Consider the following 56,643-nt stretch of genomic DNA (forward strand, 5'->3'; position numbering starts at 1 on the left):
CCTGCGGCAACGCCCGCCACTGGCAGCCGGTCGAAACGATATAGAGGATCGCTTCGATCACACGACGCAGCTCCGTCTTACGCGGCCGGCCGCGCCGGTTCGCTCGCGGCAACAGGCGTCTGATCAGCGCCCACTCCGCATCGGTCATATCGCTTGCATAACGCAGATCGTCCCGCCGATATTGCTCCCGAGTGATCTTGGTCCAGGGCATCGTGCTCTCCCTCGAATCTTTGCAAATCCGATGGAATCACACCCCACTGAGATCACTTACCCATTTTTCAGTCAGGCTCTGAGGAGCGCGGAACGCGCGTCTCGAAGGATGAACGGCCCGTCCGTGGCCGATCCATCCTTCGAGGCTCGCTTCGCTCGCACCTCAGGATGACGGGTCAAGGATTGACGCACTTCGAGAAAGCAGAGGCGTGAGAGCGCTGCCTCACCGATGCCAGTTGCAGATGCCGCCGGTGCGGCACGGCCAGGTCTGAATCCGTGTGTCGCGGGCCTCCGCATCGAGCGGGTTCGAGTGGCGGCGCGCGAGCTTGGCACGGGCGGGCACGCGCGCTTCCGCGCGCTTCTTCTCGTGCGGTGCGGTTACCCTGGTGGTCCGCACGGCTTTCTTCGGCGCGACTTTCGGCTCCTCGACCTGCGGCTCGACATTCGCATGCTGATCGGGGCCATGGTCGGTCTTCGCCTCGACCGGAACGGGCTCGAACTGCGCCGGCGGGCCAAGCGGCTTCGGCGACAACACTGCGCGTGGAAGATCGAGGCTGAAGAACTCGCTGGGGCGATACTCGTCAGCCAACGCCACGCCGCCCCAAGCCAGGCACGCGGTACAAACGGTTGCAACAAAAGCGTTTTTCAGGACCATCAAACGGCCTCCTGAAATCACTCGAACAGACAGCCATCATGTAGGGGCTCGGCCGTGCGAATCCAGCCACCGCTTGCAGGCAGGGTCACCGGTCAAACAGGGCGGCCGTGGAAAGTTCCCCGGCCCCTACTCCGCCGCCTGCGCCAGCGGCTGGCTGATCGCGCGCTCCAGCCGCGCGCATTCGGTGCGGTAGCGGGCGACGTTGCCCTCCTTGATGTGGCCATAACCACGCACGAGCTCCGCAGCCTTCGCCAGCGCCACGAGGCGCGGCAAGTCGAGCGGCTTCTTGCCGTCGAGGTGACGCAGGATCATCGCCGAATACTCGACCGGCAATGCGCGCTCCATCTTGCGCTCGGCGGTATAGCCGAAGATGTCGAAGGCGGTGCCGCGCAGGCCCTTCAGCTTTGCGAGCATGCCGAACGCCGTGAAGATCCACGGACCAAATTCACGCTTCTGCAGCCGCCCGGTGACGGGATCGCGCTGGGCCAGCAGCGGCGGCGCCAGCAAGACCTTCAAGCCGGAATTGCTTTGGAACTGCTCCCTCAAGGCCTTGCTGAATTCGCCGTCGGAATAGAGCCGCGCGACCTCGTATTCGTCCTTGTAGGCCATCAGCTTGAACAGGCCCTTTGCGAAGGCTTCGGTCAGGTCCTGCGAGCCAGGCGCGGCGGCCGCCTCGGCGGTGCGGACGCGCGCGACGTCGTCGAGATAGCGCTTGGCGTAGGCCGCATCCTGATAGTCGGTGAGGAATTTGGCGCGGAACGCGATCGCCTCGTCCAGCGTCTTCTTTGCCGGCGCGGCGCCGGCGCTCTTGAAGCGTGCGGCGCTGACCACGCGTTGCAGATCATGCGCGGCGAGCCGGCCCCATGAGAACGCGGTCTTGTTCATCTCGATCGCAGCGCCGTTGAGCTCGATCGCCTTCAGGATCGCTTCCAGCGACAGCGGGATCGCGCCGCGCTGGAAGGCAAAGCCGAGCATGAAGGCGTTGGTGGCGATGCTGTCGCCCATCAGCGCCGTGGCAAGCCCGGTGGCATCGAGGATGTCGAGATCGCCAGGCGTCACCGCGCCGTTCAACGCATCGCGCATTGAGCTGGCTTCAAAGTCGATATCGGGATCGATCACGAAGCTCGCGGTCGGCAGGAGATCGGCGTTGACGACGGCGCGCGTGACGCCGCGCTCGGCGCGGCTCAGGGCCGGCACGCTGGTGGCGACGACGAGGTCGCAGCCAAGGATCAGGTTGGCGTTGCCCGGCGCGATGCGCACCGTGGTCAGCATGTCGGAGGCGGGTGCGAGCCGGACGTGGCTCATGACCGCGCCGTTCTTCTGCGACAGGCCGGTGAAGTCGAGCGTCGAACAGGCGAGCCCCTCGACATGCGCTGCCATGCCGAGCAGCGCGCCGATGGTGATCACACCGGTACCGCCGATGCCGGTGATCAGGATGTTGTAGGGATTGCTCAACGCGGCCACAGGCGGCGTCGGCAGATCGGCGAACAACGCCTTGGGATCGGCGGCGGTTCGGTCCGCCTTGCGCAGCTTGGGATCCTGCACCATCACGAAGCTCGGGCAAAAGCCCTCGATGCAGGAGAAATCCTTGTTGCAGTTCGACTGGTCGATGCGGCGCTTGCGGCCGAGCTCGGTCTCCAGCGGCTGCACCGAGACGCAGTTCGACGCCACCGAGCAGTCGCCGCACCCCTCGCAGACGCGCTCGTTGATGAAGACGCGCTTGGCCGGATCGGGGAACAGCCCGCGCTTGCGGCGACGGCGCTTCTCGGCGGCGCAGGTCTGGTCGTAGATCAGGACGGTGAGGCCCTCGATCTCGCGCAGGGTGCGCTGCAAGGCATCGAGCTCGCGGCGATGATGGATGGTAGCGCCGGGCGGGAAATAATTGGCGGGATATTTGTCGGGATCGTCGGAGACGATCGCGAGCCGCTTGGTGCCCTCCGCCCAGACCTGGTGTGCGATCTGCGACACCGTAAAGCCGCCCTCGGCCGGCTGGCCGCCGGTCATCGCAACCGCGTCGTTGTAGAGGATCTTGTAGGTGATGTTGACGCCGGCCGCGGCCGCCGCACGCAGCGCCAGCAAGCCGGAATGGGTGTAGGTGCCGTCGCCGAGATTCTGGAACACGTGCTGTTCGCTGGTGAACGGCGCCTGCCCGATCCAGCTCACGCCCTCCGCGCCCATATGCGAGATGGTCTGGGTGTTGCGGTTCGGCACCGACAGCGCCATGCCGTGACACCCGATGCCGGCCATCGCGCGGCTGCCCTCGGGGATCTTGGTCGACGAGTTGTGTGGGCAGCCCGAGCAGAAATACGGCGTGCGCTGCAGCTTCGCGGTGCCCGTGCCCTCGGCGGGGCGATCGAACGCCTCGAGTTTTGCCAAACGCTGCTCCAGCAGCGGGCTGCGGTGACCGAGCCGGCGCAGCCGCGCCACCACGGCGGCGGCGACCATGGTCGGCGTCAGCTCGCCCTCGCTCGGCAGCAAGGGAGCGCCGCTCTCGTCGCGCTTGCCGACCACCGAGGGACGCTTGGAGGCGTCCATGTTGTAGAGGATGCGGACCAGCTGGTCCTCGATGAAGCCGCGCTTCTCCTCGACGACCAGCACATCCTGCAGGCCCTCGGCGAAGGCGCGCGCGCCGCGCGCTTCGAGCGGCCAGGTCAGCGCCACCTTGTAGATGCGCAGCCCGAGCGCCTGCGCATCGGCATCGGTGATGCCGAGATCGGCGAGCGCCTGGCGCAGATCGAGATAGGCCTTGCCGGTCGCCATGATGCCGAGCCGTGCGGGCTTCGAATCCAGCACGATGCGGTCGAAGCGGTTGACGCGGGCGAAGGCCGCGACCGCCTCCATCTTGGGCCCATGCAGCCTGCGCTCGGCCTCGAGCGGCGGATCCGGCCAGCGGATCGAGAGCCCGCCCAGTGGCATCTCGAAATCGTCGGGCATGATGATCTTGATGCGATCGGGATCGCTGACGATCGAGGCCGAGCTCTCCACGGTCTCGGAGATCGCCTTGAAGCCGACCCAGCAGCCGGAATAGCGCGACAGCGCGAAGCCGAGGATGCCGAGGTCGAGATAGTCCTGCAGCGTCGCCGGATTGACCACCGGCATCAGCGCCGAGGCAAACACCTGCTCGCTCTGATGCGCCAGGGTGGAGGACTGGCAGCCATGGTCGTCGCCGGCCAGCGCGATCACGCCGCCGTTCGGCGAGGTGCCGGCGGAATTGGCGTGCTTGAGCGCGTCGAGCGAACGATCGACGCCGGGGCCCTTGCCGTACCAGATGCCGAACACGCCATCGACCTTGGCGCCGGGGAACATGCCGACCTGCTGGCTGCCCCACACCGCGGTCGCCGCCAGATCCTCGTTGAGGCCGGGGACGAAGGCGATGTCATGTTCCCTGAGGAAGGATTTCGCCCGCCAGAGCGCGTGGTCGTACATGCCGAGCGGCGAGCCGCGGTAACCGGAGATGAAACCGGCGGTGTTCAGCCCGTGCGCGCGGTCGCGTTCGCGCTGCAACATGGGCAATCGGACCAGCGCCTGGGTACCGGAGAGGAAGATTCGTTTCGTATCCAACCGGTACTTGTCGTCCAGTCCAACTTCCATCAACGCCATCAGTTTCCCCGTCAGTCAGCCACGCCGGTCCGAACCGGTCTGATTATCTTCCGAAATGATCATGCATCAGCATGCACTGATTTTGTTATGCATGAACAGCCCCGTTCCATGGCCGCAGCACATATCTCATGTTGCGCATGCGAGGCCTTGTTGCCGCTGCAAGGCTTGCCGAACCCCGGCATCTTTGAAACGGTGGCGCGCAAAGGGAGGCCAAGGATGATTACAGTCGAATCCGCGTTCACGACGGAAATCGTGGAGAACGGCGATCTGCTGGTGGGTCCCTGGCGCAGCCCGAAGCAGATGCTGCAGGCCCAGACCTACGATTCCCACGCCTCGATTCACGACGATGCAACCGCGCAGAAGCTCGGCTTCCGCGGCGGCACGATCGAGGGACCGACCCATTTCAGCCAGTTCGCGCCGCTGTGCGAGCGGATCTGGGGCCGCGCCTGGTTCATCACCGGCTGCCTCTCGGCGCATTACCGCAACCCGGTGTTCGAAGGCGAAGAGGTGCAGGCCCAGATCGAGAAGCCGAAGCCGGGCCAGACCGTTTGCACGATCGGGATGATCAAGCGTGACGGCACCGAGATCCTGCGCGGCACCGCCTCGATCGACGGCGACGGCAACGAGACGGCGCTCAGCCACCGCCTCGGCGAATTGAAGCCGCTGACCGATCCCGTCATCCTTGCCGACATCAAGGTCGGTATGAAGACGCCGCGGCAGGCGATCAAGATGGATTTCGACCAGAACATGGGCGATCTCTATCCGTTTTCGCTGGCCGACAAGCTCAGGGTGATCACCGAGCCCTCGGACTATTATTCGCTGGAGCACAATCCCTGGGGCCGCGCCATCATCCCGATGGAGATGCTGAGCGTGCTGTTCCAGTACCGCGCGCGCGAGGACCGGCTGCCGGTCCGCGGCCCCGCGGTCGGGCTGTTCGCCGACCAGGAGATCCGTCTTTTGCGCGGGCCGCTCTTCCCCGGCGAGACCTATTGGGTCGAGCGCGAGGTCGTGGCGCTTTCCGGCAGCAAGCGCACCGAGAGCATGTGGGTGCGCTCGACCGTGTTCGATACCGACAGCGCCGTGGTCGCAACGATGCTGCTCAACGGCGCCAGCATGAAGGATTCCTACGCCAACTACGACAGCGAGCACAAAGCCCTCTACGGCTGAAACAACAGCCGCCCCTTCCGCAAGCCGCCGAAAAAAGGACAACAACAATGGCCCGCCTGCCCTATCTCGAAGCCGATCAGGTCGCCCCCGAATATCGCGACATGCTCAAGCGCAATACCAATCTGCACAAGCTGCTGGTGAACTCGCCGGACATGGCGCGCGCTTTCAACGGCGTCGGCGGCTATATCCGCTTCAAGAGCAAGCTCGATCCCAGGTTGCGCGAACTCGCGATCCTGCAGGTCGGCTGGCTCGAGCAGTCGGAATACGAATTCACCCATCATGTGAAGATCGGCAAGGAGTTCGGCATCACCGACGAGGATATCCAGAGCCTGATCGCGGAGACCAAAGGCCAGCCGTCGAAGCTCGAGCCGCTGGTAAAGGCGATCCTGAAGGGCGCCCGCGAGATGGTGCGCGAGCTCGCGATGTCGGAGGCAACCTTCGCCGAGATCAAGCAACATCTGTCCGACGAGCACATGACCGACCTCGTGCTGACGATCGCATTCTACTGCGCCGTGGTGCGGGTGCTCGCCACCATGCAGATCGACAACGAACCTTACTACAAGGAGGTACTGCAGCAGTACCCGCTACAGGGAGTGAAGTGAGATGCGCCTGCAAGATCGCGTCGCCATCGTCGTGGGTGCCGGCCAAAGCCCCGGCGAGGGCATCGGCAACGGCCGCGCCACCGCGCTGACCTTCGCGCGCGAAGGCGCCAGGGTGCTGTGCGTCGATCACAATCTGGCATCGGCGCAGGAGACCGTCGACCTGATCGCGGCCAAGGGCGGGACCTCAGTCGCCTTCAAGGCCGACGTCACCAAAAATGCCGACATCAAGGCGATGGTGGCTGACGCATATGGCCGCTGGGGCAGCGTCGATATCCTGCACAACAATGTCGGCGTCAGCCTCTCCGGCGGCGACGCCGAACTGCTGGACATATCAGAGGAGGCGTTCGATCGCTGCGTGGCGATCAATCTGAAGAGCTGCATCCTCGCCGCCAAGCATGTGATCCCGATCATGCGCACGCAGCAGCGCGGCTCGATCATCAACATCTCGTCGATGGCCGCGATCACGACCTATCCTTACGTCGCCTACAAGGCGACCAAGTCGGCGATGATCGCCTTCACCGAGCAGCTCGCCTACCAGAATGCGCAATATGGCATTCGCGCAAACGTGATCCTGCCGGGATTGATGAACACGCCTATGGCAGTGGACACGCGCGCTCGCGAATTCAAGAAGAGCCGCGCCGAGGTCGAGGCCGAGCGTAACAGCAAGGTGCCGCTGCGTCACAAGATGGGCACCGGCTGGGACGTCGCCAATGCCGCGCTGTTTCTCGCCTCCGATGAAGCAAACTTCGTGACCGGCGTCACGTTGCCGGTCGATGGCGGCGCAAGTGTGCGGCGCGGTTAATCGAGACAATTAACCTGTGTGACATTTGGGATTAATCACTGTGACGAAATCACGCGTTGTTGCGCCGCAATGATTCGAAAAAATTGAAGTATTCCAATGACACGGCGATGTGACGACGCGTCCACATAAATCGAAATCCTGACTCGTTGTGGTCGCACGAAATTCATCTGCGCTCTGTATCTCGCACGCCAAGAACTTCTGGAGTGCCTGGACCGATGAGCGAAGAATTCGAACTCAGACCCGATCAGTGGGATGCGCTGAAAGCGTTGCGGGCTCCCACAGCAAACCCTTCACGGCTGAACAGGTTCGCCGTCGAAAGCCTGATCACGCTCGGCTATGTCGCCGTGCGCGGCGATTCGTTTGAACTGACGCCCGCGGGCCGCAAGGTGCTGGTCCGCGGTTCGTCACAATTGCTGCTCGATATCGCAGCCTGATTCCGTTCGAAGCTGACACGAACGAGAGCTTCAGTTTTGATTGAATCAAAGCTGAAGCTCTCGTTTTTTTCTTGCCGCGTTTTCTTCACGCGAACCGGTATCCACTTCGCTCGAAAACGCTCTGCACACGCGGCATCATGCCGCGTGTGCTTTTCCGGGGATGGTCGTCTCGCCGTGCTGCGTCAGCGGCTTCATCCCGGTGAGGCTGCGCAGCAGCACGTAGAACACCGGCGTCAGGAACAGGCCGAACACCGTGACGCCGATCATGCCGGAGAACACCGCGACGCCCATCGCGCGCCGCATCTCCGAGCCCGCGCCGGTCGACAGCACCAGCGGCAGCACGCCCATGATGAACGCCATCGAGGTCATCAGGATCGGCCGCAACCTTAAGCGACTCGCCTCGATCGCGGCACGGATCGGTGACCGCCCGGCGAATTCGAGCTCGCGCGCGAATTCGACGATCAGGATGGCGTTCTTGGCCGACAATCCGACCAGCACGATCAGGCCGATCTGGGTGAAGACGTTGTTGTCGCCCTTCGACAGCCAGACCCCGAACATCGCGGCCAATAGCCCCATCGGCACGATCATGATGATCGAGAGCGGCAGCGCCAGGCTCTCATAGAGCGCGGCCAGCACCAGGAACACCAAGAGGATCGCCAGCGGAAACACCCAGATTCCGGAATTGCCGGCGATGAACTCCTGATAGGTCAGGTCGGTCCATTCGAAAGCGAATCCGGGCGGCAGCGTTTCGGCCGCGATCCGCGTCGCCGCCTCCTGGGCCTGGCCGGAGGAATAGCCCGGCGCGGCAGCCGCGTTGATGTCCGACGACAGGAAGCCGTTGTAGCGGATCGCGCGTTCCGGACCCGCGCTCTGGCGGACCTTCAGCAAGGCCGACAGCGGCACCATATCGCCCGACGACGAGCGCACCTTCAACTGCCTGATGTCGTCGGCACGCGCGCGGAACGGCGCATCGGCCTGCACATAGACCGAATAGGTGCGGCCGAATTTGTTGAAGTCGTTGACGTAGTAGGAGCCGAGATAGATCTGCAGCGTGTTGAAGACTTCCGTCACGGGCACGCCCAGTTGGAGTGCCTTGGTGCGGTCGATATCGGCGAACAGCTGCGGCACGTTGACCTGGAAGCTCGAGAACACGCCGGCGATTTCCGGCGCCTTCTGCATCGCCGCCATGAACGCCTTGGTCGCGTCGTTCAGCGCTTCATAGCCGAGGCCGGCGCGGTCCTCGATCTGCAGCTTGAAGCCGCCGATGGTGCCGAGGCCGTTGACCGGCGGCGGCGGGAACATGGCGATGAAGGCGTCCTGGATGCCGGCATATTTCTTGTTCAGCGCGGCCGCGATCGCCGGACCGCTGAGCGAGGGATCCTTGCGCTCGTCGAACGGCTTCAAGGTCGAGAACACGATGCCGGCGTTGGAGGAGTTGGTGAAGCCGGAGATCGACAGGCCGGGGAACGCCACCGAGCTTTCGACGCCGGGCTGGGTCAGCGCGATGTCGCTCATCTTGCGGATCACTTCCTCGGTGCGGTCGAGCGTCGCGCCATCGGGCAGCCGGGCAAAGCCGACCAGATACTGCTTGTCCTGGCCCGGCACGAAGCCGCTCGGCACCTGCTTGAACAGCACGCCGGTCAGGCCGATCAGCAGCACATAGAGGCCGATCACCACGGCCTTGCCGTAGATCACCTTGGTGACGGTGCGGCCGTAGTTCTCGGAGGACTTTGTGAAGACCTTGTTGAAGCCGCGGAAGAACCAGCCGAGCGACCTTTCCATGATCCGGGTCAGCCAGTCCTTGGGCTCATGATGCCCCTTGAGCAGCAGCGCCGAGAGCGCCGGCGACAACGTCAGCGAATTGATCGCCGAGATTACGGTCGAGATCGCAATCGTCAGCGCGAACTGCTTGTAGAACTGTCCGGTGAGACCGGAGATGAAGGCCAGCGGCACGAACACCGCGATCAGGACCAGCGCAATCGCGATGATCGGGCCGGACACTTCGCGCATCGCCTGGTTGGTGGCGTCGCGTGGCGACAGGCCGGACTCGATGTTGCGCTCGACGTTCTCGACCACGACGATGGCGTCGTCGACCACGATGCCGATCGCGAGCACCAGGCCGAACAGGCTGAGCGCGTTGATCGAGAAGCCGAACACATGCATCACCGCGAAGGTGCCGACGATCGACACCGGGACTGCGATCAACGGGATGATCGAGGCGCGCCAGGTCTGCAGGAACAGGATCACGACCAGCACGACGAGCGCGACCGCCTCGAGCAGCGTGTGGATGACAGCCTCGATCGACGAACGCACGAATTGGGTCGGATCGTAGACGATCTGGTAGGACACGCCTTCCGGCATGTTCTTCTTGATCTCGGCCATCGTGGCGCGGACATGGTCGGAGATCTCCAGCGCGTTCGACCCCGGCGCCTGGAAGATCGGGATCGCGACCGCCTGCTTGTTGTCGAGCAGCGAGCGCAGGCCGTATTCGGAGGCGCCGAGCTCGACCCGCGCGACGTCGCGCAGCCGCACCACCTCGCCGGCCGACCCCGTCTTCACCACGATGTCGCCGAACTGCTCCTCGGTCGACAGCCGTCCCTCGGCGTTGACGGAGAGCTGGAGGTCGATGCCCTTGACGCTGGGCGAGGAGCCGACCACGCCGGCGGCAGCCTCGACGTTCTGGGCCTGGATCGCGCGTACGACGTCGCTCGCGGTCAGCGAATGCTCGGCGGCCTTCTGCGGATCGACCCAGACCCGCATTGAATAGTCGCCGGCGCCATAGAGCTGGACGTCGCCGACGCCGTCGATCCGCGCCAGCCGGTCCTTGACGTTGAGCACCGCGTAGTTGCGCAGATACGTCATGTCATAGCGGTTGTTCGGGGACAGCAGATGCACGACCATGGTGAGGTCGGGCGAGCTCTTTTTGGTGATGATGCCGAGCTGGCGCACCACGGCCGGCAGGCGCGGCTCGGCCTGCTGCACGCGGTTCTGCACCAGTTGGGTCGCCTTGTCGGGGTCGGTGCCGAGCCGGAACGTCACCGTCAGCGTCATCGCGCCGTCGGTGGTCGCCTGGCTCGACATGTAGAGCATGCCTTCGACGCCGTTGATCTGCTCCTCGATCGGGGTCGCGACCGTCTCGGCGATCACCTTCGGATTGGCGCCGGGATAGGTTGCGCGCACCACGACTGAGGGCGGCACCACGTCGGGATATTCCGAGATCGGCATCGCCAGCAGCGAGATCAGGCCGGCCAGGAAGATCAGGATCGAAAGCACACCGGCGAAGATCGGCCGGTCGATAAAGAATTTTGAGAGATTCATGGCTCCGCCCCCGCGCGCAGCGCCTAGCGCTGCACGACGTGCTGGTTGGTTTCAGTGGATGCCTGCTGCATGCCGCGCGCGCCCATCTCGGCGACTTCCATCTTCAGAAGCGCACCCGGACGCACGCGCTGCAGGCCGTTGACGACGATGCGGTCGCCGGATTTCAGGCCGGCGGTGACGATCCGCAGGCCATCGACCGAGCCGCCAAGCGTGATGGAGCGATAGACAGCGCGGCTGTCGTCGCCGACCAGCATGACGAACTTCTTGTCCTGGTCGGTGCCGACGGCGCGCTCGTCGATCAGCACCAGCGTTTGCTGCTTGGGCTGGCCCATGCGCACACGGGCGAATTGCCCCGGGATCAGCCGGCCGTCATCGTTCTTGAACACGGCGCGGACGCGGATGGTGCCGCTCTGCCCGTTGACCTGGTTGTCGATCAGCTGGATGTGCCCCTTGGCGCCGAGGCCGCCCGAGGTCACCATGTCGACCGGGATCTGGTCGAGATCGCCGCGCTTGCCGGAGGCATCCGCGATCGAGTTCAGTGCGCGCAGCACGACTTCCTCGTCGGCATCGAAGCTCGCATAGATCGGATTGACCGAGACCAGCGAGGTCAGGACCGGCGAGGAGGTGCCGGCGGCGACGAGATTGCCGACGGTGACCTCGATCCTGCCGACCCGGCCGTCGACCGGCGCCCGCACCTCGGTGTAGTCGAGATTGAGTTTGGCCGTCTGCAGCGCGGCCTCGGCGGCCTTGACGTTAGCGACTGCCTCGCGGTTGGCGTTGTCGCGCTGGTCGAAATCGCGCTTGGTCACGATGTTGTTGCCAACCAGCTGCGCGCCGCGCTCGACTTCGCTCGTGGTGAACACGACGCGGGCCTTGGCGGCCTCGAGCTGCGCCTGGGCGCGATCGACCTCGGCGGCGTAGGGCGCAGGGTCGATCTTGAACAGGATGTCGCCGGACTTCACCAGCGCGCCCTCGGTGAAGTTGGTCGAAAGGATCGCGCCAGCCACCCGCGGCCGGAGCTGAACCCGGTCGACGGCCTCGAGCCGGCCCGAGAAGTCATCGAACAGCGTGGTCGGCCGCGGCTGGATCACGGCAACGGTGACCGGGACCGCCGGCTCGGGAGCCGCGGCAGTCGCGGTCGCCTGTGCGGCATGAAAATAGTGGCCGGTCGCAATCGAACCGGCCACCGCGAGGGCGCCAAGGATCACGATACCGCCGACGACACGTCGGAAGCGGCCGGAACGGAGATTTTGAATTGACGAGGGCATTCACGCGCTCCAGATATCTGTAGTGTTCGCTACAGATGTGGAGCTGGACGCCGGTTCGCAAGATACTTATGTATCGAGCACTATGAATTTCTTATCTCATTCATGGGGAAATGGGAAGTCGCGGAAAAACATCACGTGCAACAAGAGGATAAGCCCGGGACAATCCGTCATAGAAACGGCACCCGGCTTACGGAGCAACGAAAAATGGGAATGGGACGCCCCCGCGCTTTCGACGCGGACGCCGCTTTGGACCAGGCCATGGACGTGTTCTGGCGCCATGGTTACGAGGGCGCGACGATCGCGCAGCTCACCGAGGCGATGAATATCAATCCGCCCAGCCTCTATGCCGCCTTTGGCAGCAAGGAGGGTCTGCTGAAGGCCGCGCTCGACCGCTACACCGAGAAGCGCGACGCCTGGATGGAAAAGGTTTTGAGCGCGTCCACCGCCCGAGAGGTGGCCGAACGATTTCTGATGGAGCACGCGGACGCCCAGACCGATCCCGCCAACCCGCCCGGCTGCCTGCTGGTGCAGGGCGGCCTTGCCTGCGGCACCGGCTCGGAGAATGTTCCATTTGAACTGGCAGCGCGTCGCACCCGAACCGAGGACCAGTTGCATGAGCGTTTCGTCCGCGCGAAGGCCGAACGCGACCTGGGCGAAAACGCCGATCCCGCCACCCTTGCCCGCTATCTCTCCGCGGTGACATCAGGCATGTGCGTGATGGCTTCCTCGGGCGCCGACCGCAACGCGCTGCGCGAGATTGCAGCGGTGTCGCTGAAGGCGTTTGATGAGCAGGCGAAGGGGTAGAGCGGTTGAAGGGGTAGAGCGGTTCACGTCAAGCGCCTGCGACCCCAACGACGTTGGGAGTGACCGGCGATGAAGCATTGGACCGGCTGGCTGCCAGGTCTCACCACGCTGCGTCGATATCAAGCGGCGTGGCTTCCACACGACATCGTCGCCGGGCTGGTGCTCGCGACCATGCTGGTCCCGGTCGGCATCGCCTATGCGGAAGCGTCCGGCCTGCCCGGCATCTACGGGCTCTATGCGACGATCATCCCGCTGCTCGTCTACGCGCTGTTCGGGCCGAGCCGCATCCTTGTCCTTGGGCCGGACTCGGCGCTTGCGGCCATCATCCTCGGCGTCGTCGTTCCGCTGTCGGCCGGCGATCCGATGCGTGCGGCAACCTTGGCCGCCATGATGGCGGTCGTCTCCGGGACGATATGCATCGTCGCGGGTATCGCGCGGCTGGGATTCCTGACCGAGCTTCTCTCCAAACCGATCCGCTACGGCTACATGAACGGCATTGCCCTGACCGTGCTGATCAGCCAGCTGCCAAAGCTGTTCGGCTTTTCTATTGAAGGCGATGGACCTCTGCGCAGCCTCTGGGCGGTCATCGGAGCAATCGTCGAAGGAAAGACGAATTGGGCTACACTCGGGATCGGCCTTGCGACGCTGGCGGTGATCCTGCTGCTCGCCCGGAACAAGCGGTTGCCCGGCATTCTGATTGCCGTCGTCGCAGCGACGGTCGTCACCGGGGTCCTCGACCTCGGCGCACGCTTCGGCGTGACGGTCCTGGGTTCGCTTCCCCAGGGCCTGCCGGGATTCGCCATTCCCCGGATCGGCTATGGCGACATCGTGCAGGTGCTGATCGGCGGCTGCGCCGTCGCGCTGGTGTCGTTCGCCGATACCAGCGTCCTGTCGCGCGCCTATGCGGGACGATTGGGCGATCGCGTTGATCCCAACCAGGAGATGGTGGGGCTCGGCGCGGCCAATCTGGCGGCCGGCTTCTTTCAGGGTTTTCCGATCAGCAGCAGCGGATCGCGAACGCCCGTTGCGGAAGCTGCCGGGGCGCGCACGCAATTGACCAGCGTCATCGGCGCGCTGGCCATCGCCTTCCTGCTGCTGATAGCGCCCAATTTGCTGCAGCACTTGCCCAACGCAGCATTGGCGGCCGTCGTCATTGCCGCTGCGCTCGGCCTGTTTGAGATCGGCGACCTCAGGCGAATCTACCGCATTCAGCAGTGGGAGTTCTGGCTATCGATGGTCTGCTTCGTCGGCGTGGCCGTGCTGGGGGTGATTCCCGGAATAGGCCTCGCCATCGTGCTCGCCATCGTCGAATTCCTGTGGGACGGCTGGCGGCCGCATTCCGCCGTGCTGGGCCGCGCCTCCGGCGTGAAGGGCTATCACGACATCACGCGATACCCGGATGCGCGCCAGATCCCCGGGCTGGTGCTGTTCCGGTGGGATGCGCCGCTGTTCTTTGCCAATGCCGAGTTCTTCAAGGAACGCGCGCTGGACGCCGTGGCAAAATCCCCGACGGCGGTGCGCTGGCTGGTGGTCACGGCCGAGCCGGTCACCAGCGTGGACGTAACCGCGGGCGATGTTCTCGCCGAGCTCGACGAGGCGTTGCACGCACAGGAGATCGAGCTGTGCTTTGCCGAGCTCAAGGACCCCGTCAAGGACAAGCTGAAGAAATTCGGCCTGCTGGCGCAGCTTGGCGAGGACAATTTCTTCCCGACCATCGGCGTTGCCGTTGCGCGCTACCTCGAGATCAATGCTGACGTGACCTGGGAGGACTGGGAAGACCGGGCTGAAGCCTAAAGCGCGATGGGTTCAATCGTCAGCGCGCCATAGCGCTTCTGTTTGAGCATGATCTCCGCGCAAACGCTTCGCGTTTGTCGCAGGGAAAACCGCTTCGCACTTTTCCGGATCATGCTTGCCAGCCGTCCGGGCGCGTCACCACATCGTCTGTCGCGCGCGCTCCGGCCATTCCCGATCGTATTTTTCGCCGCCGACCGTGTGCTCGCTCATCTCGGCGAGGATCTGGCCCGGCGTCGGCAAAACCTTCGGATCGACCCGCTTGTCCGGATTCCAGAGATCGGAGCGCACGATCGCGCGGGCGCACTGGAAGTAGATTTCATCCACGGTCATCACGATCACCGTGCGCGGCGCCTTGCCTTCCATCATGAAGGAGGCGAGCAGCTCCGGTTCGGCCGTGACATAGGCGCGGCCGTTCACGCGCAGCGTGCTGCCCGAGCCCGGAATCAGGAACAGCAGCCCGACGCGGGGATCGCGGACGATGTTGCGCAGCGAATCGCAGCGATTGTTGCCGCGGCGATCCGGCATCATCAGCGTCTTCGCATCATGGATGCGCACGAAGCCCGGCAGGTCGCCGCGCGGCGAGCAATCGAGCCCTTCGGGGCCTGCGGTCGCAAGCGACACGAACGGCGATTTCTCGATGAGCACACGATAGAGCGGCGTCACGTGATCGGCGACCTTCACGGTCGACGCGTCGTTCGGGAAGCCGTAGATCGCCTCAAGTTGCTCGACCGTTTCGATCACCGACATTCGTGCCGTTCTCCTTTGGTTGCTATTCGTCCCAGCGTTCGCCTTTGATGATGCGGACAAGCTGTCGCGCATGATAGTCGGCGGTGCCGGAATTGACGATGGTGAAATCGGGCGTCGACGTGCTCTCGTCGACGGTGCGGGCCAGCCGCTGCTCGAGAAGACCGTCGCTGCTGCGCGCCCGCATTGCGAGCCGCGCGGCCAGCACATCCGGCGGCGCCGTGACCAGCACCACGACAGCGTTGGCATAGTTGCGGCGCGCCGCCGCGATCACGGTGCGCGAGACGTTCGCGATTACGGTGCGTCCGGCGCCGATATCGTCGTTGATCGACCGCGACAGCGCGTAGCGATGGCCGTGCGCTTCCCAGTGCATGGCGTAGTCGCCGGCGGCTACCGCGCGCTGGAAGCTCTCCGCGCTGACCTCCTCATTGTCCTCCGACGCCGAGGCCTGGCGGGTGATCAGCCGGCGCGGAAACACGACATCGCGATCATCGCCACAGGCCGCTTTGGCGAACCCCAGCAGCGTATCCTTGCCGGCGCCGCTCGGGCCGACCACCAGGATCAGCCGGCCGGGGCCGATTCCGGCGCGCCGGTCGGCGACGACGGATGCAACGGTCATGCGACCCTCCCTCCTTCGCGCCAGACGCTGCGCACGACAGGCAGATCGCGCGCGACATGCACGCGGATCAGGTCAGCGCGCCGGCCGACCGCGATCTCGCCGCGGTCGGTGAGCCCGACCGCTTCGGCCGGCGTCTTGGTCACGGTGCGCACGGCGGAAGCAAGATCGATCGCCGGCACATGCCGCGGCAATTGCAGCGCCGCCATCAGCAGGCTGGACGGGATGTAGTCCGACGACAGGATATCGAGCATGCCCTCATTGGCGAGATCGACGGCCGCAATGTTGCCGGAGTGCGAGCCGCCGCGCACCACGTTCGGCGCGCCCATCAGGATGTCGATGCCGGCGGCGTGCAAGCCGCGCGCAGCTTCCATCGTGGTCGGGAACTCCGCGACCGCGACCTTGTCGCTGACGGCGTCGACCACGTTCTCGTCGGTGGTGTCGTCATGGCTCGCCAGCGGGATCCTGTATTCATGCGCCAGCGCGACGATCGCGCGGGTGTTCGCCACCGCATATTCCTTCTGATAGGCGAAGCGCCGCGCGAACAGCACGTCGAGCTGGGCGTCGGTCATGCCGCCGCCCTTGCCGCGATAGTAATCGCGCAGCTTCACCTCGTCGCGGAACTGGCGCTGGCCCGGCGTGTGGTCCATCAGCGACATCAGCCGCACGTCCGGCCGGTCGATCAGTTCCTTGGCCTCGGCGACCACGTCCGGCATCGGGACCTCGCAGCGCAGATGCAGGAAGTGATCGGCGCGCAGCAGATTCTCCTCGCGCGCCGATGCGATCGCCGCCGCCAACACGCCGGCGCGGCCGTCGACATCCTCGGCGCCGTCCTCGCGCCAGACCCGCAGCGAATCCAGCACCGTGGTGATGCCTGAGGTCGCGAGCTGCCCGTCATAGGAGATCACGGCTGCGACCGGATTCCAGAACACCTTCGGCCGCGGCACATAGTGCATCTCGAGATGGTCGGTGTGCAGCTCGATCAGCCCGGGCATCAGGAGGTCGCCGCCGGCATCCTCGGCGGCCTCGGGCGCCCTGCCCTCGCCGAACTCGGCGATCTTTCCATCAGCAATCGCGACCCAGCCCTGCTCGATCACGCGATCGGCGAGGACCAGCCGGGCGTTGCCGATGATGGTGTCTTGCTTGGCGGTCATTTCAAACGGTCCTTCAGGCAGCAGCGGCGAACGAGGTCACATCGACGATACGGTCGGCGATCAGATGGCGGATTTCGTCGTCATGGACAATGGCGACCATCGCGACGCCCTTGGTTTTCTTCTCCGCGATCAGCTCGACCACCACTGCACGATTCGCCGCATCGAGCGAAGCGGTCGGCTCGTCCAGCAGGAGGATCGGCAGGTCCGAGATGAAGCCGCGCGCGATGTTGACGCGCTGCTGCTCGCCCCCGGAGAAGGTCGAGGGCGGCAAGGTCCACAGTCGCTCCGGAATGTTGAGCCGGCGCAGCAGCTGGCCGGCGCGCGCGCGGGCCTCCTCGCGCGCCACGCCGTTGACGATCAAGGGCTCGGCGACGACGTCGATCGTCGCCACCCGCGGCACGGCGCGCAGGAACTGGCTGACATAGCCGATGGTCGAGCGGCGGATGCTCAGCACCTGGCGCGGCTCGGCGGTGGCGAGGTCGACAACCTTGCCGTGATGGCGGATGCCGATCCGGCCGCTGTCGCAGCGATAGTTGCCGAAGATCATCTTCAGGATGGAGGATTTGCCGGCGCCCGACGGGCCCGACAGCACCACGCACTCACCCGGGTCGGCGTGGAACGAGACGCCGCGCACCACGGGCAGTTCGACGCCGCCCTGCAGATGCATGGTGAAGGTCTTCTCGGCGTTGGCAAGTTCGATCATCGCGGTCATTGGCACGCTCATGGCGGAAGAATCGAGGAAACGAGCAGCTGCGTATAGGGCTCGCGCGGATCGTCGAGCACCTGGTCGGTCAGGCCGGTCTCGATGACGCGCCCGCCCTTCATCACCATCACGCGATGCGAGAGCAACCGCGCCACCGCCAGATCGTGGGTCACGACGATCGCGGCGAGCCCGAGCTCGCTGACGAGGTTGCGCATCAGGTCGAGCAAACGCGCCTGCACCGAGACGTCGAGGCCGCCGGTCGGCTCGTCCATGAACACCAGCCGCGGCTCGGTCACGAGGTTGCGGGCGATCTGCAGCCGCTGCCGCATGCCGCCGGAATAGGTCTTCGGCGCGTCGTCGACGCGGCCGGTATCGATCTCGACCCGCTCCAGCCAGGTCGACGCGGTGTCGCGGATGCGGCCGTAATGATTCCAGCCGACCGCCATCAGCCGCTCGCCGACATTGGCGCCGGCCGAGACGCCCATGCGCAGCCCCTGCGCCGGGTCCTGGTGCACGAAGCCCCAGTCGGTGCGGAACAGGAAGCGCCGCTCGGCCTCGCCGAGTTCAGCGAGATCGCGCAGCACGCCGTCGCGCATCCGGTAGCACACCCGGCCCGCGCTCGGCGCGAGCTGCGCCGAGAGCAGCTGCAGCAGCGTCGACTTGCCCGAGCCGGACTCGCCGACGATCGCCAGCACCTCGCCGGGATAGAGCGCGAACGAGACGTCGCGGCAGGCGGCAAGCCGGCCGTAATTCTTTGCAAGCCCCTCGGCTACCAGCAACGGCTGATCGTTGTCGAGGCTCGAGAGCTCAGACATGCGCCTTCTCCTTGTGCGGCGCCGCGCTCTCGGTGCCGTGATGGCCGGCGGCCTGGCGCTGCTCGCAGAAGTCGGTATCGGAGCAGACGAACATCCGCCCGCCCTTGTCGTCGGTGACGATCTCGTCGAGATAGGAGTTGTCGGCGCCGCACAGCGCGCAGGGCGCGTTGAAGCGGTAGCGCGTGAACGGATGATCCTCGAAATCCAGCGAGACCACCGTGGTGTAGGGCGGGATCGCGTAGATGCGCTTCTCGCGGCCGGCGCCGAACAGCTGCAGCGCCGCGCAATTGTCCATCTTCGGATTGTCGAATTTCGGTGTCGGCGACGGGTCCATCACGTAGCGCGCGTTGACCTTCACCGGATAGGCGTAGGCGGTGGCGATATGGCCGAAGCGCGCGATGTCCTCGTAGAGCTTGACGTGCATCAGCCCGTATTCGGCGAGCGCGTGCATGCGCCGCGTCTCGGTCTCGCGCGGCTCGAGGAAGCGCAGCGGCTCGGGGATCGGCACCTGATAGACCAGCACCTGTCCGGCATGCAGCGACGCCTCGGGAATGCGGTGCCGGGTCTGGATCACGGTCGCGTCCGTGGTCGAGGTCGTGGTCGCGACACCCGCGGTCTTGCCGAAGAACTTGCGGATCGAGATCGCGTTGGTGGTGTCGTCCGAGCCCTGGTCGATCACCTTCAGCACGTCGTCGGGACCGAGGATCGCGGCCGTCACCTGCACGCCCCCGGTGCCCCAGCCATAGGGCATCGGCATCTCGCGGCTCGCAAACGGCACCTGATAGCCGGGGATCGCGATCGCCTTGAGGATCGCGCGGCGGATCATGCGCTTGGTCTGCTCGTCGAGATAGGCGAAATTGTACGTCGGCGCGTTCATTCCGCGGCCTCCTGCATTTCCACCGCTTCGTTGGCTTCCGCGAACTCCTGCCGCAGCTTGCGCAACAGGCCGAGCTCGGACTGGAAGTCGACATAGTGCGGCAGCTTGAGGTGCTCGACGAAGCCGGTCGACTGGACATTGTCGGAGTGCGACATCACGAACTCCTCGTCCTGCGCCGGCGCCGCCGCCTCCTCGCCGAGCTCACGCGCACGCAGCGCGCGATCGACCAGCGCCATCGACATGGTCTTGCGCTCGCTCTGCCCGAAGGCGAGGCCATAGCCGCGGGTGAAGCACGGCGCCTCGGTGGTCGAGCCCTTGAACTGGTTGACCATCTGGCACTCGGTCAATTCGATCGAGCCGAGCGGCACGGCAAAGCCCGCGTCCTCGGCGAAGAACTCGACCTCGACCTCGCCGAAGCGGATCTCGCCGGCGAACGGGTGATTGCGGCCGTAGCCGCGCTGCGTCGAGTAGCCGAGCGCGAGCAGGAAGCCCTCGTCGCCGCGCGCCAGATTCTGCAGCCGCAAATCGCGGTCGACCGGAAAGCTCAGCGGCTCGCGCGTTAGGTCGCCGACCGGCGTGTCGCTATCTGCCTGCGGCGAGGATTCGATCAGGCCATCGCGGCCGAGAATGTCGGTCACCCGCGGCGTGGCTGCCTGCGAGGCGTCCGCGGTTGCCGGCTGCTCCGGCACAAAGCCTTCCGCGAGCTGCGGATCGAGCAGGCGATGGGTGTAGTCGAAGGTCGGCCCCAGGATCTGGCCGCCCGGAACGTCCTTGAAGGTCGAGGAGATCCGCCGCCGCACCTGCATCTCGCCGGTGTTGACCGGCTCGGTGGCGCCAAAGCGCGGCAGCGTGGCGCGGAAGGCACGGACCAGGAAGATCGCCTCGATCATGTCGCCGCGCGCCTGCTTGATCGCGAGCGCCGCGAGCTCGCGGTCGTAGAGCGAACCTTCGGTCATCACGCGGTCGACGCCGAGCGCGAGCTGCTCGGAGATCTGTGCCAGCGTCACCTCGGGTACGTCGCGGTCGCCGCGCCGCTCATGCGCGAGCAGCTGATGGGCGTTCTCGATGGCGCGCTCGCCTCCCTTGACGGCTACATACATCGCTCACACTCCGCTTGCGATCAGCCGCGTGGTGCGCGGGATCGCCACAATGGCATCGTCATGGACCAGCACGACATCGATGCCGCGCGGGAACAGGGCTTCGTTGATCGCAAGCCGCTGGAACAGGTCGCGCGGCTTGAGCATCGCCTGCAGCACGGCGCTGCCGTCGATGCCCGGCCCCTTCAGCTCGAAGGCCGGCCCCTGCGTCAGGCTGTCGACCTGCAGGATCAGTGTTGTCGACCGGTCAGGATTTTCGCTGCTGCCGAATGCGAAGCGATCGAGCGCCGGCAGGCTCGCGGCATCGCCGATCAAAGCGAAGCTCGCGATCGAGGAATCGGTGATCACCGGTGCGCTGGCGTGAAACTTCAGCCAGCGGGCGACGTCAGGCGTCGCCGACATCGCGCCATCGAGCCAGATCGGCGTGTCGTGATCGAACAGCGTCAGCGCGATCGCGGCCGAGCCGCGCATCATGCCGGCCGGTGTTCCGACGCTCGCGGCGACGCGCTGCACGCTGCCCGGGCGCGCCATCGCATCCATCACGGAACGGAAAGTCGACTGCGCCGACAGCACCTTGTCGGCAAAGCCCGCGGGCATTTCGGCAATCGTCGTCATTGCATCATCCCTCACCGCGCACCATCGTGTAGAAATCGACCCGCGTCGCCGCGGTTTCCGCCGCCTTGCGGCCGCGTTCGGCGTTCATGGCGACGCGCAGCGGCGCGATCACCTTGGCCTCCACCTCGCCGGACAGCTCCGCCGACTGCACCATGGCGTCGCACAGTGCGATCATCTGCGCCTTCCGCGCGTCGCGGCCGAGCGTGTAGCCGAAGCCGACCTCGCCGGTCGCAAGCCGCACCGCCGCGCGCGACACCGTCGCCTCGCCGAGATTGAACGGCGCACCGTCGCCGCCGATCCGCCCGCGCATCATCACAAGGCCGTTTTCCGGCTCGCGCAGGTTCTCATGCGCGGGCAACGCGACCGCCGCCAGCCTGCCGGCGATGTCAGCAGCGGCGGCGTGCGCCAGCACCGTCATCGCGGCCTTGCGCTGGGCCTGTTTGCTGTTTGGTCCGGTCGAACTCATGGTCGAACTCATGGGCAAACCTTTGGGCAACCTTGCTTGCATCAAGTTGTCTATGATACTAGACAACTTGATAGCGGAGCGCCATGACTGTTTCGTGACAAACCAAGGATTTCTGGTATCACCGCGCCATGAGCATGCAGGAAAGTTCCGGCGTCGCCTTGTGGCGGCAGGTCGCCGACGGCATCGAGCGCGGCATCGCTGACGGCCGCTTCGCCGCCGGCGAAAAGCTGCCCGGCGAGATGGAGATCGCCGAGACGTACCGGGTCAACCGCCACACCGTGCGGCGGGCGCTCGCCGCATTGGCCGAGCGCGGCCTGGTGCGCGCGGAACGCGGCAGCGGCACCTATGTCGAAGCCCAGCGCCTCGCCTATCCCTTGCGCTCACGCACGCGGTTTTCCGAGATCGTCGGCGCCGGCGGCCACGAGCCGCGCGGCCAGCTGATCGATGCGAGCAGCGACACCGCCAATCGCGAGATCGCACGCGAGCTGGGGCTGAAGATCGGTGCGCCGCTGATCCGGATCGAAGCGGTGCGGCTCGCCGACCGGACGCCGATCTGCGTTTCCACCACCTGGCTGTCGGCCGAGCGGTTTCCCGATGCCGGCAGCGTGTTCGCCAACGTCCGCTCGATGACGAAGCTGCTCGGACATTACGGCGTCAAGGACTACCATCGCGCCTCGACCCGCATCACCGCGGCGATCGTCGATGCGACCGACGCCGCGCGGCTCGACCTGCCGCTGGGACGGCCGGTGCTGGTGGTCGACGCCACTGACGTCGACATGCTGGACCAGCCGCTGGTGACCAAGCGCTCGCGCTTCGCCGCCGAGCGCGTCGAGTTTCTGGTCGAGAACGGCTGACGTGCTTCTGCTCCCTCGCCCCGCTCTTGCGGGGACAGGGTTGGGGTGAGGGGCTGTCTCCGCGAATCCTGGAAGCTGTGAGTCCCCCTCACCCGGAATTTGCGCTGCGCGAAAATTCCGGCCTCCCCCCGCGCGCGGGAGAGGCGAAAGAGAAGCTACACCACGGCGCGCTGGCCGATGATCGCAAAGCGCAGCTTGCTCGAGATGAAGTCGATCGCGGCGACCGCGATCAGGATCATCAGGATCAGGAACGACACCTTCTGCCACTCCAGCACGCGGATCTGCTCGGCGAGCTGCAGCCCGATGCCGCCGGCGCCGACGATGCCGATGATGGTGGCCGAACGGGTGTTCGACTCGATGAAGTAGAGCACCTGCCCGGCGATCACGGGCAGCACCTGCGGCAGCAGGCCGAAGCGGATCTCGTGCAGCGCGTTGCCGCCGGACGCGCGGATGCCCTCGACCTGCTTGCGATCCGCCGCCTCGATCGCCTCCGAGAACAGCTTTCCAAACGCGCCGAAGTCCGACACCATGATCGCGAGCACACCGGCGAACGGGCCGAGACCGACGACGTTGATCCAGACCAGCGCCCAGATCAGCGTATCGACGCCGCGGATCGAGTCCAGGAAGCGGCGCACCGGAAAGCGGATCAGGTTCGAGGGGATGATGTTGCGCGCCGCCAGCAGGCTGACCGGCAGCGCCAGCAGCGCGGCAAGCGTGGTGCCGAGCACCGCGATCGACAGCGTCTCGCCGAGCGCCTGCATGTAGAGCGGGAACGACGAGCCCGGATTCGGCGGGAGCATCAGCATGGTGATCCAGCCGAGCTGGCCGAGGCCCGCGATCAGCCTGGACGGCGAGAAATCGAGATCAACCAGTCCGAACACGAAGATCGCGAGCGCCGCCGCGATCATGGCCGGCATCGCCAACCGTGCCGATGCGGGACGTTCGAAGACGTCGGGGTACTTCGCGCGCAGTTCCGTGGTGTCCGGCCTCGGCATCTGGCTCATCGACGGGTCTCCTTGCCGAACAGCCGGCCGCGCAGCCAGCCGGTCGAGATGTCGATGATGAAGACGGTGACGATGATGGTGATGAGGATGGCGCTGACGTCGGAATAGTAGAACTTGCGGATCGCGACCACCAGCTCCTGGCCGATGCCGCCGGCGCCGACGAAGCCCATCACCGACGCCTCGCGGACGTTGATCTCGAAGCGCAGCAGCGCATAGCTGGCATAGCCGGCCGAGACCTGCGGCAGCACGGCAAAGCGCATGCAGGACAGCCAGCTCGCGCCGGTGGAGCGGATGCCCTCGACCGGCTTCATGTCGGCATTCTCGACGATCTCGGCGAACAGCTTGCCGAGCGCCCCGGTGGTGTGGATCGCGATCGCCAGCATGCCGGCCATCGGCCCGAGGCCGAACGCGATCACGAAGATCAGCGCGAACACGATGCCGGGAACGGTGCGCGCGAATTCCAGCAGGCGGCGGATCGTGAAACGTACCCATGGGCCCGGCGACGTATTCTGGGCCGCGAAGAAATTGAGCGCGAAGGCGAGCACCGCACCCGTCAGCGTGCCGACATAGCTGATCAGGATCGTCTCGCCGAGCATCTTCAGCCACTTATGCCAACCCCAGAACCATTCGGCGGGATCGGTCCAGACCCGCGCGCCGGAATCCAGCGTCAGGATGCGATCGAAATAGCTGACGAAATTGCCGAAATAGGTGAACAGCGTGCGCAGGTTCACTTCCGCGCCGAACGCCGCGATCACCAGCACCGCGCAGAATGCCGCCGTTGCCAGCGCGGCCTTCAACCGCTTGCGTGCGACGGACTTGCGATAGGCGTCCTCCAGCGTCGCCAGTTGCTGCGCTGGAAGAATGGATACGGCGGTCGCCATCGACGCGTGCCAGTCCGGTTCGGAGTTGAGTGGAGAGAAAGGGCCGGGCTATACGCCCGGCCCTCGTGACCTCAGGCGTGCGATCAGCTCGCCTTCTTGCGCAAACCGTCGACGAACTTGATCAGCTCGATGGTGCCGTCCCAATCCTTGGTGGTGGCGGGATGGAAGCCCTTCTTCTGACCGTCGGACAGACGGTCGAAGGCGGCCTTGTCCTTGGTCGGTGCGTCGAAGAAGGCCTTTGCGATCGCAGCCTTCAGGTCCTCCGGAAGATCGGTGTTGTACGCATAGGGGCCGTTGATGATCAGCGCCGACTTGTGGATAATGCGGAAGTCATCCTTCTTCATCGCCGAGCCGTCGGCATTCTTCAGCATGCCCTTGGTCAGCATCTGGGCGAGCGTGGAATCGTCCTCATTGGTCCACTGGTTGGCGGCCACATCAACGGTTCCCTGCGACAGCGCCAGAACGGCGTTCTCGTGGCTGCCGGTGAACACGACCTTGCCGAAATAGCCTTCGGCGTTCGCGATGCCCATCTTGTTCAGTTCGAAGCGCGGCACGTTGTTGCCGGACGTCGAGTTCGGATCGACCAGGCCGAGATTCTTGCCTTTCAGGTCCTCGACGGTCTTGTACGGGCTCGACGCCTTGACGAAGAACACCGAGTAATAGCCGGTGGAACCGTCGGCGTTCATATCGTTGGCGAACGCGTCGGTCTTGACGCCGGTCAGGCGCGCGCGAGAGAACGAGGCCGAGCCGTAGCTGGCGATCTGGATGTTGCCGGCGCGCTGGCCTTCGATGACGGCCGCATAGTCGTTGGCGATGCGCAGCGTGACCTTCACGCCGAGCTCCTTCGACAGATACGCCACGAACGGCGTCCAGCGCTCGGTGACGCCGGAGGCGTTCTCGGCCGGCACCACCGCGAAGGTGAGCTCCGGGTATTTTGCTTTCCAGTCCTGCGCGGAGGCCGAACCGGCAAACGCCAGCGCGGCGGCGCCAGCCAGAATGATGCGACGAGTGAACATGACTACCCCTCTTTTGTAGTAGTTGCACCTGTTGGCCGGGCAAAATGCCCGGCCTCCCAGATTGAAAAATGCGCGACGCTCAGGCCGCGGCTGCGGTGCCGAGTGCCGGCGCAGTTGCACCGTCGGGCGCGGGCAGCGGTGCTGCGCCGATGACGTCATTGGCCTCGAGGTCATAGAGCTCGCGGGCGATATGGTCGGTGAGCGCCGCGGGGGCGCCATCGAACACCACGCGACCCGCGGCCATGCCGACCAGGCGGTCGCAATAGGTCCGCGCCAGGTCGAGCGAGTGCAGATTGCAAAGCACAGTGATGCCGAAATGCTTGTTGATGCGCAGCAGCGCGTCCATCACGATCTTGGTGTTGCGCGGATCGAGCGAGGCGATCGGCTCGTCGGCGAGAATGATGTCGGGCTCCTGCACCAGCGCGCGGGCGATCGCGACGCGTTGCTGCTGGCCGCCGGAGAGCTGGTCGGCGCGCTGTGCCGCCAGCTGGGCGATGTCGAATTGCTCGAGCGCCGACAGCGCGAGCGCCCTGTCCTGCTCCGGCCAGACCTGCGCCAGCGAGCGCCATGACGGAATCTGGGCCAGCCGGCCCATCAGCACGTTGGTCAGCACGTCAAGGCGGCCGACCAGATTGAACTGCTGGAAGATCATCGCCGAGCGCGCGCGCCACCGCCGCAGTTCCTTGCCGCGCAACGCGGTGACGTCGGTGCCCTCGAACAGGATACGGCCGGAGGTCGGATCGGCGAGACGGTTGATCATCCGCAGCAGCGTCGACTTGCCGGCGCCGGAGCGGCCGATCACGCCGACAAAGCTGCCCGGCGCGATCGAAAAGGACGCGTCGTCGACTGCGGCTTTCGTGCCGAAACGGCACGTCAAACCTTCCACCACCAGCATGTAATGCTCCAACCGCGCCTCGTTGGGCCATCGCTATCCCCGGCGTTTTACAGTTATGTGACGACGGCGCTGCGGTGCGGCGATCGTCCACACCCCTCCCTTGTCGCTCCCTTGCCGTCATCGCAACGTCATGATGTTGTCATCAAGCATCCCGATGACGAGCGCGCATCCCCCGGAAGCCCAAGATTCTTGAAGATTTGCGGAGGCCCTGATGGCCGGAAAAACACTCTCGGTTGTGCCGACCGTCGACCCGACCGCGTCGGTCCGTGAGAGCAAGCTCGGCAAATATACCGAGGTCGGCGCGCGCACGATCCTGCTTGAAGTCAGCATGGATGACTATTCCTACGTCGTGAACGACAGCCAGATCACCTACACCTCGATCGGCAAGTTTTGCTCGATCGCGGCGATGACTCGCATCAACCCCGGCAACCACCCGATGCATCGCGCGGCTCAAGCGCATTTCACCTACCGCGCCAGCGCGTATTTCCCCGGAGAGAGCGACGACACCGACGTCTTCAACTGGCGACGTGCGCATCACGTGCATATCGGCCATGACGTCTGGATCGGGCACGGTGCGATCCTGTTACCAGGACGGAACATCGGAACCGGCGCTGTCGTCGCCGCCGGCGCGATCGTGACCAAGGACGTTCCCGCATACACCATCGTTGCCGGTAATCCGGCTCGGCCGGTGAAGCGGCGCTTCTCCGAGACGATCGCCGACCGCCTCGCCGCGCTCGCATGGTGGGACTGGGATCACGAGACGCTCCGCCGCGTCCTGCCCGACTTTCGCAAGCTCGCGGTCGAGGAATTCCTCGACAAGCATGAGGCCATGGCCGTATCCCAATCGCAAGCCAAACAACGGAGCGCCGCATCGTGACGGACATTTTCATCGAGGGCGGGCGCACGCTGGTTGACGGCGCCTTGGTCGAGACCTCGCTGCGGACCGCAGGCCGCGACATCGGCGCGCTCGACGCCGAGCAGGATCGCGCCGTGCTTCACATCGATGCCAGCGGCCTCCTGGTGCTGCCCGGCATCATCGACCTGCACGGCGATGCGTTCGAGCGGCAGATGATGCCGCGCCCCGGCGTCGACTTCCCGACCGACGTGGCGCTGATCGACAGCGACCGGCAGGCGATCGCCAACGGCATCACCACCGTGTTCCATGGCACGACCTGGTCGTGGGAGCCCGGCCTGCGCAGCGCGGAGAATGCGCGCAAGCTGCTCGACGCGATCGAGGCGCTGCGGCCGCAGCTCGCCGCAGATACGCGCTTCCATCTGCGCCACGAGACCCACAATCTCGAGGCCGAGGCCGAGATCATTCAATGGCTCGGTGAAGGCCGCATCGACCTGTTCGCCTTCAACGACCACAGCAACGTCAAGCCGAAGAAGCGCAACCAGCTCGCCGAGCGCACCGGGCTCTCCGTCGAGGCCGTCAACGACATGCTCGACCGGATCGTGGCGCGCCGCCCCGAGGTGCCCGCCTCGATCGCGCGACTGGCCGCTGCCGCGCGCGCGGCCGATATCCGCATGCTATCGCACGACGACAACAGCCCGGCGATGCGCCAGGAGTTTCGCGCGCTGGGCGCCACGATCGCCGAATTCCCTGTCAACGAGGAGACCGCGCGCGACGCTGCGGCCGCGGACGACTTCATCGTGTTCGGCGCGCCCAATGTGGTGCGCGGCGGCAGCCATACCGGCTGGACCAAGGCATCCGACATGATCGCACAGGGCCTCTGCTCGGTGCTGGCGTCCGACTACTACTATCCGGCGCAGCTGCTCGCGGCGTTCCGCCTCGCCGACGACGGGATCCTGCCGCTCGCCAGGGCCTGGGACCTGATCTCGTCGGCGCCGGCCCGCGCGGCCGGGCTCGCCGATCGCGGCGTGCTCGCCGCGGGCCGCCGTGCCGACATCATCGTCGTCGACGACAAGGTGCCGCTGCGGCCGCGCATCGTCGCCGTGATAGCGGCCGGACGGCTGGTGCACCTGGCGGACGCGAGCTGCCTCGTTCATTCGCTCGCGCCGCGCAAGACGGTTGCGGCGGCGTAGCTCAGTCCCATGGCCAACACTCCGCGCTACGCGATCTATTATGCGCCGTCACCCGACAGCGCGCTGCACCGCTTCGGTTCGACGCTGCTCGGCTACGATTCCCTGTCAGGCGACGACCTGCCGTTTCCCAACGGCGTCACGTCCGACTGGCGCGAGGTCACCGAAGATCCGCGCAAGTATGGATTCCACGCCACGTTGAAGGCGCCCACCGCGCTCGCCGACGGTCGGAGCGAGGCCGAGCTTCTCGATGCCTGTGCCGCCTTCGCCGGCCGCGCGCGGCGCATTCCGGTGATCGAACCGGTGGTCGATGCGATCAGCGGCTTCATCGCGGTGATCCCGGCCAGCCGCTCGGATGATCTGCAGCAGCTTGCCGCCGATTGCGTCACCGAATTCGACGCGTTCCGCGCGCCGCTGACGCCGGAAGATCGCGCGCGCCGCAGGCCAGAGAAACTCACCGCGCGGCAGTGCGACTATCTTGACCGCTGGGGCTATCCCTACGTCATGGAGGAGTTCCGCTTCCACATGACGCTGACAGGGCGGCTGAGCGACGAGCGGCGCGGCCCGATCGTGGCGCAGCTGCGCTCACGGTTCGCGGCGGTCGACCTCGCGCGGCTCGCAATCGACCGCATCGCGCTGTTCAAGCAGACCGACAGCGCATCGCGCTTCCGCATCATCGGCAGCTGGCCGTTGCGGGCTGATCGGGATTAGGCCTCACACACCGGTGTCGTCCCGGCGAAAGCCGGGACCCATAACCACCGTCGGTAGTTGTTCAAGCGAGCTGCGGTCCCAGCATCGTCCCACAACCAACATTCGTGGTTATGGGTCCCGGCTTTCGCCGGGACGACGTGGGATGGATATCGCTATTCGTCGATCCGGGTGCGGGCGATGATCTCGGCGGCGCCCTTCTCCAGCAGCTCCATGCCCACGGCGCGGCCGAGTTCGCGCGGCCGATCCGCGGGCCCGCGCCGCGTCACCTCGATGAAGCCGGCGCCGGCCTCGTCGAGCACCGAGGCGCGCAGCGTCATCTCGCTGCCCGCGAGCGTGGCGTGGCCGGCGATCGGCGAATTGCAATGACCGTTGAGCACCCACAGCACCTCGCGCTCGGCCTCGGCCGCAAGCCGCGACTGCACGTTGTCGATCCCGGCAAGCCGCGCACGCGTCGCCCAGTCGGTCTCGACGCATTCCACCGCGACAATGCCCTGGCCGACCGCCGGCAGCATCTCGCCGACCGAGAAATCATGCGCGATGCGCGCGGTCATGCCGATGCGCTCCAGGCCCGAGCGCGCCATCACCAGCGCATCCGCCGGCCCCACGTCGCCGCCACCGGGCAGCCGCTGCTTGTCGCCGCGATCGAGCTTGGCCACGCGCGTGTCGGCGGCGCCGCGATAATGGATCACGGTCGCTTCCGGAAACAGCCGGCGCAGATAGGCGGCGCGGCGGACGGCGTTGGTGCCGATCATGAAGCCCCTGCCGCGCGCGGCGCGGAGGGTGTCCAGCGACAGGCCGGGACGCAGCACGAGGCTGTCATTGGCGGCATCGCGCGCCAGCATCGCGGCGATGACGAGACCCGGCGTCTCCTCGTTGCCCGGCACGTCCTTCAGCGAATGCATCGCCGCCTGCAACGTGCCGGCACGCATGGCTTCGCGGATCTCGGCGACGAAAGCGCCGCCCTTGCCGCCGTGGCGCAACAGCTTGCTGGTCTGGTCCTGGTCGCCGCGGGTCTCGAACTTGACGATGTCGACGGCAAGGTCCGGCGCCGAAGCGCGCAGCAGCCGCGCGACCTCATCCGTCTGCGCGAGCGCCATCGCGCTCTTGCGCGTCCCAATCCGCAAAACCTGTCCCGACACGAAAGCTCCGCTGCGCGTGATCATCAACGGTGGGGGATTAGAACAAAAAGCCAGTCAAAACAACGGTTTTTGCCCCTCTTTGGCGATGCTCAGACGAGCTCCTCGATAAGCTCCACCCCGGCCTCGCGCATCGCCTCGGTCGCGGCGGCAAGCGAACCGCCGAGATCGATGGCGCGGCAGCCTGCCAGCACCACCGTGGTCTCGAAACCGAGCCGGCGCGCATCGAGCGCCGAATACTGCACGCAATAGTCCGTGGCGAGCCCCGCCATCACGACGCGCTTGAGGCCCCGTTCGCGCAGATAGCCGGCGAGCCCGGTCGGCGTCTTGCGGTCGTTCTCGAAGAACGCCGAATAGGAATCGATCGCGGACCGGAAGCCCTTGCGGATCACGAGCTCGGCTCGCTCGGTGGCGAGGTCGGGATGGAACGCGGCGCCGGCCGTACCCTGGATGCAATGATCCGGCCACAGCGTCTGCGGCCCATACGGCATGGCGATCTCGGAGAACGGCGCCGCGCCCGGATGCGAGGTCGCAAAGGAGCTGTGGCCCGCCGGATGCCAGTCCTGGGTCAGCACGACATGGTCGAAGCGGCTGGCAAGCCGGTTGACCACCGGCACGACGGCATCGCCGTCCGCGACCGCCAGCGCACCGCCGGGGCAGAAATCGTTCTGCACGTCGATGACCAAAAACAGATCGTTGTGCGCAATCTTCATCAGGTGCCGATCCGCAATGATGCGCGCAGCTTGCGCAGGCAGGCGATCACCGACAGCGCGGTGATGCGGCCGGTCTTCGGGTTCTCCGAGGGAATGTTCTCGATCATCATCGAGAACCGCGCGGAATCTGAATCGACCTCGATCCGGTGGGTGTTGCGGGTCACGGTCGGATCCGCCCAGATCTCGACCCTTGTGCGGTCGGGGCCGATGCCGGCCAGCGACAGCGCCACCGCGACGTTGAGGTTGGCCGGAAAGCCCTTTGCGGCGTCGCGCGCGCTGCCCTCGAAGATGCGCAGCGGCTCGGTGATGCCTTCGATCCGGATGTTGTTTTCGACCAGATGCGGCGCGCCGACGAGGCCCGCGACCGGCTTGCGCGTCACCAGCCTCGCCGAATGAATGGTCCCGATCGCCGCGGCGGTCACCGCATCGAGCCCGATCAGCGCGCCGGTCGGCACGATGATCTGGCCGCCATGGGCCTTCGCGAGATCGACGAGGTCCTCGTTCTGCAGCAGCGCGCCGACGCTGAGCACGACCGCTATCTTGCCGCGCTCGACCACCGGCGCCACGATTGCGCGGACCAGCTTGCTCGGCGCGCACTCGACCACGATGTCGGCGACCTCGGCCAGCTGCTCGATCGGCACCAGCTTCGGCGCAGACTTGAGCTCCGCCACCCAGCCGCGATGCTTGTCCGGGCTGTTCGCCGACACCGCAACCAGCGTCAGACCCTCGATGCCCTGATCGAGCGCCTTGACGACGTCGGTGCCGATCGCGCCGAGGCCGGCGACCGCAACCCGTGTCCTTGTCTTGCGGTCAGCCATCATTTCCCGCCGGCGAGCATCTTGACCAGGCGATAGAGATACTCTTCGCCCTCGTAGAACGACTTGACGAGCACGCGCTCGTCCTTGCCATGGATACGGTTGTCGTCGACATCGGCGGCCAGCCCGGAGTGACCATAGGTCGGAATCCCGGCATTGCGCAGATAGCTGCCGTCGGTCGCGCCGGTGCTCATGACCGGAACGATCGACGCATCCGGCCAGAACTCCTTCGACAGCCTCTCGATCGAACCCATGATCTCCTCGTTGAGGGGCGACGGCGGGCTCAGCACGGCCTTGCCGGTCGGAGCCACCGCGATCTGCTTGTCGGCGAGCACGCGCTCGATCGTCGCCTGCACGCCCTCGACCGGCTCGCCGGGCAGGATCCGGCAGTTCACCTTGGCGGTCGCCAGCTGCGGCAGCGCGTTGATGGCGTGGCCGCCCTCCAGCATGGTCGCGACGCAGGTGGTGCGGAGCTGCGCATTATAACCCGGATTCTCCGACAATCGCGCCAGCGCCGCCGGGTCGGGCTGCGGCGCCAAAATGGCCTTGATATCGTCGGCATGCGACGTGTCGACTTCGGCGGTCTTGGTGAAATAGATTCGCGTGGTCTCGTTGAGATTCATCGGGAAGTCGTATTTGGAGAGTCGCACCAGGCCTTCGGCGAGGTGATAGATCGCATTGTCCTTGCGCGGCAGCGACGAGTGGCCGCCGCGATCCTTCACCGTGAGCTGGTAGCCGATCGAGACCTTCTCGCTGGTCTGCACGCTGTTGCGGATCGCCTTGCCGTTCTTGAGACCGACGCCGCCGCCTTCATTGAGCGCGAACTCGGCATCGATCAGGTCACGGTGGTTCTTGATCAGCCACTGCATGCCGAGACCGTTGGCATCGAGGATCTCCTCGTCGGTCTCGAGCGCCACGATGATGTCGCGATCGGGCTTGTAGCCCTCCTTCTTGTAGCGGATCAGATTGGTGATGAAGGCGGATGCCATGCATTTGTCGTCGCTGGAACCGCGGCCGTAGAAATAGCCGTCCTGCTCGGTGAGCTTGAACGGATCGACCGACCAGTCCTCGCGATTGGCGGGGACGACGTCGATATGGGCGACCAGGAGGATCGGCTTGCGCGCGCCGGAACCGTGCAGCCGCGCCACCAGATTGCCCTTGTGCGGCGCCGGCGAGAACACGTGCACGTCGGCCTCGGGGAAACCCGCCGCGCGGAGCCGCGCGCCCATCGCCTCCGCCGCCTTCTGGGTATCCCCGGTCGCGGTGGTGGTGTTGATCTCGACCAGCTCCTGGTAGATGCCGCGGGCGAATTGCTGCTGCTCGGTCAGCCCCTGCGCCGCGGCGCCGGTTGCCAGCAGCGCCGGACCAAGCGCTGCCGCGAGCCGCAGCGATCGAACCGTGTCTCTAGCCTTGTGCGACATCATGCTCTCCCAGAATTCCGCCACCTGATTGGAGCGAATTCAGACAGGCGACACGCGCTTTGGCAAGACGGCGAGCCCTTCAATTTCCGCGCGCATGCTCCGCGGTTTCGCGCACGCTATTTGCAGTCCTTATTTCGAATCCTTGGCCGCGATCACCTCGATCTCAACCAGGAATCCGGGATTGGCGAGCGCCGCGACGCCGACCACCGAGCGCGCCGGCAGGTTCGGCTGGCTGCCGCCGAAGAACTGGGTGTAGCCCTCCATGAAGGCCTTGAAGTCCATCGGCGCGGACGCGCTGTGCACCAGGAATACCTGCATCTTGACGACGTCGCCCATGCCAAGGCCCTGGCCTTCCAGAATGGTCTTGATGCGGTTGAGCACGCCGACGGTCTGCGTCTTGGTATCGCCATAGGCCTGCGGGCTCGACGGATCGGCGTCCTTGTTGATCGCCGGCGGCACCTGGCCGCTGACATAGACGGTCGTGGTGTTGCCGGTGACGGTCACGGCCTGCGCGATAGGGAATGTCGAGTTGGGAATCGGATGCCTGACCACGTCAGCACAGGCGGCAGTTGCAACCGCGGATAGCGCCGCGCCCAGTGCGATAGTTGCTAATCTCATGATTTCTCCATTACTCGATAGAAGCTCGTGCGGCACACATCGTTCATTTCGTCATTCCGGGGCGCGCGCAGCGCGAACCCGGAATCTCGAAGTTGCGGAACTCCGAGTACATCACCTCTGGATTCCGGGTTCGCGGTCCTTGCCCACGCCCCGGAATGACGGAAACGGCGCCTCTAGCGGCGGGCGTCCTGGACATCCTTGGTCGTCACCGCGTCCTCATAGTTGTTGCTGAAGTGCGTCCGCAGATAATTCACAACGGCGGCGATCTGACCATCGGTCATCATGTCGCCGAACGCCGGCATGCCGCGGCGGCCATTGATGACAAGGAAGACCGGATAGCTGCCGGCCTCGAGATTTTTGTTGCCGGCCAGCGACGGGTAAGTGCCCGCCCCGCTGGCGCCCGTCGCATCCGGCATGTGGCAGCCCTGGCACACATTGGCGAACAGCTCCTCGCCGGTCATCTCGACGAAGCGGTAGCCCGAAGAGAAGGTGCGCTTGCCCGCGCCGCTGTCCTGCCCAAGGGCTGCCGTCGCCGACAGCAGCGCCAGGGCGGCGACGACGGATGTGGCGGTCCGCATCATCATGTCTTCACCACGCGTTCGTGCAGCCGGGACATGACGTCGAGCGCGGACAGGATGGCGCCCTCCTGCCAGGCCGGCAGCTGCGAGGCGTGCTCGCCCGCCAGCACGATACGGCCGTCGATCTGGCAGAGATTGCGGTAATGCTGCGCCCGGGTGGCCTCGGTCCATTCGCCCGCGCAACCCAGCGTGAACGGCACGCGATGCCAGGCCACCGCGACGCCGTTTTCGAATTCGTTTCTGTACTGCGGATGGATTGCGGCGCCGAACTCGACCGCGCTGGCGACCCGCTCGGCCGGCGTCATCGCGGTGAATTCGAACGAATTGGCACCGCCATACATGTAGGCGCCGAGCAGGATGCCGCGGCCGCCGCGGTTGAAGCCATAGTTCGGATAGGCGATCTGCCGGATCGGCAGGTCGGTGTAGCTGATGCCGCCATAGATCGCGTCATCCTCCTCCCAGAACCGCCGCTTGAACTGCAGGCCGATCTTCACCGAGGCGGCATAGGGCACGGAGTCGATCGCACTCTTCATCGGCGCGCTGACATCGACCGGCAACTGGCTCAGGATCGGCAACGGGATGGTGCAGATGCACCAGTCGGCGGTCGCCTGCTGCACCGTCGATGGACTGGCGGTGTCGACATAGCTCACGGTGACGCCGGAGCCGTTCTGCTGGATCTGCGTCACCTTGGCGCCATAGCGGATGAGATCGCCGACCTCGCGCGCGAACGCCTTGCCGATCATGTCCATGCCGCCGACCGGCTGGAACATGGTGGTCTGGAAATCGTAGCGCGCAAAGGTCTGCAGATAGCGCCACATCCGCGACCGCAGCAGCTCCTGCAGCGGGATCGGCTCGCTGGGCAGCGGATCGCCCATCAGGCCGCCGCCGGGATCGCGCGCATACCCGCGGAACTCGGCCGACACCAGGTTGGCATTGTACTTGTAGTCGCGATCCAGCGCGCCCCAGTCGCGCAGCGACTGCAGCAGGATCTCCTGATCTTCCTTGCCGACGGTCTCGTCGAGCCGGCCCTGCTGGGTGATCTTTGCGAGCAGCTCCGAAACCCCGCCCTGGAAATCCGCCTTGATGCTGCGAAAGCGCTGCGGCTTGCCGCCGAATGCACGCGTCGCGTGCAGATAGGCGTTGTGATTGAGCTGGATGAAGGGTTCCAGCGTCACATTGAGCCGGCGGCAGTAGTCGAGCAGCGCACGGTGATGATAGGGAATCCGCCACGGGCCGGGATTGAGATAGAGCCCTTGCTCGAATTGGCTGGTCTGCCTGAATCCGCCGAGCTCGACAAAACTGTCGCCGCCGCGGATCGACCAGTTGCGGCCGCCGGCGCGGCTGTTGAATTCGAGGATCTGGACCTTGTAGCCGGCCTTGCGCAGCTCCAGCCCCGCCGTCATCCCGGCAAGCCCCGCGCCGAGAACCAGCACCGAGGCGCCCTTCACGTCGCCCGCGAGCTTCAGCGGCCCCTTGTAGGCGGATTCGGACGCGAAGCCGAGGCTCGTCATCGCGTGATACATCGCCGAACTGCCGGCAATGGTGCCAATCAGCGCCAGCAGATCACGCCGCCTGATCACAGATTCGTTCTGCACCCGCGCTCACCCAGCCGCTGACGTCGATGGCGAAGGGAAACGGTTGACGCGATCCGTGTCAAGAAAGGGCGCACGCTTCCACATCCACCCACACGCGCTTTTGATGCATCACGCGACCGCCACGTCACACCACGCGCTCGCGATGCACGCGCCGGCAATCCATTTCGAAGTCGAGGCCAACCACCGGCGGCCGGTCGAAATGCCAGGTCAAGCCGTTGCGAAGCGCGCCGCGGCGGCCGAGCTCGCTTTCGAGCACCGGATAGGCGTCGTGCACGGTGTAGAGCTGCACCGCGGTGGTGTCCTGCCAACGGCCGCCGAACGCGCTCATCCGGCGTTCCATCTCGTCGGCCACGAATCTCGCCTTCGCCAGGATGCCGGCCGGGCTGGTGTCGCCGAGGGCTACGGTATGATCGCGGTAATTGGCCTTGCCCTCGACCGACTCGCCGCTGCCGGCGACGACAAAGCTGGCTGGTTCATCCTTGGCGGCCGGCACCGTGTAGCAGAAGGCGTGGAAGCTCGGCTCGCCGGGCGGATCGAGCTTCGGACAGACATTGCTGCGCGCCACCGGATTGACGCCGTCCCGCATCGCACCCCAGGCCACGAGCGTCTTGATGTAGATCTCGTTGAAGGCCCTGAACCCGTCCTCGGTGAACGGCGCCGGGGAACGCAGTTCGCAGGCGCCAAATGACGTCAGCGGACGACCCGCCGCTTTGATGATGTCGGCAATCCTTGCAAAACCCGCGCCCAACGGCACCGGTTCAGAGAACCTGACGCGCTCGATGGCAAAGCCGGGCAGCGCAGCGATGCCGCAGGAATACTGGCTGACGCCGGGCATGAAGCGGTAGCCGCCGTCGGAAGCCTCGATGGTGTTGGTCATGGTGCCTCGTGAACACGGTGATGGGGCCGTCGCGATGACGCCTCGCTTGATTTCACCACAGCTGTCGTCCCTGCGAAAGCACTAGGGCATTTACACATCTCTTCGAGGCTAGAAAACCGACTCATCATCAAGGGGTTAGCTACTAGGCGAGAGCCGAAATCGGCGGGCGCAACCCTAGTGCAGATGAGTAAGTTCTCTGCGGTTTTCGGCCAACTCTTTGAGAAGACTCCGGAAAGACTGCGGAGGATATGTATATACGCTAGTGCGGAAGCAGGGACCCATAACCACAGGGTTGCGTTGTTAAAGTGAACTGTGGCCCCACCGGCGCAAGCCAATCAGTAGCGGTGGCTATGGGTCCCTGCTTTCGCACTAGGGCATTTACACATCTCTTCGAGGCTAGAAAACCGACTCATCATCAAGGGGTTAGCTACTAGGCGAGAGCCGAAATCGGCGGGCGCAACCCTAGTGCAGATGAGTAAGTTCTCTGCGGTTTTCGGCCAACTCTTTGAGAAGACTCCGCAAAGACTGCGGAGGATATGTATATACGCTAGTGCGAAAGCAGAGACCCATACTCCGCGGCCGAGGTTGTTAAAGGGACTCGTCATTTCGGCGTCGTGAAACAATGACGATCGGTGGTTATGGGTCCCTGCTCCCGTGCGCAATTGCGCACTAGGCAGGGACGACACTGAACTTGTTGCACGACCACCGGTGGAAGGGCTCCCTTCCCTCTCACCGTCGTCCCGCGACGAGCCGGGCGGTCGTCGGCCGACAGCGATCGTCAGTCGGCCGGGATGAAGTGGAGTGTGCCTGCCCGGCGCGTCGGCTTGCCGGTGTCGTTCGTATGATTGACGCCGTCCATCACAGGCACCTCGGGGAAGTCGAACGGGCTTACACCATCCAGGCAGGCCACGTTGACGGCATACAGGTTCTGGTTCGATCGCCGTTGATGATGGGTGTAGATCCCGCAGCGCGAACAGAAGAAGTGCTGCACCGATCCGGTATGGAAGCGGTAGCTTGTTAGCGCATCCTCGCCGTGCAGGATCTTGATCCCGCCCATTTCGGCCATGGCAACGACGGCGCCCCGCATCCGGCAGTAAGAGCAGGTGCAGCGGCGGATCGAATTGAAGCCGTCGCTGAGCGTCACCTCGAAACGCACCGCGCCGCAATGGCACTGGCCAGCCCGAACACCCGTGTCGCCCGTCATGTTGCTGCGTCTCCTTCTGCGCCCGGTCCTGCCGGGCGGACGAGAAACGTTCTCAGCGACGTCAACGCACAGCAAGCCCGCAGTTCGCTCGGAACCGCGCAGCGACCTGCGCGACGATCATGATCTGCCGACTGAGACTGATCTCAATACGAACGTATCTTCAGGATCGGCGCCGGACAATCGATCAAAACTCGCGCATGATGCCAGAAAAACTCACGCGAAGGCTCGATGCAAATTTCTGGCGAGGCTAGTGCGATTTGGCGACGTAAGGGCAGCCGCCTTCATCGAGCGGACGGAAGGCCTGGTCGCCCGGCACCGTCGCGAGATACTCGTAGAGGTCCCATTTGCTCTTGGACTCTTCCGGCTTCTTGATGCGCATCAGGTACATGTCGTGCACCATCCGGCCGTCCTCGCGCACGACGCCGTTCTGGGCAAAGAAATCATTGACCGGGGTCTTGCGCATCTGCGCGATCACGATCTCCGAATCGACCGAGTTGGTGGCGGCGACCGCCTTGAAGTAGTGCCTGAGCGCCGAGTTGACGCCGGCCTGATAGGCGGTCGGCATCGCGCCGTGCCGCTTGAAGAACTCCTGGGCGAAGACGCGCGTCTCCGGCGTGCGATCCCAATAGAAGGAATCGGTGAACAGCAGATCGTGCGCATGCGCGAGGCCAAGGGCCGGCACGTCGGTGAGCGTCACCTGCAGCGCGACGACCTGCATGCTGGCGCGGATGTTGAATTCGTCGGCCTGAGAGACCGCGTTGCGGAAGTCGGAACCGGCATTGGCAAGCGCCAGGATCTTGGCGCCGGAGGACTGGGCCTGCAGCAGGAAGGACGAGAAATCGGCGGTGTCGAAGGGATGGCGGACCGCGCCCAGCACCTTGCCGCCGGCCGATGTCACGGCCTTGCTGGCATCGCGCTCCAGCGCCTGGCCGAACGCATAATCCGCCGTCAGGAAGAACCAGGGCGTGCCGCCGCGCGCAACCACGGCCTTCGCCGTCGCGTTCGAGGAGGCATAGGTGTCATAAGTCCACTGCACGCTCGTCGGCGAGCATTGCTTGCCGGTGAGATCGGACGAGCCCGAGCCCGAGATCAGAAACAGCTTTTTGCGTTCGCGCGTCACGGTCTGGATCGCGAGCGCCACCGCGGAATTGACGCCTTCGGCGATCACGTCGACACCCTTGTTGTCGATCCAGTTGCGCACGATGCCGGTCGCCACATCAGGCTTGTTCTGGTGATCCGCCGAAATGATCTCGATCTTGCGTCCGGCGACCGTGCCACCGATTTCCTCCGCGGCCATCTGCGCCGCGATCACCGATCCCGGGCCATTGCCGTCGGAATATTGCCCGCTCATGTCGGTGATGATGCCGACCCGCAGCACGCCATCCTCCGCTCGGGCAGCGCCGGCCGCAAATGAGAGACACACGGCAATTGCGACCAGGACATGCGAGCGTTTCGTGATGGACATTTCGTTCCCAGGGGTTTCGACGTTTCGGACGATCTCCTGAAGCAATCAGGGATCGCCGACAACCCCGTCGCCGGCATGGCGCTCTGCGATTCCGCTCAGAAATTCCGGGAGAAGGAACACAGCTCGACTGCCAGCACGCTCGCGTTTCCGATCGTACGAACGCCGCGACGAAATTTCGCCGCGGCGTGCGCTGAATCATGCGAATGGATAATGCGTGGTGGCGTCGGGATCGCCTCAGCGCTGCTGCCACAATTGCCGTGCCAGAACGCCGGCCTTGCGTTCGATCGCCTCGGCGGCGTCGAGACACATGTCCTCGCGATAGCGCGAGCCGACGATCTGGACGCCGACCGGCAATCCCTCATCGAGACCCACCGGCACCACGGCCGCCGGCAGCCCCAGAACGTTCATCGACGAAATGAAGCGCAGGTCGTTCCAGAACAAATCCTTGACGCGCTGATCGCCGCCGAGATCAGCGTTGACCTCCGGCGTCTTGCGCACGGTGGTCGGCATCAGCACCAGCGGATACTGCTCGAGGAACGTCATCCAGTTCCGGATATGGCGCGAGCGCTCGGCGATCGCCTTCATGTAGCCGGCCTGGTCGAGCGGGTTGGCCAGCGCCATGAAGCCGCGGAACGTCTTCTGGAAGTCGGCGCTGGTGGTCGCCAGCATCTGGTCCTGCTGCAACACGCGAACCTCGGTCATGATCAGGTCGCACCAGAGCTGCCAGACCTTGTTGAGGTCGGGGACCTCGACCTCGCTGACCGCATAGCCGGCATCGGCGAGATGATCCGCCGCCTTGCGCTGGAGCGCAATCACGCTGCGATCGGTCGCCATGTCCTCGGGGATCTTTGCGAGCGCGACCTTGATCGTCCCAGCCGGCTTCGGCCCCGTCAGCGGCGCCGGCACGTACCAGGGATCGCGTGGGTCGCGCTTCGCCATCACCTCGAGGCCGAGGCGCACGTCGGCGACGTGGCGCGCCAGCGGCCCTTGCGACGACATGAACTGCGCCATCAGCGGCCGCTCCGCGGTCGCGCTCGGATTGAACGCCGGGATGCGGCCCTGGGTCGGCTTGATGGTGGCGATTCCGTTGCAATGCGCCGGCCAGCGCAGCGAGCCGCCGATGTCGTTGCCATGCGCGATGGTGCCGATGCCGGCCGCGATCGACGCGCCGGCGCCGCCCGACGATCCGCCGCAGGTCACGTCGGCATTCCAGGGATTGCGCGTCAGGCCATGCAGCGGGTTGTCGGTGAAGCCGCGCAGCGAGAACTCCGGCGTGTTGGTGAGGCCGATGATGACGGCGCCGGCCTTCCTGAGATTGGCCGTCACCGGCGAGTCGCCCGGCGCGATGTTGTCCTTGAATGCCACCACGCCGTTCGAATTGGCCTGGCCCTCGACGTCGATGTTGATCTTGATCGTGACCGGCACGCCGTGCAGCGGCCCGACGGCGCCGCCTCCGCGCTTGCTCGCGGCCAGCGCCTCGTCCGCGGCCTTCGCCGCCTGCATCGCAGACGCGCCGAGATCGACCACGACGGCGTTGAGCGCCGGATTGGCGTCCTGCATGCGGTCGAGATGGGCGCGAACCACCTCCTCCGACGTCACTTGGTTGTTTCGGATCGCCGCGGCCGTGTCGACGGCGGACCAGTGCCAGATCGGTGCATTCGTCACGTGATGTTCTCCCATGATGGTCAGTGCTTGTTGTTGGTTCAGTCTCGCGGGTCGATCGGCGTCAGCTTTGATGCACGCGCCTCGATCAGCTCGGCCACTGCGAGACAGACATCTTCCCGGAAGCGGCCGGCGATCACCTGCACGCCGACCGGCACGCCCTCGGCGGTCCCGGTCGGTACGACGACCGACGGAAAGCCGAGCGCGGGCACCGCGAGCAGCGGCCGCTGCGCGTCGAGCAGCGCGCGGACCACCGCCGCGTCTTCCTGATCCTGATCGAAACGGAACGGCAGTTGCGCCGAGACCGGCAGGATGATGACGGGATAGCGCTCCTGGAACAGCTGCCAGGCCCGCACGATCGCCAGCCGCTGCTCGAAGCAGGCGAGCACCTGATCGCCGTCGAGCTCGGGCGCGTAGGCGATATGGCACTCGAGATTGTAGCGGCTCCGATCGTCGCCGAACTTGCGGATCATCGGCGCCAGCACGCGCCGCTCCTCATTGATGACGAGGCGATGCCAGAGATCGGCGGCCTCCGCGAGCCGCGGCGGCACGGTCTCCTCCACGGCAAAGCCGGCCTCCGCGAGCCAGTGCCCGGCGGCGCGCACCGCCGCGCTCACCTCCGGCGCCTCGTCGCCGAACGGCGCGGGCGCGATCGCGACGCCGATCGGACGCTTGAGCGGCGCACCTTGCAGGGGCACCGGCAGCCATGTGCCGTCGCGCGCGTCCGCCTGGGCCATCGCGGCGAGGCCGAGCCCGAGATCGGCGACCGAGCGGGCGAGCGGCCCCTGCACCGACATCATCTGCGCGGTGATCGGACGGTCGCCGGTTGCCGACGGATTGAACGCGGGGATCCGCCCCGGCGTCGGACGCAGGCCGGCGACGCCGCAGGCGTAAGCCGGATAGCGGATCGAGCCGCCGAAATCATTGCCGTGCGCGATCGCGCCCATCCCGGAGGCAACCGCCGACGCCGCGCCGCCGCTGGAGCCGCCCGGCGTCAGCCGACGGCTCCACGGATTGTAGGTCGCGCCGTACAGATCGTTGTTGGTGAACCAGCGGTGCGAAAAGGCCGGCGTGTTGGTGCGCCCGACAATGACCGCGCCCGCCTTGCGAAGATTCGCGACCACCGGGCTGTCCTCGGTGGCGATCACGTCGCGGAAGGCCACGACGCCATTGGTGGTGGCGCAGCCGCGCTGGTCGACATTGACCTTGATGGTGACCGGAACGCCATGCAGCACGCCAAGCTCCGCGCCTGACTTCACCGCGGCGTCCGCCGCATCCGCGGCGGCCAGCGCTTCATCGGCGAGGACAGCGACAATGGCGTTCAATGCCGGATTGACCTCGGCGATGCGATCGAGGCTGGATCGCACGGCTTCCCGGCTGGAAATCGCGCGCGTCGCGATCGCACGCGCCAGATCGACGGCCGACCAGCTCCACAACTCATTCTCGCGCCGCGTGTCCATTGTCGTTTTCTCCAGGGCGTGATGCAGCAGTTGGCCGATGCGTTTCAATCGAGCCGCAACGGCTGATGAAAGACGGGCAGATCGATGCGCCGATCTTCCGCGGGAACGACCACCGCTTCGGCGCTCAGCACATGATCGAGCATCACGCGCCGGGCGCGCGCGGCATTGCCGGAGCGGAACGCGGCCAGCAGACGCTTGTGAAACTCGATATTCTCGCAGGTGAAGCTGGATGCGAATTCCTGTACGCCGAGCTTGCCGATCAGATGCCTGATGGCTTCGTTGACGAACCGGCACATCAGGCCGAGCAGCGGGTTGGGACAGGCCTCGATCAGGATGTCGTGGAAATCGATCTCGGCGTGGCGATGATGTTCCCAATCGGCATCGCCGTGGGGATGATGCTCCTGGACCGCGATCGCCTTTTCCAGTGCAGCGAAATGCTCCGCCGTGAGGTGGCCGACCACGCTGAAGGCGAGCTCCGGCTCGATCAGCCGGCGGATCTGGTAGATTTGCGCGGTAGAGACCGACTGGAAGTAGAAGTAGTTGCTGAGCAGGCCGACGATCCGGTTGATCGACACCGGCGCCACCCGCGCGCCGCCGCCGGGTCCGGTGGTGTTCTGCACCAGCCCCTGCACCTCCAGGGACTTGAGCGCCTCGCGGATGGTCGAGCGGCTGCAGCCGAACATCTCGATCAGCTCGCCCTCCTGCGGCAGCCGATCATTTGGCTGCAAGCCGGCCTGGAAGATGTGGCTGCGGATCAGGTCCGCGACCGCGTCCGAGCGCTTGCGCTTGATCGAGGCGCGGCGCGAAGGGTCGAGGGACGGGAGAGCCGATTTATCCATTTTATGATCATAAATAGGTCCGGCACGGTATGGCAAGACGTTTCCGCCGGCCGCCCGGGCTACATCGGTCAATACTCCCGTTCCAGGAAACGCAGAAATCGACGCTGCGGACTCAGGATCGATCAACATCTGGTGCCTAGAATGCCACGGCAAATTCCAATGAGGCCGGCATGACAGGCGACGAAGTTCGAGATCAGGCTCAATCCGGTGGCGGCGTGGGACTGTCCGACGAAAACCTTGCGCTCCACCGAAGCGCCATCCAGAGCCGCATTACGTTTCAAGGCCTTGCGACCCGGCCATTCGAGGGGCTGTCGTGGGACTACTTCCTCGCGGATGTCGAGCTGGAAGCGCGCGCTGCGCGCATCTGGATGCGCGACACGACCATCGGGTCGTACTGCGACACCATACAGTTGCTGCCTGCGGCCGCGATCGTCCGCCTGGATGCAGCGCTTTCCGTCTACTTCCTGCCTCCCGAGCCCGAGAGCGAGGCTCACGTCGATTACCTCTTGCGACCGCTGGACGCCGCGACGGCAAAGCGGATGCGGCAGCGCCGGCATGCCGTTCACGCCATGCAGGCCGTGGCGCAACAGCAGGAAGAGGCCAGAAAAAAAGCGGCTGCGCCGGACGAAGAACTCAAGTCGCAATATTGGCCGTGTCCGCATGCGGCGCTGAGTACCGAGCCCGACGACTTCCTGCTCTGGATCAAGGATCAGACGCCCGACACCTGGCACGTCATCGTCGACAGCTGGGATCACAACAGCGACGATCGGGATAGCGTGATCGAATGGATCTTCGAGCAGCCGAACTGCGACCTCGGCACGGCCGCGCAATACTTTTTCATCGCGGCATTGGGGCTCGCCAACGAGGAGCCGGCGCAACTCAGTTCCGGCTATCGGCGCAAATGGCATCTCATGAAGCGCGTGGCCGACAACTGGCAACGCGGACATTATCTGCGCAATGAATTGCAGCCCTCAATTCAGCCGTCCGACGTCCAATACTACGACGAGTTCGTGGCGCGCCGGGAGGCCAGCGGTCGTCCGCTGCCGTGGACAGTGCCCGGACCGAAACTGCGCCGGTTTGGCGGACGGCAGGCGAATTCAGCGTATTTCTACGAGGACTGCCATTTGAGGCTGGGCTTTACGGCTTGGAAACAGCAGCGCGAGCAACTCGGGTGCGGCAGGGACTTTCCGCGCTGTTGCCAAGAATGATCACGCCTCCTCAATTCGACAGGCGCTGCGCCTCGAGGCCGCGGCTGTAGCGCGACATCGCAAAGCAGAACACGAAGTAGATCACGCCGACGAACAGCGTACCCCCCGGTCGCTTGGCATCGCCCCGAGGCAAAGCGCCTACGCGGTCAAGGGCGACCGGACGCTGGACGATGGTGATGACGAGGAGCCCGCGGAACCGAGGCGGCGTCTCGCTTAAAGCGGACTATGGTTCACGGTGTGGCGCATCTGGCGACAAAAGCCCTCCACGAACTGCGCGAGCGCCTCGAAATTGACCAGCAGCCTTTCGGCCTGCTCCCGGTCAACCGATCCAGGGGCAAACGATTCCGCCAGACGCCGCTGGCGATCTGCGCGATCCCGGCACGCTGCGGCCCTGCTTTCGGCAAACTCCAGTTGCTCGTGTCGGCGGCCGAGCTTGTCTTCTTCCTCAAGCAGCCGCTTGTTGAGCATCGATCTCGTGTTGGTTGGAACGTCCGGGCGCTTCAGCAGATCCAGATAGTGGTCGATGTTTGCGCGCGCGGTATACTCGTTCACGTATGTGCCTCCCGCCAGTCGCAGTCTCGGTCGGCGAGGCTTGGCTTCAACATTCAGGAGTTGCTCGATCTCCGCCAGGAGTTGGCGAAGCTCATCGGTCGAAAACCCTTGCAGGGCATCGTGGACCTGGTTTCGGGTACTCTCGGGATAGGAGGCGTTGTCTTCGGCCATTGGCGTACGGCAAAAATCAAAGTAACGCCCTGTCAGGGCCGAACCAAATCAACAAATCAACGGCAGCATTTGCGTTCAGTCCAGATCGAACGATGCCCGCGCGAACAATGATTTCTGTCATCGCGCGCGCTCGCGAATCCAATCGCGCTCAAGATAAGTTACGGGCGGAACATCGCCTAGTGCACTCTGTGCCAGCCGCGCCTTTGCGCCAACCATCGGCCAAGTCTTGGTTGCCGCATCGTTAAGGCCAGAACAGGCCGCTCCAGAAATCAAAGCACACGGCTGCGGATGCGAACATGCCGGCACCGAAGGATGCAGCATGTGAGGGAGGCAAGCGACGGAGAATCCGGATCGCTCAGCCGTGCGCGCGCTGCGCCTCGAGGCCGCGGCTGTAGCGCGACATCGCAAAGCAGAACACGAAGTAGATCACGCCGACGAACACATAGACCTCGACGCTGAAGGCCTGCCAGGCCGGATCGACGATCGCGGTCTTGGCGGTGGTCAGGAGATCGAAGATGCCGATGATCAGGACAAGGCTGGTGTCCTTGAAGAAGGCGATGAAGGTGTTGACCAGCGGCGGGATGACGTGGCGGATCGCCTGCGGCAGCACGATCAGCGCGTTCTTCTCCCAGTAGGACAGCCCGAGCGCGTCGGCGGCCTCATATTGTCCGCGCGGCACCGCCTGCAGACCGCCGCGCACCACTTCCGCAAGGTAGGCACCGGCATAGAGGATGAAGGCGATCTGCGCGCGCAGCAATTTGTCGATGTTGACGCCGTCCGGCATGAACAGCGGGAACATGACGCTCGCCATGAACAACAGGCTGATCAGCGGCACGCCGCGGATCAGCTCGACATAGAGCACGCAGAGCGAGCGGATCGCCGGCAGCTTCGAGCGGCGGCCGAGCGCGACCAGGATTCCGAGCGGGAAGCCGAACGCCAATCCGAACGTCGCCAGGATCAGCGTCACCGGCAGCCCGCCCCAGCGGTCCTGCGTGACAAAGGACATGCCGAGAAAGCCGCCCCACATCAGGCAGCCGATCGCGATCAAGGAAGCGGCCCACAGCAGGAACAGCTCCTTGCGCCAGAAGCTGCGGCGGCTCGAGACCACGAACAGCGCGATGAAGATCACGACCGCGAGCGCCGGCCGCCACTGCTCGCTGAACGGATAGGTGCCGAACAGGATGAAGCGGTACTTCTCGGGGATCACCGCCCAGCAGGCGCCGACGCCGCGCAGCGCGCGGCAGGCATTGGTGTCGTTGCCTGTGACGATCCAGACCGCGTTGGCGATGCCCCATTGCCACAGGCCGATGCAAGCCTTGCCGAGAACGAACAGCAGCAGCAGCGTCATGATGCTCGACGTCACGGACGCGAACAGGTTGGCGCGCAGCCAGGCCACGATCTGGCCGCCGAGCGTGCGCTGCGTGCGGCGCCGGCCGATCGGCAGCGGATCCTGCGGGAGATGTGCGACCGAGCTCATGTCAGCGCTCCACCAGCGCGATCCGCGCGTTGTACCAGTTCATGAACAGGCTGATGCCGAGGCTGATGGTGAGGAACACCATCATGATCAGCGCGATCGACTCGATCGCCTGCCCGGTCTGGTTCAGCGTGGTGTTGGCGATCGAGACGATGTCCTGGTAGCCGACCGCGACCGCGAGCGACGAATTCTTGGTCAGGTTCAGATACTGGCTGGTCATCGGCGGGATGATGACGCGCAGCGCCTGCGGCAGCACGATGTGCTGCAGGACGAAGCTGCGCTTCAGCCCGAGCGCCTTGGCCGCGTCCGACTGGCCGCGCGGCACCGCCTGGATGCCGCTGCGCACGATCTCGGCGATGAACGCCGAAGTATACGTGACCAGCGCGATCAGCAGCGCGAAATATTCCGGCGCCAGGGTCAGCCCTCCGACGAAGTTGAAGCCGCGCAGCTCGGGCAGCATGACGCTCCAGCTTGCGCCCAGAAGCCACGACACCAGCGCCGGCAGCGCGATGATGAGGCCGAGCGCGTAGGGCCAGACCGGCCGCGCCTTGCCATCGAGCATCTGCTGCGCGATCAGGCGGCGCCTGACGATGATGAAGACGATCACGCCGGCGACCAGCGCAACGAGCGTCCAGCCATTGGCCTCATGCAGCGGCACCGACGGCAGCACCAGGCCGCGGTTGGACAGATAGACCCCGTCGACCGGCCTCCACGCCTGGCGCGCCGCCGGCAGGCCCTGCATCAGCACGTACCAGAACAGGAGTTGCAGCAGCAGCGGCAGGTCGCGCAGCACCTCGACATAGACGGCGGCGAGCCGCGCCAGCAGCCAGTTCGACGACAGCCGCGCGATGCCGACCAGCGTGCCGATCACGGTCGCCAGCACGATGCCGATGACCGCGACGCGCAGCGTGTTGACGACGCCGACGATGAACGCGCGCAGATAGGTGTTCTTCGGCGTGTAGTCGATCCAGCTGTCGGCGATCGGCATGCCGGCTTCACGGCCGAGGAAGGCAAAGCCGGTCGAGATGCGCCGCACCGAGAGGTTATGGACCGCGTTGGACCACAGCCAGGCGACGACGGCGACCGCGATGGCGACCACCAGGATCTGCCAGAACAGGCCCGCGACGCGGGGATCGCTGAGCGAAAGCCGCCAGGGCCGGGCGGGAGGGCGTTTCGGCGTCGATGTCGTCACAGCACAAGGACCCCAGTGAGAAGCGATCTTCTGCCATGCGCAAGAGCGTTTTCGAGCGAAGTGGATACCCGGTTCGCGTGAGGAAGACGCGTCAACCTCAAACCCTGCGCACTTCATATGTTGCACCAAATTAAGATTCATGCAACATATGTTTCATGGCCCAGGCTCAGCCGAAACCATCGCCCCTCAACGAATTGTGCAGCGCACTACCGTCGCTGCCGATGCGCTTGCAGGAGGTCGGCCGGTTCGTCGCCGCCAATGATTACGACGCCACCACCCGCTCGATGCGCGAGCTCGCCTCCGTCGCCGGCGCCGATCCAGCCTCATTCACCCGTCTTGCCAAGGCGCTCGGCTATTCCGGCTGGGACGAATTGCGCGCCGCGCTCACCGAGGCGCGCCGGCCGGCGCAGGGCTCGCCGTTCTCCGGCCGCGCCAGGAGCCGCCGCGCCGGGCCGAATGCCGATGTCAAACTGGTGCACGACAAATTGGAAGCCGAGGCCGCGGGCCTTGCGCGGATTTCAGCGAGCGCGATCGCGGAAGCCGCGCGTGCGCTGCACTCCGCGGACAGGATCTGGATATCAGGGTTTCGCAGCTGCCGCAGCGTCGCGGAGCTGCTGACCTATCAGCTTCGCCTGTTCCGCCCCGATGCCGTGCAATTGGTCGGCGGCTCCGGCCCGTTCGATCTCGACCACGGCGCCTTCCGCTCGGGCGACGCCGTGGTCGTGATCGGCTTTGCGCCCTACACCCTGGTCAGCGTCGAAACGGCGCGCGCGGCGCATCAGGCGCGCGCCGCGCTGATCGCGATCGCCGACACTATCACAGCTCCGATGGCCGAAGGTGCCGATCATCTGCTGCTGTTCGAGGCCGCCTCCTCGCCCGGCTTCTTCCCGAGCCTGACCGGCGCGATCGCAGTCGCCCAGTCGCTGGCGGCCGTCGCTTTCACGCTGGGCGGCGCGAACGCAAAGCGCAAGCTGGAGGAGACCGAGGGCCGGCTTGCCGAGATGTCGCAATATTTCGTCGAGAAAGGATGAGTGTCATGGCAGCCAACAAGAGCCGCGTGATGCATCGCAGCCTGCGCGAGACCCCGCCGACAGCGGTCGGCGGCGACGGCGTCTGGCTGATCGCGGAGGATGGCCACCGGATTCTGGATTCCTCCGGCGGCGCCGCGGTGTCGTGCCTCGGCCATCAGCATCCGCGGATCCTGGCCGCGATCGTCAAGCAGGCCTCGAAGATCGCCTATGCCCATACCGGCTTCTTCTCCTCCGAGCCCGCGGAAGAGCTCGCCGAGCGGCTGGTCGGCCACGAGCCCGGCGGCCTCGGCTATGTCTATTTCGTCAGCGGCGGGTCGGAGGCGATCGAGGCCTCGATCAAGCTGGCGCGGCAATATTTCATCGAGCGCGGCGAGCCGAAGCGCGCGCGCTTCATCGCGCGCCGCCAGAGCTATCACGGCAACACGCTCGGCGCGCTGTCGGCCGGTGGCAATGCCTGGCGCCGCGAGCCCTACGCGCCGCTGCTGTCGCCCTCGTTCAGCCATGTCACGCCGGCCTTCGCCTATCACGAGAAGCGCGACGATGAATCGGAGGCGGCGTTCGTGGCACGCCTTGCCGCCGAACTCGAAGCCGAATTCCAGCGGCTCGGCCCCGATACGGTCGCGGCGTTCATCGCCGAGCCCGTGGTCGGCGCCACCGCCGGCTGCGTGCCGGCGCCGGAGGGTTACTTCAAGGCGGTGCGCGAGATCTGCAACCGCCACGGCGCGCTGTTGATCCTCGACGAGGTGATGTGCGGCATGGGCCGCACCGGCACGCTGCACGCCTGGGAGCAGGAAGGCATCTCGCCCGACATCCAGGCGATCGCCAAGGGGCTCGGCGGCGGCTATCAGCCGATCGGCGCGATGCTTGCCAGCGGCACGATCGTCGACACGGTGCGCAACGGCTCCGGCGCGTTCCAGCACGGCCACACCTATCTGGCGCATCCGCTGGCCTGCGCCGCCGCGCTCGAGGTGCAGAAGGTGATCGCTGAGGAGAAGCTGCTCGACCAGGTCAAGGAGCGCGGCCGCCAGCTCGAGCAGCGGCTCACCGAACGGTTCGGCAATCATCGCCATGTCGGCGACATCAGGGGCCGCGGCCTGTTCTGGGGGCTCGAGCTGGTCGCCGACCGTGCCACGCGGCAGCCGTTCGATCCCAAGCTGAAGCTGCATCAGCGGATCAAGTCCGCGGCCTTCGCCGCCGGGCTCGGCTGCTATCCGTCGGGCGGCACCGCCGACGGCCAGCGCGGCGATCACGTGCTGCTCGCCCCGCCCTATATCGCGACTTCGGGCGACATCGACATGATCGTCGAAAGACTCGGCGCTGCGGTCGACAGCGCGTTGAAGGATATTGGTCACGGAGCATGATCCGGAAAAGTGGGCACCGGTTTTCCCGCGACAAACGCGAAGCATTTGCGCGGGGATCATCCGCAAACATTAGGAGGAGGAAGACATGCTGAGGGGTATCATCACTCTAACCGTTCTCGCCGCGGGCATCGCGGGCGCGAGCGCTGCGACGCTCGACACCGTCAAGCAGCGCGGCACGCTGGTGTGCGGCGTCTCGACCGGCTTTGCCGGATTCTCGGCGCCGGACTCGCAAGGTAACTTCAAGGGCCTCGACGTCGACTATTGCCGTGCGCTTGCCGCCGGCGTGCTCGGCGATCCCGCCAAGGTGCGCTATGTCGCGCTGACCGCGCAGAACCGCTTCACCGCGCTGCAGTCGGGCGAGATCGACGTGCTCTACCGCAACTCGACGCAGACCTTTCTGCGCGGCACCACGCTTGGGTTGCGGCAGGGACCGGTCAATTTCTACGACGGTCAGGGCTTTGTCGTGAAGAAGGACCTCGGCGTGAAGGAGCTGAAGGACCTCAAGGGCGCCACGGTGTGCGTCGCCCAGGGCACCACGCATGAAGTGACGCTCGGCGACTACGGCCGCGCCAACGGCATCGACTGGAAGCCGCTGGTGTTCGACCGCGTCGACACCATGTACCAGACCTTCTTCGGCGGCCGCTGCGATGCCATGACCCAGGACGCTTCCGCGCTCGCGGGCGCTGTCGCGACCGCAGCCCCGAAGGCCGACGACTACGTCGTGCTGCCGCAGACCATCAGCAAGGAGCCGCTCGGTCCGTTCACCCGCAACGGCGACGAAGTGTGGAGCGACATCATCACCTGGCTGCATTACGGCCTGATCGAGGCCGAAGAGCTCGGCGTCACCCAGGCCAATGCCGACGAGATGGCGAAGTCGCAGGTCCCGGCGATCCAGCGCCTGCTCGGCGCGTCGGGCGATCTCGGCTCGCGCCTCGGCCTCGACAACAAATGGCTGCTCGCCGCGATCAAGGCCGGCGGCAATTACGGCGAAATCTTCGAGCGCAATGTCGGCAAGGCCAGCCCCTTGAAGCTCGAGCGCGGCCTCAACGCCACCTGGAGCAAGGGCGGGTTGATGTACGCGATTCCGTTCAAGTAAGTGAAGTCACCTCGCCCCGCCTGCGGGGAGAGGTCGGATTGCGAAGCAATCCGGGTGAGGGGGAGCCTCCGCATACCCTCCTCTCACCTGTTACGACGATAGAGCCCCTCACCCCAACCCTCTCCCCGCGAAAGAGCGGGGAGAGGGAGAGCAAGAAATATCGATGCGCATCACCCTTATTCACGCCCTGAAGCACTCGATCGTCCCGATCGAAGCATCGTTCGCACGGCATTGGCCGGAGGCGCGGCTGATGAACCTGCTCGACGATAGCCTGTCGGCGGACCTCGCGCGCGACGGCAAGCTTGACGAGCGCATGACCGAGCGATTTCTGACCATGGGCCGCTATGCGGCAAGCACCGGCGCCAATGGCATCCTGTTCACCTGCTCGGCGTTCGGGCCGTGCATCGAGGCGGTGGCGCGCGCGCACGCGCCGATGCCGGTGCTGAAGCCGAACGAGGCGATGATCGAGCAGGCGGTGGCGAAGGGCAAGCGGATCGGCCTGCTCTCGACCTTCCCGCCGACGTTGGTGTCGATGCCGCCGGAATTTCCGCCACAGGTCACGCTGGTGCCGAAACTTGCCGATGGCGCGCTGGCAGCGCTCGACCGCGGCGACCGCGCCGAGCATGACCGCATTGTGGTCGAGGCGTCCAAGGAGCTGCGCAACTGCGACCTGATCGCGCTCGCCCAGTACAGCATGGCGCCGGCGGCCGAGCGCGTCGCCGAAGTCACCGGCCGCGAGGTGCTGACGACGCCTGATAGCGCGGTCAAGAAGCTGAAGGCGATGCTGGGGGTTTGATCTCCGTCATTGCGAGCCACCCGGTCGGCGCGAAGCACCGCCGGATGACAGGCTCCGCGAAGCAATCCATGCATGCGCGGATCGATGGATTGCTTCGTCGCTTCAGCGCAAAATTGCTTCGCAATTTTGTCGCGAGCTCCTCGCAATGACACAAGGTCGCGGCTCACGCCCCCGCGTCGTGCACGTTCAGATCGACGCCTTGCGGATCCTTGATTGTCGACACCGTGATCAGCGAGATCAGCGACAGCACCGCGATGTAGACGCCGACGCGCCAGGACTGGCCGTAGGTGCCGATGATCCACTGCGCGATCATCGGCGCGAAGGCGCCGCCGAAGATGGCGCCGAGCGCATAGCCGATCGAGACGCCGGAATAGCGCACCTTGGCCGGAAACAGCTCGGCATAGAGCGCCGCTTGCGGCCCGTAGGACAGGCCGAGCGCAACCGTGAGCCCGACCGCACTGACGAAGAACAGCAAGAGGTTCTTGCTGTCGATCAGGAACCACATCGGCACCGCCCACAGCACCATCAGGGTGTAGCCGATCTGGAAGCAGCGCACGCGGCCGATTTTGTCGCCGAGGATGCCGCCGAGCAGCGTGAAGATGAACCAGCTGACCGCCGCGAGCGTGCCGATCAGCAGCAGCTGCTCCGACGGCATCTTCAGCGTGTTGGCGCCGTAGCTGATGATGAACGCGATCAGGATGTAGCCGGCCGCATTGTTGGCCATGAAGATCAACGCGGTGCGCAGGATCTCCTTGCTGTGATTGCGCATCAGGTCGCGCAGCGGTGCAGAGGATTCCCTGTGCCGACGCTGCATCGCCTGGAACACCGGAGACTCTTCCACGGTGCGGCGGATCACGATGCCGACGACGATCAGCATGATCGACAGCAGGAACGGAATCCGCCAGCCCCACTCGATCATCGCCTGCTTGCCGAGCGTCGCGGTGAGCACCCACAGCACGCCGGTCGCCAGGATCATGCCGAGCGGCGTGCCGATCTGCGGGAACGAGCCGAAGAAGCTGCGCTTGTCGACGGGCGCCGATTCCACCGCCATGAGCGCCGCGCCGCCCCACTCGCCGCCGGCCGAGAAGCCTTGCAGGATGCGCAGGAGAATAAGGAGTGCCGGCGCCCAGGCGCCGATCTGCGCGTAGGTCGGCAGCAGGCCGACCAGCGCGGTCGCCGCCCCCATCAACAGCAGCGTGACGACCAGCATGTTCTTGCGCCCGAAGCGGTCGCCGAGATGGCCGCAGACGATGGCGCCTAACGGGCGGAACAGGAATGAGAGGCCGAGCGTCGCGAACGAGACGATCTGCGCCAGCAGCGGATTGTTCGCGTTCATCGGCGCGAAGAACAGCGCGCCGAACACCAGGCCCGCCGCCTGGGCGTAGACGAAGAAGTCGTACCACTCGATGGTGGTGCCGACGAGCGTTGCAGTGAGGACCTTGCGCTCCTCATCCGACAGTTCAGCGCCGCGCGAGCGCGCGGACATTTCGATGGACATGTCGCCTCCCCAAAACCCGTTCTTGAACCTGTTCTTGGCCGCGCGGGCGTGGTCGGCGGCGATGCGCCTGCCCCGCACGGATGCTGGGCCCGGGATTAGCAGAGGTTTCCGTGCCACACGAGCGAAATAGTTGCAGTCGCAACGATATTCGGCGAATTGTGCTTTTGGCCCCGGTTCCCGACCCCGCTACCTCGACCGCGATCGGCGGGCAGCTATCCCGAAACGCCGATTGTGCATCGCAGCAAGGCCGCTACGATGCAAGGATTCCCAAGAGGTTGCTAAGTGTCTGACATTAATGCCGATGCCTGGGTTTCCTCAGGCCACCGCCCGATGGGCTTTCCGGAATTCGTCGTCGTCATCGCCTCGATCATGGCGCTGAACCCGCTGGCGATGGACATGATGCTGCCGGCGCTGCCGAACATCCGTTCCGCGTTCCAGATCGCCGACGCCAACCGTCCGCAGATGGTGCTGTCGATCTTCCTGGTCGGCTTCGGCGTCGGCCAGTTCGTGATGGGCCCGCTGTCGGACCGCTTCGGCCGCCGCCCGGTGCTGCTCGGCGGCATGACCGTCTACACCATCGCCGGCCTGCTCGCGATCATGGCGCCCTCGTTCGAGACGCTGCTGTTGGCGCGCGCGCTGCAAGGGCTCGGCACCGCGGCAACCCGCGTGATCGCGACCTCGATCGTGCGCGACTGCTACGCCGGACGGCGGATGGCGAGCGTGATGTCGCTGGCGATGATGGTGTTCATCGCAGTCCCCGTGATCGCGCCGTCATTTGGCCAGGCGGTGATGCTGCTGACGCATTGGCGCGGCATCTTCGTGCTGCTGATGATCTACGGCGTGATCGCGCTGGCCTGGAGTGCGATGCGGATGCCGGAAACGCTGCCGCTGGAATTGCGCAAGTCGCTGGCGATCCCGGAGGTCTTGTCCGCGTTTCGCCAGACCGTCACCAATCGCCAGACGCTCGGCTACGCGCTCGCCGCCGGCGGCGTGCAGGGCTCGCTGTTTGCCTTCGTGTTCTCCTCGCAGCAGATCTTCACCGAGATCTTCAAGCTCGGGCATTACTTCCCGGTCGCCTTCGCGGCCTGCGCGGTCGGCGTCGCGATCGCCGGCTTCCTCAATTCGCGCATCGTCGGCCGCATCGGCATGCGCGTGATCTCGCACGCCGCGCTGACCGGCTTTGCCGTCGTCGCAGGCGCCCTGCTGCTGGCGGTGAAGACCGACACGCTGTCGCTGCCGCTGTTCATGGTGCTGTCGGGCCTGATGATGTTCGCGTTCGGGCTGATGATGGCGAATTTCACCGCGCTCGCGATGGAGCCGCAGGGCAAGATCGCCGGCACCGCCTCCTCGCTGTACGGCACGATCACGACGCTGCTCGGGATCGGCGTCGGCACCACGATCGGCCAGGATTACAACGGCACGCTGGCGCCGTTCGCGACCGGCTTCTTCCTGTGCACGCTGGCCGCGCTCGCCGTCGTCTTGGTGACGGAGAAGGGCCGGATGTTCCGGCCGCATCATCATCCGATTTGATTGATCCGTAGCCCGGATGCAGCGCAGCGCAATCCGGGATTCATCGTGCGGGCGACAGGATCCCGGATTACGCGGAGCTTGTCATCGGGCGCGCGTTCGCGCGACCCGTTGGCTCCATCCGGGCTACAATTCTGACTGGTTGCATCACTGTAGCCCGCATGAGCGGAGCGATATGCGGGGCTACTGTTCCCGGATGTCGCTTCGCTCATCCGGGCTACAATTCTGAGATCGCTTCAGGCTTCGCGAGCCCGTCCGACGCTGCTTTGCGCCCGGGCGGGCGCCACCGCACGCCGTCGGGTCGCCGCAAATCCCTCCATCCCCAGCTGCCACTGCAGGCCCACGATCGCGCCCTTGGTCGGCTGCAGCAGCGCGAGCGCGCTGAACAGCGTGAATGGAAGCCAGATCGCCAGTTGCAGCCAGGCCGGCGGCGCGTAGTTCATCTCGAGCCACAGCAGCGCCGGCACCACGACATGGCCGACCACGACGATCACGAGATAGGCCGGGAAATCGTCCGCGCGCTGCGGGGTGAAGTCCTCGCTGCAGACCTCACAGTGATCGGCGACCTTGAGGAAACGGCCGAACAGATGGCCGCGCCCGCAGTTCGGGCACTTCATGGTAAAGCCGCGCCACATCGCCTTTGGCAGGGAAACCGTCTCGGTCATCGTCGTTTTCCTTTCGCCGTCGTCCTTGACCTGACCTGGATGATCCATACAATATGCATTCAAGCACCTACAATCAAAGACAAAGTGTCGGATTGCATGGATTGGATCCCTACAGTTTCAGAATGGCACGGCCCGATGTTCCTGCGCATCGTCGATGCGCTGGCCGCCGACATCGCGAGCGGCCGGCTGGTGCGCGGCCAGCGGCTGCCGACCCATCGCGCGCTGGCCTCGGCGCTCGATATCGATCTGACCACGGTGACGCGCGCCTATGGCGAGGCGCGGCGGCGCGGACTGCTCGACGCCCGTGTCGGCCAGGGTACGTTCGTCTCGGAGACCACCGCGCGCGCCGCGTCCGACCTGCCCGCGCCCGTCAACATCGACCTGTCGATGAACCTGCCGCCGCAGCCGGTCGAGGCCAATCTCGACCTGCGCATCGCGCAGGGACTTGCGACCATCCGCTCCGAAGCCGGGTTCTCCGCCTATCTCGGCTACACGCGTCCGGGCGGCACCACTGCGGAGCGCGAGGCCGGCGCCGCATGGCTCG

The 56,643-nt window shown here is 65.4% G+C and carries 54 protein-coding genes (1 of these 54 only partly in view); 17 read left to right on the plus strand and 37 right to left on the minus strand.

The window, feature by feature from the left end:
• From J6525_RS22330 to J6525_RS22340, 3 genes are all read right to left on the minus strand, one after another.
• Nucleotides 1-211, minus strand: a 211-nt coding sequence (locus tag J6525_RS22330) for a transposase (protein ID WP_225642946.1), incomplete at its 3' end; no start/stop codon positions are given.
• Nucleotides 212-433: 222 nt separating this feature from the next.
• Nucleotides 434-865 (minus strand): hypothetical protein, encoded by a 432-nt coding sequence (locus tag J6525_RS22335; protein WP_225646303.1) that lies wholly within the window; start codon nt 863-865, stop codon nt 434-436.
• 126 nt (nt 866-991) lie between these two features.
• Nucleotides 992-4,465: an indolepyruvate ferredoxin oxidoreductase family protein gene (locus J6525_RS22340; protein WP_225646304.1), complete on the minus strand. Its 3,474-nt coding sequence runs from the start codon at nt 4,463-4,465 to the stop codon at nt 992-994.
• A gap of 216 nt (nt 4,466-4,681) precedes the next feature.
• On the opposite strand from J6525_RS22340, the gene J6525_RS22345 reads away from it, so the two are divergent.
• From J6525_RS22345 to J6525_RS22360, 4 genes are all read left to right on the plus strand, one after another.
• Nucleotides 4,682-5,632: a hotdog family protein gene (locus tag J6525_RS22345; RefSeq protein WP_225646305.1), complete on the plus strand. Its 951-nt coding sequence runs from the start codon at nt 4,682-4,684 to the stop codon at nt 5,630-5,632.
• Nucleotides 5,633-5,679: 47 nt separating this feature from the next.
• The gene (locus J6525_RS22350) at nt 5,680-6,234 is read left to right on the plus strand and encodes a carboxymuconolactone decarboxylase family protein (RefSeq protein ID WP_225646306.1); all 555 of its coding nucleotides are present in this window, start codon (nt 5,680-5,682) and stop codon (nt 6,232-6,234) included.
• Between the two features lies 1 nt (nt 6,235).
• On the plus strand, nt 6,236-7,036 hold the full coding sequence (locus J6525_RS22355) for an SDR family NAD(P)-dependent oxidoreductase (RefSeq protein ID WP_225646307.1): 801 nt from the start codon (nt 6,236-6,238) through the stop codon (nt 7,034-7,036).
• Between the two features lie 215 nt (nt 7,037-7,251).
• Entirely contained in the window at nt 7,252-7,470 is a 219-nt protein-coding gene (locus J6525_RS22360) for a hypothetical protein (protein WP_225646308.1), read from the plus strand.
• Nucleotides 7,471-7,605: 135 nt separating this feature from the next.
• Here J6525_RS22360 and J6525_RS22365 read toward each other — a convergent pair whose 3' ends face one another.
• On the minus strand, nt 7,606-10,788 hold the full coding sequence (locus J6525_RS22365; RefSeq protein ID WP_225646309.1) for an efflux RND transporter permease subunit: 3,183 nt from the start codon (nt 10,786-10,788) through the stop codon (nt 7,606-7,608).
• 23 nt (nt 10,789-10,811) lie between these two features.
• Nucleotides 10,812-12,056: an efflux RND transporter periplasmic adaptor subunit gene (locus J6525_RS22370; RefSeq protein ID WP_225646310.1), complete on the minus strand. Its 1,245-nt coding sequence runs from the start codon at nt 12,054-12,056 to the stop codon at nt 10,812-10,814.
• A gap of 204 nt (nt 12,057-12,260) precedes the next feature.
• On the opposite strand from J6525_RS22370, the gene J6525_RS22375 reads away from it, so the two are divergent.
• Entirely contained in the window at nt 12,261-12,860 is a 600-nt protein-coding gene (locus J6525_RS22375) for a TetR/AcrR family transcriptional regulator (RefSeq protein ID WP_225646311.1), read from the plus strand.
• 69 nt (nt 12,861-12,929) lie between these two features.
• Nucleotides 12,930-14,654: a SulP family inorganic anion transporter gene (locus tag J6525_RS22380; protein ID WP_225646312.1), complete on the plus strand. Its 1,725-nt coding sequence runs from the start codon at nt 12,930-12,932 to the stop codon at nt 14,652-14,654.
• Nucleotides 14,655-14,789: 135 nt separating this feature from the next.
• Here the strand turns inward: J6525_RS22380 and J6525_RS22385 are convergent, their stop codons facing one another.
• From J6525_RS22385 to phnG, 9 genes are read right to left on the minus strand one after another with little or no spacing between them, the layout of a single operon-like run.
• The gene (locus J6525_RS22385; RefSeq protein WP_225646313.1) at nt 14,790-15,401 is read right to left on the minus strand and encodes a pyridoxamine 5'-phosphate oxidase family protein; all 612 of its coding nucleotides are present in this window, start codon (nt 15,399-15,401) and stop codon (nt 14,790-14,792) included.
• A 22-nt stretch (nt 15,402-15,423) separates the two neighbouring features.
• On the minus strand, nt 15,424-16,017 hold the full coding sequence (phnN, locus tag J6525_RS22390; RefSeq protein WP_225646314.1) for a phosphonate metabolism protein/1,5-bisphosphokinase (PRPP-forming) PhnN: 594 nt from the start codon (nt 16,015-16,017) through the stop codon (nt 15,424-15,426).
• Nucleotides 16,014-17,168 (minus strand): alpha-D-ribose 1-methylphosphonate 5-triphosphate diphosphatase, encoded by a 1,155-nt coding sequence (locus J6525_RS22395; RefSeq protein ID WP_225646315.1) that lies wholly within the window; start codon nt 17,166-17,168, stop codon nt 16,014-16,016. Before J6525_RS22395 ends, phnN begins: the two co-directional genes overlap by 4 nt.
• A 13-nt stretch (nt 17,169-17,181) precedes the next feature.
• The gene (phnL, locus tag J6525_RS22400; protein ID WP_225646316.1) at nt 17,182-17,880 is read right to left on the minus strand and encodes a phosphonate C-P lyase system protein PhnL; all 699 of its coding nucleotides are present in this window, start codon (nt 17,878-17,880) and stop codon (nt 17,182-17,184) included.
• 8 nt (nt 17,881-17,888) lie between these two features.
• Nucleotides 17,889-18,686 (minus strand): phosphonate C-P lyase system protein PhnK, encoded by a 798-nt coding sequence (phnK, locus tag J6525_RS22405; RefSeq protein ID WP_225646317.1) that lies wholly within the window; start codon nt 18,684-18,686, stop codon nt 17,889-17,891.
• The gene (locus tag J6525_RS22410; RefSeq protein WP_016846424.1) at nt 18,679-19,563 is read right to left on the minus strand and encodes an alpha-D-ribose 1-methylphosphonate 5-phosphate C-P-lyase PhnJ; all 885 of its coding nucleotides are present in this window, start codon (nt 19,561-19,563) and stop codon (nt 18,679-18,681) included. Before J6525_RS22410 ends, phnK begins: the two co-directional genes overlap by 8 nt.
• Nucleotides 19,560-20,663: a carbon-phosphorus lyase complex subunit gene (locus J6525_RS22415; protein WP_225646318.1), complete on the minus strand. Its 1,104-nt coding sequence runs from the start codon at nt 20,661-20,663 to the stop codon at nt 19,560-19,562. Before J6525_RS22415 ends, J6525_RS22410 begins: the two co-directional genes overlap by 4 nt.
• Nucleotides 20,664-20,666: 3 nt before the next feature.
• Nucleotides 20,667-21,275 carry a phosphonate C-P lyase system protein PhnH gene (gene phnH, locus J6525_RS22420; RefSeq protein WP_225646319.1) on the minus strand — a complete coding sequence of 203 codons (609 nt, stop codon included), beginning with the start codon at nt 21,273-21,275 and terminating at the stop codon, nt 20,667-20,669.
• 4 nt (nt 21,276-21,279) lie between these two features.
• Nucleotides 21,280-21,741 carry a phosphonate C-P lyase system protein PhnG gene (gene phnG, locus J6525_RS22425; RefSeq protein WP_225646320.1) on the minus strand — a complete coding sequence of 154 codons (462 nt, stop codon included), beginning with the start codon at nt 21,739-21,741 and terminating at the stop codon, nt 21,280-21,282.
• Nucleotides 21,742-21,869: 128 nt separating this feature from the next.
• Between phnG and phnF the strand changes: the two genes are divergently transcribed.
• Complete coding sequence (gene phnF, locus J6525_RS22430; RefSeq protein ID WP_028334541.1) at nt 21,870-22,595, plus strand: phosphonate metabolism transcriptional regulator PhnF; 726 nt, start codon at nt 21,870-21,872, stop codon at nt 22,593-22,595.
• A gap of 155 nt (nt 22,596-22,750) precedes the next feature.
• Here the strand turns inward: phnF and phnE (J6525_RS22435) are convergent, their stop codons facing one another.
• From phnE (J6525_RS22435) to phnC, 4 genes are all read right to left on the minus strand, one after another.
• Nucleotides 22,751-23,599 (minus strand): phosphonate ABC transporter, permease protein PhnE, encoded by an 849-nt coding sequence (phnE, locus tag J6525_RS22435; protein ID WP_176936949.1) that lies wholly within the window; start codon nt 23,597-23,599, stop codon nt 22,751-22,753.
• Entirely contained in the window at nt 23,596-24,480 is an 885-nt protein-coding gene (gene phnE, locus J6525_RS22440) for a phosphonate ABC transporter, permease protein PhnE (protein ID WP_092083652.1), read from the minus strand. The genes phnE (J6525_RS22435) and phnE (J6525_RS22440) overlap by 4 nt, the downstream gene beginning before the upstream one ends.
• Nucleotides 24,481-24,563: 83 nt before the next feature.
• Nucleotides 24,564-25,496, minus strand: coding sequence for a phosphonate ABC transporter substrate-binding protein (gene phnD / locus J6525_RS22445; RefSeq protein WP_028334544.1), 933 nt, complete (start codon nt 25,494-25,496; stop codon nt 24,564-24,566).
• A gap of 79 nt (nt 25,497-25,575) precedes the next feature.
• Entirely contained in the window at nt 25,576-26,391 is an 816-nt protein-coding gene (phnC, locus tag J6525_RS22450) for a phosphonate ABC transporter ATP-binding protein (protein ID WP_092083654.1), read from the minus strand.
• A 211-nt stretch (nt 26,392-26,602) separates the two neighbouring features.
• Between phnC and J6525_RS22455 the strand changes: the two genes are divergently transcribed.
• Genes J6525_RS22455 through J6525_RS22465 form a run of 3 tightly spaced genes read left to right on the plus strand, consistent with a single transcriptional unit; the run spans nt 26,603 to nt 29,145 of the window.
• Nucleotides 26,603-27,268, plus strand: a complete 666-nt coding sequence (locus J6525_RS22455; RefSeq protein WP_225646321.1) for an LbetaH domain-containing protein — start codon at nt 26,603-26,605, stop codon at nt 27,266-27,268.
• Nucleotides 27,265-28,437, plus strand: a complete 1,173-nt coding sequence (locus J6525_RS22460) for an alpha-D-ribose 1-methylphosphonate 5-triphosphate diphosphatase (protein ID WP_312009819.1) — start codon at nt 27,265-27,267, stop codon at nt 28,435-28,437. Before J6525_RS22455 ends, J6525_RS22460 begins: the two co-directional genes overlap by 4 nt.
• Nucleotides 28,438-28,446: 9 nt before the next feature.
• Complete coding sequence (locus J6525_RS22465; RefSeq protein ID WP_225646322.1) at nt 28,447-29,145, plus strand: DUF1045 domain-containing protein; 699 nt, start codon at nt 28,447-28,449, stop codon at nt 29,143-29,145.
• Nucleotides 29,146-29,297: 152 nt separating this feature from the next.
• Here J6525_RS22465 and hemC read toward each other — a convergent pair whose 3' ends face one another.
• The 13 genes from hemC to J6525_RS22530 form a co-directional block, all read right to left on the minus strand.
• Nucleotides 29,298-30,308 carry a hydroxymethylbilane synthase gene (gene hemC, locus J6525_RS22470; RefSeq protein ID WP_092083658.1) on the minus strand — a complete coding sequence of 337 codons (1,011 nt, stop codon included), beginning with the start codon at nt 30,306-30,308 and terminating at the stop codon, nt 29,298-29,300.
• 65 nt (nt 30,309-30,373) lie between these two features.
• Nucleotides 30,374-30,994 carry a bifunctional nicotinamidase/pyrazinamidase gene (gene pncA, locus J6525_RS22475; RefSeq protein WP_092083659.1) on the minus strand — a complete coding sequence of 207 codons (621 nt, stop codon included), beginning with the start codon at nt 30,992-30,994 and terminating at the stop codon, nt 30,374-30,376.
• Nucleotides 30,994-31,812, minus strand: coding sequence for an aspartate dehydrogenase (locus J6525_RS22480; protein ID WP_092083842.1), 819 nt, complete (start codon nt 31,810-31,812; stop codon nt 30,994-30,996). Before J6525_RS22480 ends, pncA begins: the two co-directional genes overlap by 1 nt.
• Nucleotides 31,812-33,230 (minus strand): M20/M25/M40 family metallo-hydrolase, encoded by a 1,419-nt coding sequence (locus J6525_RS22485; protein ID WP_225646323.1) that lies wholly within the window; start codon nt 33,228-33,230, stop codon nt 31,812-31,814. The genes J6525_RS22480 and J6525_RS22485 overlap by 1 nt, the downstream gene beginning before the upstream one ends.
• 129 nt (nt 33,231-33,359) lie before the next feature.
• Nucleotides 33,360-33,848 (minus strand): RidA family protein, encoded by a 489-nt coding sequence (locus J6525_RS22490; protein ID WP_225646324.1) that lies wholly within the window; start codon nt 33,846-33,848, stop codon nt 33,360-33,362.
• A 173-nt stretch (nt 33,849-34,021) separates the two neighbouring features.
• Nucleotides 34,022-34,429, minus strand: a complete 408-nt coding sequence (locus J6525_RS22495) for a c-type cytochrome (protein ID WP_225646325.1) — start codon at nt 34,427-34,429, stop codon at nt 34,022-34,024.
• Nucleotides 34,429-36,021, minus strand: a complete 1,593-nt coding sequence (locus tag J6525_RS22500; protein WP_225646326.1) for an NAD(P)/FAD-dependent oxidoreductase — start codon at nt 36,019-36,021, stop codon at nt 34,429-34,431. The genes J6525_RS22495 and J6525_RS22500 overlap by 1 nt, the downstream gene beginning before the upstream one ends.
• Before the next feature lie 124 nt (nt 36,022-36,145).
• Nucleotides 36,146-36,898: a 2-amino-5-chloromuconate deaminase CnbZ gene (gene cnbZ, locus J6525_RS22505; protein ID WP_225646327.1), complete on the minus strand. Its 753-nt coding sequence runs from the start codon at nt 36,896-36,898 to the stop codon at nt 36,146-36,148.
• Between the two features lie 778 nt (nt 36,899-37,676).
• Nucleotides 37,677-38,102 (minus strand): GFA family protein, encoded by a 426-nt coding sequence (locus J6525_RS22510; RefSeq protein WP_225646328.1) that lies wholly within the window; start codon nt 38,100-38,102, stop codon nt 37,677-37,679.
• Nucleotides 38,103-38,349: 247 nt separating this feature from the next.
• The gene (locus J6525_RS22515; RefSeq protein WP_225646329.1) at nt 38,350-39,567 is read right to left on the minus strand and encodes an ABC transporter substrate-binding protein; all 1,218 of its coding nucleotides are present in this window, start codon (nt 39,565-39,567) and stop codon (nt 38,350-38,352) included.
• 234 nt (nt 39,568-39,801) lie between these two features.
• Nucleotides 39,802-41,247 carry an amidase family protein gene (locus J6525_RS22520; RefSeq protein ID WP_225646330.1) on the minus strand — a complete coding sequence of 482 codons (1,446 nt, stop codon included), beginning with the start codon at nt 41,245-41,247 and terminating at the stop codon, nt 39,802-39,804.
• A gap of 23 nt (nt 41,248-41,270) precedes the next feature.
• A complete protein-coding gene (locus J6525_RS22525) occupies nt 41,271-42,689 on the minus strand; it encodes an amidase family protein (protein WP_225646331.1) in 1,419 nt (472 codons plus the stop codon).
• A 44-nt stretch (nt 42,690-42,733) separates the two neighbouring features.
• Nucleotides 42,734-43,528: a FadR/GntR family transcriptional regulator gene (locus tag J6525_RS22530; protein WP_225646332.1), complete on the minus strand. Its 795-nt coding sequence runs from the start codon at nt 43,526-43,528 to the stop codon at nt 42,734-42,736.
• A gap of 170 nt (nt 43,529-43,698) precedes the next feature.
• Here J6525_RS22530 and J6525_RS22535 point away from each other — a divergent pair, with 170 nt between their 5' ends.
• Complete coding sequence (locus J6525_RS22535; protein WP_225646333.1) at nt 43,699-44,736, plus strand: DUF4274 domain-containing protein; 1,038 nt, start codon at nt 43,699-43,701, stop codon at nt 44,734-44,736.
• Between the two features lie 10 nt (nt 44,737-44,746).
• On the opposite strand, the gene J6525_RS46985 is transcribed toward J6525_RS22535, so the two are convergent.
• From J6525_RS46985 to J6525_RS22550, 4 genes are all read right to left on the minus strand, one after another.
• Complete coding sequence (locus J6525_RS46985; protein WP_256520758.1) at nt 44,747-44,869, minus strand: hypothetical protein; 123 nt, start codon at nt 44,867-44,869, stop codon at nt 44,747-44,749.
• Nucleotides 44,870-44,949: 80 nt separating this feature from the next.
• Nucleotides 44,950-45,459, minus strand: coding sequence for a hypothetical protein (locus J6525_RS22540; protein WP_225646334.1), 510 nt, complete (start codon nt 45,457-45,459; stop codon nt 44,950-44,952).
• A gap of 355 nt (nt 45,460-45,814) precedes the next feature.
• On the minus strand, nt 45,815-46,936 hold the full coding sequence (locus tag J6525_RS22545; RefSeq protein WP_225646335.1) for an amino acid ABC transporter permease: 1,122 nt from the start codon (nt 46,934-46,936) through the stop codon (nt 45,815-45,817).
• A 1-nt stretch (nt 46,937) separates the two neighbouring features.
• A complete protein-coding gene (locus tag J6525_RS22550; protein ID WP_376708544.1) occupies nt 46,938-48,125 on the minus strand; it encodes an amino acid ABC transporter permease in 1,188 nt (395 codons plus the stop codon).
• A gap of 155 nt (nt 48,126-48,280) precedes the next feature.
• Between J6525_RS22550 and J6525_RS22555 the strand changes: the two genes are divergently transcribed.
• The 4 genes from J6525_RS22555 to J6525_RS22570 all read left to right on the plus strand — a co-directional run bounded on the left by J6525_RS22555 (nt 48,281) and on the right by J6525_RS22570 (nt 52,409).
• The gene (locus J6525_RS22555) at nt 48,281-49,156 is read left to right on the plus strand and encodes a MurR/RpiR family transcriptional regulator (protein WP_225646336.1); all 876 of its coding nucleotides are present in this window, start codon (nt 48,281-48,283) and stop codon (nt 49,154-49,156) included.
• A gap of 5 nt (nt 49,157-49,161) precedes the next feature.
• Nucleotides 49,162-50,517 (plus strand): aspartate aminotransferase family protein, encoded by a 1,356-nt coding sequence (locus tag J6525_RS22560; protein ID WP_225646337.1) that lies wholly within the window; start codon nt 49,162-49,164, stop codon nt 50,515-50,517.
• A gap of 85 nt (nt 50,518-50,602) precedes the next feature.
• Nucleotides 50,603-51,613, plus strand: coding sequence for an amino acid ABC transporter substrate-binding protein (locus tag J6525_RS22565; protein WP_057018836.1), 1,011 nt, complete (start codon nt 50,603-50,605; stop codon nt 51,611-51,613).
• A gap of 163 nt (nt 51,614-51,776) precedes the next feature.
• Nucleotides 51,777-52,409: an aspartate/glutamate racemase family protein gene (locus J6525_RS22570; protein ID WP_225646338.1), complete on the plus strand. Its 633-nt coding sequence runs from the start codon at nt 51,777-51,779 to the stop codon at nt 52,407-52,409.
• 163 nt (nt 52,410-52,572) lie between these two features.
• Here J6525_RS22570 and J6525_RS22575 read toward each other — a convergent pair whose 3' ends face one another.
• Nucleotides 52,573-53,907 (minus strand): MFS transporter, encoded by a 1,335-nt coding sequence (locus tag J6525_RS22575; protein ID WP_225646339.1) that lies wholly within the window; start codon nt 53,905-53,907, stop codon nt 52,573-52,575.
• Between the two features lie 330 nt (nt 53,908-54,237).
• Here J6525_RS22575 and J6525_RS22580 point away from each other — a divergent pair, with 330 nt between their 5' ends.
• Nucleotides 54,238-55,437 (plus strand): multidrug effflux MFS transporter, encoded by a 1,200-nt coding sequence (locus tag J6525_RS22580; protein WP_249796145.1) that lies wholly within the window; start codon nt 54,238-54,240, stop codon nt 55,435-55,437.
• 233 nt (nt 55,438-55,670) lie between these two features.
• Here the strand turns inward: J6525_RS22580 and J6525_RS22585 are convergent, their stop codons facing one another.
• Complete coding sequence (locus J6525_RS22585; protein ID WP_249796136.1) at nt 55,671-56,099, minus strand: DUF983 domain-containing protein; 429 nt, start codon at nt 56,097-56,099, stop codon at nt 55,671-55,673.
• 135 nt (nt 56,100-56,234) lie between these two features.
• Here J6525_RS22585 and J6525_RS22590 point away from each other — a divergent pair, with 135 nt between their 5' ends.
• Nucleotides 56,235-56,643: the 5' portion of an aminotransferase-like domain-containing protein gene (locus J6525_RS22590; protein WP_225646342.1), read on the plus strand. The gene runs 929 nt beyond the window's last position; the window shows 409 of its 1,338 coding nt (coding positions 1-409); its start codon is at nt 56,235-56,237; its stop codon lies beyond the right edge, outside the window.

The organism is Bradyrhizobium australafricanum (assembly GCF_020329495.1).
In the GTDB taxonomy this organism is placed as follows: Bacteria; Pseudomonadota; Alphaproteobacteria; order Rhizobiales; family Xanthobacteraceae; genus Bradyrhizobium; species Bradyrhizobium australafricanum.

Coding starts and splice junctions, on each gene's coding strand:
- J6525_RS22480 (WP_092083842.1), bottom strand. CDS start 31,812: ATGGCTGACCGCAAGACAAGGACACGGGTTGCGGTCGCCGGCCTCGGC.
- hemC (WP_092083658.1), bottom strand. CDS start 30,308: ATGATCACGCGCAGCGGAGCTTTCGTGTCGGGACAGGTTTTGCGGATT.
- J6525_RS22575 (WP_225646339.1), bottom strand. CDS start 53,907: ATGTCCATCGAAATGTCCGCGCGCTCGCGCGGCGCTGAACTGTCGGAT.
- J6525_RS22380 (WP_225646312.1), top strand. CDS start 12,930: ATGAAGCATTGGACCGGCTGGCTGCCAGGTCTCACCACGCTGCGTCGA.
- J6525_RS22560 (WP_225646337.1), top strand. CDS start 49,162: ATGGCAGCCAACAAGAGCCGCGTGATGCATCGCAGCCTGCGCGAGACC.
- J6525_RS22490 (WP_225646324.1), bottom strand. CDS start 33,848: ATGAGATTAGCAACTATCGCACTGGGCGCGGCGCTATCCGCGGTTGCA.
- J6525_RS22375 (WP_225646311.1), top strand. CDS start 12,261: ATGGGAATGGGACGCCCCCGCGCTTTCGACGCGGACGCCGCTTTGGAC.
- J6525_RS22345 (WP_225646305.1), top strand. CDS start 4,682: ATGATTACAGTCGAATCCGCGTTCACGACGGAAATCGTGGAGAACGGC.
- J6525_RS22455 (WP_225646321.1), top strand. CDS start 26,603: ATGGCCGGAAAAACACTCTCGGTTGTGCCGACCGTCGACCCGACCGCG.
- J6525_RS22520 (WP_225646330.1), bottom strand. CDS start 41,247: ATGGGAGAACATCACGTGACGAATGCACCGATCTGGCACTGGTCCGCC.
- J6525_RS22355 (WP_225646307.1), top strand. CDS start 6,236: ATGCGCCTGCAAGATCGCGTCGCCATCGTCGTGGGTGCCGGCCAAAGC.
- J6525_RS22395 (WP_225646315.1), bottom strand. CDS start 17,168: ATGACCGCCAAGCAAGACACCATCATCGGCAACGCCCGGCTGGTCCTC.
- J6525_RS22335 (WP_225646303.1), bottom strand. CDS start 865: ATGGTCCTGAAAAACGCTTTTGTTGCAACCGTTTGTACCGCGTGCCTG.
- J6525_RS22585 (WP_249796136.1), bottom strand. CDS start 56,099: ATGACCGAGACGGTTTCCCTGCCAAAGGCGATGTGGCGCGGCTTTACC.
- phnC (WP_092083654.1), bottom strand. CDS start 26,391: ATGCTGGTGGTGGAAGGTTTGACGTGCCGTTTCGGCACGAAAGCCGCA.
- phnH (WP_225646319.1), bottom strand. CDS start 21,275: ATGACGACGATTGCCGAAATGCCCGCGGGCTTTGCCGACAAGGTGCTG.
- J6525_RS22555 (WP_225646336.1), top strand. CDS start 48,281: ATGGCCCAGGCTCAGCCGAAACCATCGCCCCTCAACGAATTGTGCAGC.
- J6525_RS22580 (WP_249796145.1), top strand. CDS start 54,238: ATGGGCTTTCCGGAATTCGTCGTCGTCATCGCCTCGATCATGGCGCTG.
- phnN (WP_225646314.1), bottom strand. CDS start 16,017: ATGACCGTTGCATCCGTCGTCGCCGACCGGCGCGCCGGAATCGGCCCC.
- J6525_RS22360 (WP_225646308.1), top strand. CDS start 7,252: ATGAGCGAAGAATTCGAACTCAGACCCGATCAGTGGGATGCGCTGAAA.
- J6525_RS22485 (WP_225646323.1), bottom strand. CDS start 33,230: ATGTCGCACAAGGCTAGAGACACGGTTCGATCGCTGCGGCTCGCGGCA.
- J6525_RS22540 (WP_225646334.1), bottom strand. CDS start 45,459: ATGGCCGAAGACAACGCCTCCTATCCCGAGAGTACCCGAAACCAGGTC.
- J6525_RS22410 (WP_016846424.1), bottom strand. CDS start 19,563: ATGAACGCGCCGACGTACAATTTCGCCTATCTCGACGAGCAGACCAAG.
- J6525_RS22365 (WP_225646309.1), bottom strand. CDS start 10,788: ATGAATCTCTCAAAATTCTTTATCGACCGGCCGATCTTCGCCGGTGTG.
- J6525_RS22340 (WP_225646304.1), bottom strand. CDS start 4,465: ATGGCGTTGATGGAAGTTGGACTGGACGACAAGTACCGGTTGGATACG.
- phnE (WP_092083652.1), bottom strand. CDS start 24,480: ATGGCGACCGCCGTATCCATTCTTCCAGCGCAGCAACTGGCGACGCTG.
- J6525_RS22415 (WP_225646318.1), bottom strand. CDS start 20,663: ATGTATGTAGCCGTCAAGGGAGGCGAGCGCGCCATCGAGAACGCCCAT.
- J6525_RS22570 (WP_225646338.1), top strand. CDS start 51,777: ATGCGCATCACCCTTATTCACGCCCTGAAGCACTCGATCGTCCCGATC.
- phnD (WP_028334544.1), bottom strand. CDS start 25,496: ATGTTCACTCGTCGCATCATTCTGGCTGGCGCCGCCGCGCTGGCGTTT.
- J6525_RS22370 (WP_225646310.1), bottom strand. CDS start 12,056: ATGCCCTCGTCAATTCAAAATCTCCGTTCCGGCCGCTTCCGACGTGTC.
- J6525_RS22535 (WP_225646333.1), top strand. CDS start 43,699: ATGACAGGCGACGAAGTTCGAGATCAGGCTCAATCCGGTGGCGGCGTG.
- J6525_RS22545 (WP_225646335.1), bottom strand. CDS start 46,936: ATGAGCTCGGTCGCACATCTCCCGCAGGATCCGCTGCCGATCGGCCGG.
- phnF (WP_028334541.1), top strand. CDS start 21,870: ATGAGCATGCAGGAAAGTTCCGGCGTCGCCTTGTGGCGGCAGGTCGCC.
- J6525_RS22565 (WP_057018836.1), top strand. CDS start 50,603: ATGCTGAGGGGTATCATCACTCTAACCGTTCTCGCCGCGGGCATCGCG.
- phnL (WP_225646316.1), bottom strand. CDS start 17,880: ATGACCGCGATGATCGAACTTGCCAACGCCGAGAAGACCTTCACCATG.
- J6525_RS22510 (WP_225646328.1), bottom strand. CDS start 38,102: ATGACGGGCGACACGGGTGTTCGGGCTGGCCAGTGCCATTGCGGCGCG.
- J6525_RS22385 (WP_225646313.1), bottom strand. CDS start 15,401: ATGTCGGTGATCGAAACGGTCGAGCAACTTGAGGCGATCTACGGCTTC.
- J6525_RS22530 (WP_225646332.1), bottom strand. CDS start 43,528: ATGGATAAATCGGCTCTCCCGTCCCTCGACCCTTCGCGCCGCGCCTCG.
- J6525_RS22515 (WP_225646329.1), bottom strand. CDS start 39,567: ATGTCCATCACGAAACGCTCGCATGTCCTGGTCGCAATTGCCGTGTGT.
- J6525_RS22525 (WP_225646331.1), bottom strand. CDS start 42,689: ATGGACACGCGGCGCGAGAATGAGTTGTGGAGCTGGTCGGCCGTCGAT.
- cnbZ (WP_225646327.1), bottom strand. CDS start 36,898: ATGACCAACACCATCGAGGCTTCCGACGGCGGCTACCGCTTCATGCCC.
- phnG (WP_225646320.1), bottom strand. CDS start 21,741: ATGAGTTCGACCGGACCAAACAGCAAACAGGCCCAGCGCAAGGCCGCG.
- phnE (WP_176936949.1), bottom strand. CDS start 23,599: ATGAGCCAGATGCCGAGGCCGGACACCACGGAACTGCGCGCGAAGTAC.
- phnK (WP_225646317.1), bottom strand. CDS start 18,686: ATGTCTGAGCTCTCGAGCCTCGACAACGATCAGCCGTTGCTGGTAGCC.
- pncA (WP_092083659.1), bottom strand. CDS start 30,994: ATGAAGATTGCGCACAACGATCTGTTTTTGGTCATCGACGTGCAGAAC.
- J6525_RS22350 (WP_225646306.1), top strand. CDS start 5,680: ATGGCCCGCCTGCCCTATCTCGAAGCCGATCAGGTCGCCCCCGAATAT.
- J6525_RS22465 (WP_225646322.1), top strand. CDS start 28,447: ATGGCCAACACTCCGCGCTACGCGATCTATTATGCGCCGTCACCCGAC.
- J6525_RS22495 (WP_225646325.1), bottom strand. CDS start 34,429: ATGATGCGGACCGCCACATCCGTCGTCGCCGCCCTGGCGCTGCTGTCG.